The sequence below is a fragment of the Mixta theicola genome (genome assembly GCF_002895925.1).
Lineage (GTDB): Bacteria > Pseudomonadota > Gammaproteobacteria > Enterobacterales > Enterobacteriaceae > Mixta > Mixta theicola.
This window is the reverse complement of the sequence record NZ_NWUO01000021.1, coordinates 1-40,827: the sequence shown is the minus strand read 5'-3', so window position 1 is coordinate 40,827 and position 40,827 is coordinate 1. Positions and strand designations below refer to the sequence as shown.

At 51.5% G+C, this 40,827-nt stretch carries 43 protein-coding genes and 1 pseudogene; 39 read left to right on the top strand and 5 right to left on the bottom strand.

The annotated features are described in order from the left end of the window. Positions 1-534: 534 nt before the first annotated feature. The 14 genes and pseudogenes from COO59_RS19120 to COO59_RS19055 all read left to right on the top strand — a co-directional run bounded on the left by COO59_RS19120 (position 535) and on the right by COO59_RS19055 (position 13,068). Positions 535-1,302: a hypothetical protein gene (locus COO59_RS19120; RefSeq protein ID WP_133158624.1), complete on the top strand. Its 768-nt coding sequence runs from the start codon at positions 535-537 to the stop codon at positions 1,300-1,302. An 887-nt stretch (positions 1,303-2,189) separates the two neighbouring features. Beyond that, positions 2,190-3,121: pseudogene (locus tag COO59_RS19115) on the top strand (integrase domain-containing protein). A gap of 306 nt (positions 3,122-3,427) precedes the next feature. Then, positions 3,428-3,775 (top strand): hypothetical protein, encoded by a 348-nt coding sequence (locus tag COO59_RS19110; RefSeq protein ID WP_103061283.1) that lies wholly within the window; start codon positions 3,428-3,430, stop codon positions 3,773-3,775. A gap of 98 nt (positions 3,776-3,873) precedes the next feature. Beyond that, positions 3,874-4,215 (top strand): hypothetical protein, encoded by a 342-nt coding sequence (locus tag COO59_RS19105; RefSeq protein ID WP_103061282.1) that lies wholly within the window; start codon positions 3,874-3,876, stop codon positions 4,213-4,215. Between the two features lie 13 nt (positions 4,216-4,228). Further along, positions 4,229-4,573, top strand: coding sequence for a hypothetical protein (locus tag COO59_RS19100; RefSeq protein ID WP_103061281.1), 345 nt, complete (start codon positions 4,229-4,231; stop codon positions 4,571-4,573). A 68-nt stretch (positions 4,574-4,641) separates the two neighbouring features. After that, entirely contained in the window at positions 4,642-5,250 is a 609-nt protein-coding gene (locus tag COO59_RS19095) for a hypothetical protein (RefSeq protein ID WP_103061280.1), read from the top strand. An 80-nt stretch (positions 5,251-5,330) separates the two neighbouring features. Beyond that, positions 5,331-5,942: a hypothetical protein gene (locus COO59_RS19090; protein WP_103061279.1), complete on the top strand. Its 612-nt coding sequence runs from the start codon at positions 5,331-5,333 to the stop codon at positions 5,940-5,942. A 71-nt stretch (positions 5,943-6,013) separates the two neighbouring features. Further along, positions 6,014-6,610: a hypothetical protein gene (locus COO59_RS19085; protein WP_103061278.1), complete on the top strand. Its 597-nt coding sequence runs from the start codon at positions 6,014-6,016 to the stop codon at positions 6,608-6,610. A 74-nt stretch (positions 6,611-6,684) separates the two neighbouring features. After that, complete coding sequence (locus COO59_RS19080; protein ID WP_103061277.1) at positions 6,685-7,671, top strand: ArdC family protein; 987 nt, start codon at positions 6,685-6,687, stop codon at positions 7,669-7,671. Between the two features lie 102 nt (positions 7,672-7,773). Next, positions 7,774-8,712, top strand: coding sequence for a DUF1281 domain-containing protein (locus COO59_RS19075; RefSeq protein ID WP_103061276.1), 939 nt, complete (start codon positions 7,774-7,776; stop codon positions 8,710-8,712). Continuing rightward, positions 8,709-9,020 (top strand): DUF5983 family protein, encoded by a 312-nt coding sequence (locus tag COO59_RS19070; protein ID WP_103061275.1) that lies wholly within the window; start codon positions 8,709-8,711, stop codon positions 9,018-9,020. Before COO59_RS19075 ends, COO59_RS19070 begins: the two co-directional genes overlap by 4 nt. A gap of 90 nt (positions 9,021-9,110) precedes the next feature. Then, positions 9,111-9,791 (top strand): N-6 DNA methylase, encoded by a 681-nt coding sequence (locus COO59_RS19065; RefSeq protein ID WP_103061274.1) that lies wholly within the window; start codon positions 9,111-9,113, stop codon positions 9,789-9,791. A gap of 117 nt (positions 9,792-9,908) precedes the next feature. Then, entirely contained in the window at positions 9,909-11,426 is a 1,518-nt protein-coding gene (locus COO59_RS19060; RefSeq protein WP_103061273.1) for a UvrD-helicase domain-containing protein, read from the top strand. Further along, positions 11,416-13,068, top strand: a complete 1,653-nt coding sequence (locus COO59_RS19055; protein ID WP_103061272.1) for a TraI domain-containing protein — start codon at positions 11,416-11,418, stop codon at positions 13,066-13,068. The genes COO59_RS19060 and COO59_RS19055 overlap by 11 nt, the downstream gene beginning before the upstream one ends. Before the next feature lie 32 nt (positions 13,069-13,100). Here COO59_RS19055 and COO59_RS19050 read toward each other — a convergent pair whose 3' ends face one another. From COO59_RS19050 to COO59_RS19040, 3 genes are read right to left on the bottom strand one after another with little or no spacing between them, the layout of a single operon-like run. Beyond that, positions 13,101-13,487 (bottom strand): acyl-CoA thioesterase, encoded by a 387-nt coding sequence (locus COO59_RS19050; RefSeq protein ID WP_103061271.1) that lies wholly within the window; start codon positions 13,485-13,487, stop codon positions 13,101-13,103. After that, on the bottom strand, positions 13,487-13,957 hold the full coding sequence (locus COO59_RS19045) for a hypothetical protein (RefSeq protein ID WP_103061270.1): 471 nt from the start codon (positions 13,955-13,957) through the stop codon (positions 13,487-13,489). The genes COO59_RS19050 and COO59_RS19045 overlap by 1 nt, the downstream gene beginning before the upstream one ends. Further along, on the bottom strand, positions 13,939-14,514 hold the full coding sequence (locus COO59_RS19040) for a hypothetical protein (RefSeq protein ID WP_103061269.1): 576 nt from the start codon (positions 14,512-14,514) through the stop codon (positions 13,939-13,941). Before COO59_RS19040 ends, COO59_RS19045 begins: the two co-directional genes overlap by 19 nt. Before the next feature lie 588 nt (positions 14,515-15,102). On the opposite strand from COO59_RS19040, the gene dnaB-PI reads away from it, so the two are divergent. The 20 genes from dnaB-PI (at position 15,103) to COO59_RS18940 (ending at position 32,243) form a co-directional block, all read left to right on the top strand. Beyond that, on the top strand, positions 15,103-16,491 hold the full coding sequence (dnaB-PI, locus tag COO59_RS19035) for an SPI-7-type island replicative DNA helicase (protein ID WP_103061268.1): 1,389 nt from the start codon (positions 15,103-15,105) through the stop codon (positions 16,489-16,491). Next, positions 16,488-17,999, top strand: a complete 1,512-nt coding sequence (locus tag COO59_RS19030; RefSeq protein ID WP_103061267.1) for a ParB family protein — start codon at positions 16,488-16,490, stop codon at positions 17,997-17,999. The genes dnaB-PI and COO59_RS19030 overlap by 4 nt, the downstream gene beginning before the upstream one ends. A gap of 3 nt (positions 18,000-18,002) precedes the next feature. Then, positions 18,003-18,587 (top strand): DUF2857 domain-containing protein, encoded by a 585-nt coding sequence (locus COO59_RS19025; protein ID WP_103061266.1) that lies wholly within the window; start codon positions 18,003-18,005, stop codon positions 18,585-18,587. A 45-nt stretch (positions 18,588-18,632) separates the two neighbouring features. Further along, entirely contained in the window at positions 18,633-18,881 is a 249-nt protein-coding gene (locus tag COO59_RS19020) for a ParE family toxin-like protein (RefSeq protein ID WP_023285889.1), read from the top strand. A gap of 75 nt (positions 18,882-18,956) precedes the next feature. Further along, on the top strand, positions 18,957-20,147 hold the full coding sequence (locus COO59_RS19015; protein ID WP_023285890.1) for an STY4528 family pathogenicity island replication protein: 1,191 nt from the start codon (positions 18,957-18,959) through the stop codon (positions 20,145-20,147). 254 nt (positions 20,148-20,401) lie between these two features. Further along, positions 20,402-21,115 carry a PFL_4669 family integrating conjugative element protein gene (locus tag COO59_RS19010; RefSeq protein WP_023285891.1) on the top strand — a complete coding sequence of 238 codons (714 nt, stop codon included), beginning with the start codon at positions 20,402-20,404 and terminating at the stop codon, positions 21,113-21,115. A gap of 10 nt (positions 21,116-21,125) precedes the next feature. After that, complete coding sequence (locus tag COO59_RS19005) at positions 21,126-21,680, top strand: hypothetical protein (protein WP_032409447.1); 555 nt, start codon at positions 21,126-21,128, stop codon at positions 21,678-21,680. A 14-nt stretch (positions 21,681-21,694) separates the two neighbouring features. Continuing rightward, on the top strand, positions 21,695-23,761 hold the full coding sequence (locus COO59_RS19000) for a DNA topoisomerase III (protein ID WP_023285893.1): 2,067 nt from the start codon (positions 21,695-21,697) through the stop codon (positions 23,759-23,761). Positions 23,762-24,089: 328 nt separating this feature from the next. Then, a complete protein-coding gene (locus COO59_RS18995; protein WP_103061265.1) occupies positions 24,090-24,572 on the top strand; it encodes an STY4534 family ICE replication protein in 483 nt (160 codons plus the stop codon). A 57-nt stretch (positions 24,573-24,629) separates the two neighbouring features. Next, the gene (locus COO59_RS18990; RefSeq protein ID WP_023285895.1) at positions 24,630-24,842 is read left to right on the top strand and encodes a hypothetical protein; all 213 of its coding nucleotides are present in this window, start codon (positions 24,630-24,632) and stop codon (positions 24,840-24,842) included. Between the two features lie 104 nt (positions 24,843-24,946). Next, on the top strand, positions 24,947-25,189 hold the full coding sequence (locus COO59_RS18985) for a DUF4160 domain-containing protein (RefSeq protein ID WP_023285896.1): 243 nt from the start codon (positions 24,947-24,949) through the stop codon (positions 25,187-25,189). Beyond that, positions 25,173-25,421 (top strand): DUF2442 domain-containing protein, encoded by a 249-nt coding sequence (locus tag COO59_RS18980; RefSeq protein ID WP_023285897.1) that lies wholly within the window; start codon positions 25,173-25,175, stop codon positions 25,419-25,421. The genes COO59_RS18985 and COO59_RS18980 overlap by 17 nt, the downstream gene beginning before the upstream one ends. 129 nt (positions 25,422-25,550) lie before the next feature. After that, complete coding sequence (pilL2, locus tag COO59_RS18975) at positions 25,551-26,198, top strand: PFGI-1 class ICE element type IV pilus protein PilL2 (RefSeq protein ID WP_023285898.1); 648 nt, start codon at positions 25,551-25,553, stop codon at positions 26,196-26,198. Next, a complete protein-coding gene (locus COO59_RS18970) occupies positions 26,195-26,962 on the top strand; it encodes a hypothetical protein (RefSeq protein WP_004181868.1) in 768 nt (255 codons plus the stop codon). Before pilL2 ends, COO59_RS18970 begins: the two co-directional genes overlap by 4 nt. Before the next feature lie 10 nt (positions 26,963-26,972). Then, on the top strand, positions 26,973-27,698 hold the full coding sequence (locus COO59_RS18965) for a TIGR03759 family integrating conjugative element protein (RefSeq protein ID WP_004181870.1): 726 nt from the start codon (positions 26,973-26,975) through the stop codon (positions 27,696-27,698). Continuing rightward, positions 27,677-28,306, top strand: a complete 630-nt coding sequence (locus COO59_RS18960) for a lysozyme family protein (protein WP_004181871.1) — start codon at positions 27,677-27,679, stop codon at positions 28,304-28,306. Before COO59_RS18965 ends, COO59_RS18960 begins: the two co-directional genes overlap by 22 nt. A 2-nt stretch (positions 28,307-28,308) precedes the next feature. After that, positions 28,309-28,815 (top strand): integrating conjugative element protein, encoded by a 507-nt coding sequence (locus COO59_RS18955; RefSeq protein ID WP_004181873.1) that lies wholly within the window; start codon positions 28,309-28,311, stop codon positions 28,813-28,815. Further along, positions 28,812-29,381, top strand: coding sequence for a restriction endonuclease (locus COO59_RS18950; RefSeq protein ID WP_004181874.1), 570 nt, complete (start codon positions 28,812-28,814; stop codon positions 29,379-29,381). Before COO59_RS18955 ends, COO59_RS18950 begins: the two co-directional genes overlap by 4 nt. Next, complete coding sequence (traD, locus tag COO59_RS18945; RefSeq protein WP_004181875.1) at positions 29,378-31,477, top strand: type IV conjugative transfer system coupling protein TraD; 2,100 nt, start codon at positions 29,378-29,380, stop codon at positions 31,475-31,477. The genes COO59_RS18950 and traD overlap by 4 nt, the downstream gene beginning before the upstream one ends. After that, a complete protein-coding gene (locus COO59_RS18940) occupies positions 31,470-32,243 on the top strand; it encodes a TIGR03747 family integrating conjugative element membrane protein (RefSeq protein WP_004181877.1) in 774 nt (257 codons plus the stop codon). The genes traD and COO59_RS18940 overlap by 8 nt, the downstream gene beginning before the upstream one ends. Positions 32,244-32,533: 290 nt before the next feature. On the opposite strand, the gene COO59_RS18935 is transcribed toward COO59_RS18940, so the two are convergent. Beyond that, complete coding sequence (locus tag COO59_RS18935) at positions 32,534-33,127, bottom strand: TetR/AcrR family transcriptional regulator (RefSeq protein ID WP_004181878.1); 594 nt, start codon at positions 33,125-33,127, stop codon at positions 32,534-32,536. Between the two features lie 331 nt (positions 33,128-33,458). Here COO59_RS18935 and COO59_RS18930 point away from each other — a divergent pair, with 331 nt between their 5' ends. From COO59_RS18930 to COO59_RS18910, 5 genes are all read left to right on the top strand, one after another. Continuing rightward, positions 33,459-34,640, top strand: coding sequence for an efflux RND transporter periplasmic adaptor subunit (locus COO59_RS18930; protein ID WP_077258305.1), 1,182 nt, complete (start codon positions 33,459-33,461; stop codon positions 34,638-34,640). 9 nt (positions 34,641-34,649) lie between these two features. After that, positions 34,650-37,757, top strand: coding sequence for an efflux RND transporter permease subunit (locus COO59_RS18925; protein ID WP_004181881.1), 3,108 nt, complete (start codon positions 34,650-34,652; stop codon positions 37,755-37,757). A 92-nt stretch (positions 37,758-37,849) separates the two neighbouring features. Next, complete coding sequence (locus tag COO59_RS18920) at positions 37,850-38,695, top strand: universal stress protein (RefSeq protein ID WP_004181882.1); 846 nt, start codon at positions 37,850-37,852, stop codon at positions 38,693-38,695. A 12-nt stretch (positions 38,696-38,707) separates the two neighbouring features. Then, on the top strand, positions 38,708-39,355 hold the full coding sequence (locus tag COO59_RS18915; protein ID WP_004181884.1) for a TetR/AcrR family transcriptional regulator: 648 nt from the start codon (positions 38,708-38,710) through the stop codon (positions 39,353-39,355). A gap of 31 nt (positions 39,356-39,386) precedes the next feature. Next, the gene (locus tag COO59_RS18910; protein WP_004181886.1) at positions 39,387-40,244 is read left to right on the top strand and encodes a helix-turn-helix domain-containing protein; all 858 of its coding nucleotides are present in this window, start codon (positions 39,387-39,389) and stop codon (positions 40,242-40,244) included. Positions 40,245-40,600: 356 nt separating this feature from the next. Here the strand turns inward: COO59_RS18910 and COO59_RS18905 are convergent. Further along, positions 40,601-40,827 (bottom strand): IS1 family transposase (locus COO59_RS18905; protein ID WP_001642742.1); only part of this gene is annotated, 227 nt, incomplete at its 5' end.

The following is a 40,827-nucleotide window of genomic DNA, read 5'->3' as shown; positions in this document are numbered from 1 at the left end:
ATACCAGGCACCGGCGCAGCCCACGTGTGGCGTCCGGCGGCCCGCAAAGTAGGGCTGTTTCCCATACCAGGCACCGGCGCACCGCTGCAGCGCCCGGCGGCCATTAAAGTAGGGCTGTTTCCCATACCGGGCACCGGCGCGTCCGTTGCAGCGCCCGGCGGCCATTAAAGTAGGGGTGTTTCCCATACTAGGCACCGGCGCACCCGCTGCAGCGCCCGACGGCCACTAAAGTAGGGCTGTTTCCCACACCGGGCAGCGGCGCGCCCGCTGTGCCGCAGGTCGGTCAGTAAAGTAGGGCTGTTTCCCACATTGGTCGCTGTGGAGTTCGTTGCCCTACCGGTTAGACTGAGACGTAGGGCTGCTTCCCATATAAGCCGCTCATTTACTTGTCGAAAATTGAATCATCAGGTATTTTAACTTCTTAATATTTTTCTGTCGTACTTTGCTTTTCTCAAGCTGATAATTCTCAATTGTGAGTAATTAATTTTTTCACACTTGGGTATTTTAAATCATTTAATATTACAAGGATTTTATATGGGCGATAAGTTCTCTCCTAGTACTGTTGGAGCTTTGGCTAAGCGTGCAGCTTATATTTGTAGTAATCCAAAATGTCGCAGAATGACAATTGGCCCTGCCAAGGATGACGGTAATTCAATTATGGCTGGCGTTGCTTCTCATATACGCGCAGGTAGTGAGGGAGGGCCGAGGTATGATAAAAATCAATCAGTTTCTGAAAGGAAAAGCATTAAAAATGGCATTTGGCTATGTGGTACTTGTTCCTATATGATTGATAAAAATAATGGCAATGATTATACGGTTCAAGAATTGGAGGATTGGAAAAAGCTCCATGAAGGAATGATTAAGGCTGCGCTTGAAGGTGAGAAAAGAATAGTCTTTAGCATGCTCATTAAGTATGAGGAAGACTTGGATTACATAAGGGATGTGATTGACGTTCTTGGCTATAAAGGCGCATTATTTGAAAACTACGACATTGAAAATCCTTATTATGTTCTATCATCGATAGAGTCTCTGAGGAGAGATCTTTTTATTATTCAAAGATCGGTTAAAGGTGACTCAAAGTTGAAGGTGATTATAGAATCAATGGTTAAGGCTTGTCGTTACTACATGAATCATACGTCAGTCGAGAATGATCATATTAGAATGAATACAGGATTGGGCGCCTTCAGGAAAATGATTGGCCTTAACTTAAAAGAATTAATCAATGAGTATGAGTTTGAGATTATTAATGACGGTTTGTTAAGTATTATTCCATCTGTTGTGGTAATGGATAAAGATGATTGATATCTAATAGAGCCCTCCGAGGTTTATTTTCTTTTAATTGACAATTAATTATTTGTCTTGCTAAGGTAATAAGGCATTAAGTCGTCAACAGACGACCACCAATGGTCTAGCAGCTTGAGAGGATCGCCTTCGGGTAGCTGCAAAAACACTCCTGTAGCCTGAAAGGGAGAACACATCAGTGTGGTACATCTGCCCGCCCCTGGAAGCAGATATCGTCAGAACATGCGCACCTACGACGCGACGATGAGGGTACATTAATCACATCAAAGTCTGGGCTTTCACATACGCTTGGCGTCATCAGATAAGGCATCCTCAACGATGCTTTCTTCACTTACGTTATGAGATTTGTCAGGGATATGCCCTGAGCTACATACGACTTTTGCAATGACGCATAAGCCCATTTGGAACATTTGGGCGCTTGCGGAAGACGCATTAGGAGCATGAAGCTGTGCGGCGTCACTTTGGTTCGAGTGAAACGAGAACAAAGTGACGCGCGCAGCGCATAACGACCAAACCCACGTACAGTGCGGTTTTCAGCATGCTGGCGAAATCTGACGTGCACGTATTACGTGTTTTTAGATGCTCGACTGGCTATTTATCAACCATGACGCGACGTTAACGAACAACCCGTTAAGGGCGTTTTATCAGAAGGAGAATGATCGACTCGGTATCGATGGCGACATCAGGAAACTGGTGTACGGAGGCAGACTGACTGACGTCAGCACGGCGCAAGCCGCAAACAGGTCAGAGACCTGGGGAGCCTCGCAAGAACTCAACATTTCGCCGCCCCGATGCACAGATACCAGTCGAGACGCAGGAAGCGCAAAAGCAACCGTGTCGTCGGGGAAGAGATGTACAGATTCAGAGTCACACTGCTGTGGGGTTGTATGCCTACAGCAGTGGATTCTGAAAGGAGATATGCAGTGTCTGGAAAATTAGGTAAACAGCTCGTCACGCTCGCACGTCAGGGCGGAGGAAGTTTTAAAACGGTTTCTGATCGTTCAAAGATTGCCAGTCGCTTTTCGGAGCGACTGGCAACCCTTAATATTCAGATTCGGGACGTAAGCCATATTAAAACCAAACATGTCGAAAATTATATTCGTAGTCGTCAGGATGAAAATATTTCTTCACGCACCCTGCAAAATGAAATGGCCGCTATACGTTCAATCCTGTCACAAGGCGGCCGTCACGTTCTGGCTAATCCCGCGCATGATAAATTGAGTAATCAGGCGCTGAATATTTCCGGAGCCAGTCGGGAAGGCACTAAAGTTGCCATTTCGGACGAGCGTCTGAGAGAAATTGTTTTAACGGTATCAGAAAAAGACAGGGGGGTTGCGCTAGGGGTTCAGCTCGCCAGATATATCGGGTTACGTGCAGAGGAAACCGTTCAGTCGGCAAAGTCACTAAATACCTGGCGAAAAAGTTTAGAAGACGGAAATAATAATGTGCGCGTTGTGTTTGGTACTAAAGGTGGGCGTCCACGTGATGCAACCATTTTTGAGAAGCAGAAGGTTGTTAACCTGTTAAATGAAGCTATCCGGCACATTGAAAGAAATAACGGAAAGCTAATCGATAAACCAACACTTCATCAGGCACTTGGCCGCTACCATAGAATATTATTTGAAAGTGGAATGACTGGAATTCATGCCCCGCACAGTCTCAGGTATGCTTATTCACAGGATGCCGTAAATCATCATTAGAAAATGGCATGAGTCGCAAAGAGGCTGAGGCTTTAGTTTCAATGGATCTTGGACACGGTGATGGACGTGGTGCTTACGTTGCCCGGGTTTACAACCGGATAGATGAGTCAGATGAATAAAGGGCTCTTGTAATTTGCCTTAAGCAAACGCTATTATTAAAACGCTTCTTACGTTGTCCTCGGACAACCACCAATGGTCTGTAGCTTGAGATGACCGCCTTCGGGTAGCTGCAAACAACACTCCTGTAGCCTGAAAGGGAGAACACATCAGTGTGGTAAATCTGCTCGCCTTTGGAAGCAGATATCGTCAATCACGGCTCCTACTGCCTGGCGATGAAGGTACATTCAACCATCCGGCTCCGGCCTTCGTCCTTCGGGGAAACATTCCCGACAGGGCAAATGTTTCTCTTTTTTTCTGGAGAAACTATGTCCATAACCCGCTCGTTTCTGAATGAGTTGCGTACGCCATTCGATCTGGTCCTTTCCGTTGCAACCCGCGTTGCATCCGAATGTCCAGACCTTAAGGCTGCACTCAGGGGAACATCGTGGCTTGCTTCACCTTCCGGTCATTATGAGTTTCGTTCCCGCGTCTGGTTTGACGATCAACGTTATCACGCCATTGTTATGGCAAGAACGTTGATTGCAGGCCAGCCAGGCGATGAGTTCATTTTCAGCCGGCACGGTGAGCATTTTACACATAAAGCTGCAGCGAAAGCCGCTCAGCATGCCGCGTCTGATGCTGCGACTTTCAGGGTGTTCACCGCTCAGAAGTAACAGCACGGTCGTCTTAACCATACATTCGCTATGCGAATGCCCATCGGGAAACATCTTCCCGACAGGGCAGGTGTTTCCCGCTCGACAGGAGAAACACCATGCATACCCTTTTATTACCAACCTCCCTTTCCATAAAAGGCATCTTTTCAGCAGTCTCTGCTGCAGCGTCATCCCTGCGGGATCGCGTCGCGGCCGGCAAAAAAAAAGAAGAGTGGATAATGAACCGGGCTGGCTCACTCAGCTTTAAGGTTCAGGTTCATCAGTTATCGTCAGGAAAATGGACGGCCGGCATACTTACACGTTCCGGCACGTTTTACGGTAATCACCGGTTTGGATCTTTGAAAAAGCCGGATGAGGTATTCCGCTCTTACCGTCAGGCTCGCCGTTTCGCACTGAAGCTGGCGAATCAGATGGCAAACCTGCGTTATGCATATCAGTAAGGGAAAATGGAATATGACTATTTCAACAAACCTGACAGATATGCTGCAGTTAGCTAACTACGAGGGCGACATGCTGACGGCACTAGCCTATCAGCGATTTGGTCTGGACGACCTTGACGAGCAGGTGCACCTCTGTGGTGAGCTGCCAGTCACTATGTCCGTTCAGATTAACGTTATTTACAACCTTGAATTCGGTATGGTTCAGGACCGTTTTCTCAGTCCTGGCTGTGCTGATTTGGTTGAATCCATCCGTGCCATGAGCATCAGGCTCGACCGCGCTTTACATGAACGGATTTCCTTAAATGGACGTTCTGAAGGCCTGGGCGATCTGGCAATTGGCCGATTAGAATCTTTCTAATCTGACTTAACCCTGTGGGGATTTATTCCCCATCAGGGGGATAAATCCCCTTTTTTTGAGGATTTATCATGACACCAATCTCCGTACCGCCCCAACACGTTACCTATACCGTGAAGCAGAGCGGATGGATATCACCGAGCCAGTGGCACAGTTTTACCCTGGCAGTCACTGAAGCATTCTGGCTGTTACCGGTACATCTCCGTCCTTGCTCGCCAGGTGACGGTACTCGTCTGGAACGCGCGTCCATGATGTTTACTCACCCCGAGGCTTTTGAATTCGTTGGAAAAGACGAAGGGAATTACATTGCCAGAAGCGTGATGTTTACCCTGGATATGAGCCCTGATTTGCGTATTGAAACGGAAGGTCAGCCCATCGACTTCTTCACGCGGATTGCGCTGATGATGCTATATCACCATTGCTCAGGCTGCTTTGAGATAACGTCATCAGCCGGCGGCGTCAGCTGGGCGCTTCCGGTTCGCTGGGCAATACGGCACCAACTGATTGCGGACAGTGATACTCCTCAGCCTTTCAGCACGGAAGGTTTCATTACCGGCGCAGCTGATGAACTGCTAATCAGAAGCGTTTCCGGGGGGGAACGTCCGTTTACGACGGCTGACTGGGGGCTGATTTCAGAACTTGAGTTCGCGCTCGAAGAACTGAAAGCCGGCAAACGCTGATCCGGCAATCGATCTAACTTAACCCAACGGGGATTTACCTCCCTGTGGGCGGTAGATCCCCTTTTTAATGGAGATTTACCATGGCACATACACCAACCGAGCCTCTGGTCCTTCCGGGTGTTTACCAGTTTGAGCAGGGAGCGTCCATAAATGATGAACAGTGGTTCAGATTTACCGACGCAGTTAAAGAAGCCTTCTGGCTTCTTCCCGCTCAGCTCCGGCCTTATAAGCAGCTGGGTTTTGACATGAACCGCGCTTCAGAGCTTTTTGACGAAGAGGGTTCGGTCACGTTCAACCATAAGGACGGCGAAGGCTACTGCCTCAATCCGTTCTATCTCAGGCAGACGCTTTCGGATAATTTTCGGCCATACCGTAAAGTGGAAAGCCAGCGATGCAAACAGGATTTATTCGTGCGCATCGTGCTGGTTCTTCTGCATAACCTATGCCCCGAAAGCTATTACATAACCAGTTCCTGTCCGCAAAGCTGGCGTTTCGCGCAGCGATGGTTGGCATGGAATATGGATATGTTTACCAAAGCACCTGAAAACATACCGGCATCGTTTGTTATACCCGGTGCAATTGAACACCTGCTGCTGGTAAAAACCTCCGGTCCCGGCAAGCAGGTCACCACTGAAGAGTGGGAAGCCATATCAGGCATTGAGTTCTGGCTTGCTCAGCAGCACAACAGCTGACCTGTTTACCCATCCTTCCGGGATTTGCTCTCCGGAAGGAGACAGATCCCGCTATTACAGCAGGTGATCCTATGTTTACTTTCAACAGTGACGCGCTCGCGCAGCTGTTTCATGAAACTTACCATCAGGCTATGTCAGTCAGGCTTGTTATTTGTTCGCAGGAAGGTTTGTTCCTGGAGTTCAGGAACGGATTACCCGGTCAGCTTTTCTACCGCAAAGAGCGCATTTATGCCCTTGAATACAGCGGTGGGAGTACCGATCCGGGCGTGCAGGTAGAACTGAATTTTGGTCAGATCTCTGAGACGTTCGATCTGACTGTAGATGACCCGGCCTTTTTCAGTCCCATAACGCCGGCAGACAGGGTGGTTGTTCTGTCTGTCCGTTCACCCTATCAGCTGAAGCGCAAAACCATCAGCTGGCTCAGTCAGCGTAAACTCGCGCTGTTCTGTGAACGGATCGACCTGATGAGGACTTCGGATTTTTGTGACTGCAGCTGCGATGAAGAGCGGGCCCGGTGGTTCGGTTCGGCAGCTTCAATGCTTGAAGAAGCAATGTTTACTGACAGTAAGCGGCATGACCGCCACGCGTTCTATCATTCAAGGCGGCAACTCCGGTTGCGGCTGAACAGCATAACCGCCGACGGAAAGATTATTTCACCGGTGCGTTAACCACTTTCCCTGACGGGCGTATTTCTCGCCCGTAAGGGGAGGGATGCGCCCTTTTTTCATTTAAGGAACATCCCATGACCAAACCAACCAAAACCCGTCGCACGAAGAAAACTGAGAGCGTCGATCTGTACCAGAAGGTCACTGACCGTATCGTTGAGGCACTGGAGAACGGCGTCGCGCCATGGAAAAAACCGTGGCGCACTGCTTGCCGCTACGCTGCAGCGGGTCCGTTACCGGTTAATGCCTTAACCGGTAAGCCTTACAGCGGCGTGAACGTGCTGCTGTTATGGCTGGCCGCAGAGGAAAAAGGATACAGCACCGATCGCTGGGTAACGTATCGTCAGGCGCAGGAGCTGGGCGGTCAGGTTCGCAAAGGTGAAACGTCATCAGAGGCCATTATCTTCAGACCTTTTGAAAAGCAGGCTGAGGATGCCAGCGGAAACAAGCTGTTTGATTCCGACGGTAAGCCGCTGATGGAATCGCGGGCCATGATAAAGCCTAACTTCCTGTTTAACGTCGGGCAGTGTGACGGTTTACCGGACAGTGTTGCGGCTGTACCGCATGAATCTCCCGTAGCTGAATACCCCGGCACGATCGACTGGCCGACGGAAAAACGGATATGTGAGATTGTGCATATGGCGGGCGTTAAGGTTGAGTTCAGATTACAGAACCGGGCCTGTTACGCCAGACACACTGATTCCATACTGATGCCGAAGGCTGAACAGTTTTTTACCCACGCCGACTACTTCAGCACGCTGCTGCATGAAGTTGTACACGCCACCGGCCATGAGTCACGACTGAACCGCGAAGGCATAACCAAACCGTCGAAAACGTTCGGTGATCCGGTGTATGCGTTTGAGGAGCTGATAGCGGAGATGGGCAGCGCGTTTCTCTGCGCCCGGCTCGGTGTGTTTGGCGATGTTCAGCACGACAGCTACATAAAATCGTGGCTTGAGGTACTGAAGTCGGACAAAAAAGCACTCTTTCGTGCCTGCCGGCACGCGAGAGAAGCGTCAGAGTTTTTACTGCAGTTAGATCAACGTGCGGCTGAAGCTGCATAACACACCAACCCGGCATCGTTAAGTAAACACGTTGCCGTCCCGTGAGGGCATTGTTCCTCACGGGACAGTGCCCTCTTTTTTTTGAAAGAAGAGGAATTAACCATGTCAGACTGGTGCCATAACCGTTTAGAAATCACCGGAAAATCCGCGCTCATCAGCATCATGGAGGAGTGGATCAGCGGTGAAGCCGTACCGCTTTACCGTCACGCCGTCATGCGCAGCATAAAGCTGTTTCTGGCGGGGTGTGGCGGCCTGCTACGCCCGGTTAAAACGGAGTCATTTCCTCCGTTTCCCGGGTTAATGCAGAGCGGAACGGGACAGGGCACGCCAGCCAACCTGGCGTTTGAGCAGTGGCTCGGTTTACTGCGCAGTGACGTACCGCTTGACGGGGAGCATCTGCGTAAAATTGAGCGGCTTTACCATCAGTCGGGTATCGACGCGATCCGCTGGGACAGTATTCCGGACGTTTCACGCAGACACATCGCGCGACTCATTGAGGAACGCTATGCAGACTGGTTTGGTATTGCCACGCTTTCACGGGAAATCGATCCGGGTCAGTGCTGGGAGCGACTGAGTCAGCTGCCTGACAGGGCGCAACCCTGCGATATGCTGCAGATAATCCCGAGCCGGCTGGCTGCCGAACTGAACGGAAGTGGCGGACTCCTGTCCGGGGCGTCTACGTCCTGCAGCTTCTATTGCCGGCAGTACGGTATGGAGTGGCCGGCAGGTCACAATGTCAGCTGGGAACGTGATGGCGTCAGCAGCATAAAACTTGCGTTTGATTCCGCCTGGTTCCCGCCTGCAGCAGAGGTCATCGCGGCACTGTCATCGACCTTTGACTGTGAAATTCGGCACTGGTACAGCGAGCCTGTTCACGATCTTGACGGTTATGACTGTTACGATCGGGGCGAGCACGTCTGCAGTGCTGAGGCGATTATTGACGAGCTGGACGACGGCAGGCCCGGGCTTCATCTGGTGCCGGTCACTGAACCTTATGAACCAGAAGGTGCAACATCCGTTCACCAGGCGGCACAGGGATGAGCGGCAACAGTGAGTACCTTCGCTGCCGCGTTATTTCGACGGCTCACCTCAGCGCAGAAGACAATGCGCTGCTGGATGAAATCACGACCCGTGAAGTTGGTAACGGTGAGTGGGTCCACTATATCGGCGGGGGCTATCTTCTGCGGCTAACCGCGTGTACCGCGCCGGTTCTGCGGCTGAAAGAAGCCGGGTTATCGAAAGAAGCCCGCCGCGTGATCGCTTCACTGATGCGTTCGGATGCCGTGGAAATCCTGATTTTTGAATCAGGGGCTCCGGAGGCGGAAGGATTCACCACGTACAGCTGGTAACCAGAAAAGGCAGGCCGTAGGGCTTGCCTCACACCCTGAGGGGAACACCTCCTCAGGGGCGTGTTCCCCTTTTTTTTATGGAGAACACGCATGACTTTTATCAACCATCGCAGCGCATTCCTGAGGATTTTTAACACCACGGCCCGTTATCATCACCGGCACAAAGTGTTTGAGGACTTCGTCAGCTGCGCGGCCATTGCGCTGCACAACGGCGTTGCGCACGATGCAGAGCTGGAAAAGCAGTATCTGAGCATAATTGCCGGCTACGAGAAGGAAGACGTCACCCGGATGGCTGAGTTACTGGGTCACGTCGTGATGGCGCTCGATCAGGAACGTTGTGATTTTCTCGGCAGCGTTTTTATGGAGCTTGAGCTGGGAGATAAGTATCGCGGCCAGTTTTTCACGCCGTGGGACGTATCGCGAATGATGGCATCAGTGCAGCTTTCCGGCATCGATGCGCTGATGCAGGGAAAAGATTTCATTACCCTGCAGGAACCGGCGAGCGGTGCAGGTTGTATGGTCATCGCCTTCGCTGAAGAGTTTGCTCAGCGCGGTTACACGGTCTCAGAACAGCTGTGGGTGTCGGTGACGGACGTTGATCCGCTGGCCGCCAGTATGTCCTATATACAGCTCTCGCTCTGCGGCATTGCGGCAGAGGTTGTGACCGGAAACGCGCTGACGCTTGAACGGCGTCGCACGCTTTACACCCCGCTGCACTACACCGCCAGGTGGGCAGCAAAACTCGGCAGTGCAGAGCAACGCGCAGCCTGACCATAACGCCTCTCCGGAGGCGTTTTTTTTTTGCGGGTCAGTATAGAGTTTGCGGTGGATACCACCTCCCCGGCAGGGCATGGTTCATGGCATGACGCTGACGGAGGTACTGAATACATGCAACCCACGCAGGAGCAGGCACAGATCATCGCCTGGAAAGGCACAAAACTTGTCGTTACGGCGTTTGCCGGCACGGGCAAAACGTCAACGCTTGAAGCCTACGCGCTGGCAAACCCCACGGAGCGGATGCTTTATCTCGCTTACAATCGCGCGATCAGGGAGGAGTCCGAGCGTCGTTTTCCTTTTAACGTCGAGTGCAGAACGTTTCATCAACTGGCATGGCCGACGTTCGGGCGGCACTTTCAGGCGCGGCTAACCACGTCTCTGCGCGTAACGGATATTGCGCGGCTGCTCAACACCCGTCACTGGCTGCTGGCACGCACTGCGCTGAACACGCTTAACACCTTTCTGTACAGCGCCGACGGGGAAATTTCATTTCTGCATCTGCCCGATGAGAGCGATCGGGGCGGGCTGGACACGGGCAAAATACTCGGCGCTGCACAGGTCATATGGCACGAAATGACCCGGATGGATTCACATTTTCCGGTAACGCATGACACCTATCTTAAGCTTTATCAGCTGTCCGTTCCGGAGCTGAACAAGAAATGGGACGTGATCCTTTTCGATGAAGCGCAGGATGCGAATCCGGTGACCAGTCAGTTTGTTCTCAGCCAGCCCTGTCGCATTATCCTTGTCGGCGATCGTTATCAGCAGATATATCGCTTCAGGGGAGCGGAAAACGCTCTCGTTTCTCAGCAGCTGGAGACTGCAGACAGGCTGTGGCTGACGAACAGCTTCCGGTTTGGTCCGGCGGTCGCAGACGTTGCGAATACCCTGCTTGCCGGGGCGGGGGAAACCCGCCGGATCTGCGGCCTCGGCGGTGAGGACCAGGTTGTAGCCGAACTGCCCGCCGGAACCGCGCACTGTTGCGTTATCAGCCGGACGGTAGCGGGCGTGATTGGCTCAGCTCTTGTAGAGAGCCTGACGGGTAAAAAGGTGTACTGGGTGGGCGGCATGGAGGGATACCGCATTGGTGAACTGGAAGATTTATACTGGCTTTCGGTCGATATGCCCGATCGCATTCAGTCGCCGCAGCTGACGCGCGATTATCGTGACTTTGAAGAATACCGAACCATTGCCAAAGCAACAAAAGATCCGGAAATGGGGCAGGGTGTACGATTGCTGGACATGTACTTTCCACTGCCAATGCTGCTGGCTGTGTTAAAAAAGCAGGCGGTGACGCGCGAAAGCGATGCTGATGTGACGGTCGTGACGGCGCACCGCAGTAAAGGGCTTGAGTGGAACGCGGTCAAAATCAGCGACGATTTTGTTGATATTACCGATCCCCTTTTAAACCCGCGCGAAAAAGAAGATGAGCTGAATCTTCTGTACGTATCGGTGACGCGTGCGCGCAAAATTCTGGTGCCGAATGAGCTGGTCTGCATCGTGACCGGCTGCCTCGATGCACTGAGCGAAGACTCTGAAACGCCGGTCGGAAAGGACTCAGAGAGCGCAGAGGCTGCGCTTACTATCAGCAATGAAGCTGAAATACCAGGGAGCCAGAATGTTCAGTAAGCTCATAACCATGATATCCGGGGGGCAAACTGCGGCTAAGTCAGCGCAGGCTGGCGGTAAGGTTCCGCCGGGATATTTCGCGCCACAGTCAGCCGCAGAGCTGCTTTCTTCCCCGCATCGTAAGCTCCTTCTCAGGCAAATCTGGGATAACACGTCATTGCCTGAGGAGATTTATAACCGGCTTTACCTGGCACCGCTGAAAAGACTCGCTGAGTGCGTACAAAACGTGCCGGCCAGCGCTGAAGGTGAATGGAGTAAAGAGGGCGGATACATAGATCTCACCCTGAAGTTTACCGCCTGCAGCGTCAGGCTGGCGAAAGGGCATATGTTTCCTCCGGGCGCGGCACCTGAGGAACAGGCCGCTAAAAACACGCTCTGGAATGCGGTTGTTTTCTGGTCAGCGCTTACCGCGCATCTGCCGCAACTGACGAGGATTGAAGGTGAATTACTGGACGGACAATGCTGGATCCCCGGTATGTCAGCGCCGGGTGCATCCTATCGATTCCGGATAAGCAATGCAGCTGATTCCGGTACGGCGGCAATGATGGCCGCAAGGCTGTTGCCTGATGACGGGGTCACCTGGCTCTGCGGCGATCGTCAGGCCATGCGGGTGATGGCTTCTCTGGCCGGCGGGGATGCGGCGGCCATGCCGCTTATCAAAGAAATTCTCGACAAAGCGCGAGGAATGAGCGGTTCGCCCGCCGGTTCTGCGCAGACGAGCTTGCCTGCAATGGCCGCTGCGGAGCTGATGCCGGATCCGGGGATGCCGGCAACGGCTTTCCCTTGCGATATTATCAGCGCTGCCCCTGCACTCGCCGGTATCGGGTCGGAAAGTGCAGAGGATCTGGCCTCCGGTCTCGCACCAGTGAACGCAGAATCTCCGTTAACTGCAGATGATGAAACCGGGTCTTTGCCCTCAGCACTTTCAGAAAACTGCGGCGCAGTAACTGAGCAGCCAGTGGATGAAAAAACGGCTGATGATGATACCGCCGTCCTTCTCAGCATGTTTGCTGCAGCTGAACCGGCGGACACCGATGAGGATGAACAGGCGGAGAGAGTAGATACGGCTACTGCAGATGACTGTCTGCCTGTTCAGGATATGAATGAACAGGTAATTGCGGTTCCGGATGAAAGCCCGGAACTTATTCCCGATGCTATGCCGCAGGAAATATTGCCTGTTATCGATTCAGTGCTGGATCAAGCCGACAACGAAAAAGTGGCGTGTGAAAACCCCGTTATTCTCGCTGCACCTGAAAGCAGTGATACAGGTAATCCTGGCGAACAGTTTTTATTGTGGCTTCGAGAGTCAGTTAATAATAAATCCCTCAGCGTGAATGAGAATGACAGTCTGCTTCATGCAGTGAGTGGGTTTATGTTTATTTCCCTGCCGGGCGCGGCTTTTAAATTCATTGAAGAAACAGGCATTGATAATGATCGCCGGGCTGTTCAGGCGTCATTTGAAAAGAATGGCGTATTGCATATGCGTAACGATAAACGTTTCTTCAGGGTGCGAATATATGAATCTGAAGGGCTGGAAGGTAAATATCAAAAACGGAGTGGATATTTAGTCCGTCTCTCTTTATTTTATCAGGCAGGAAAGGATAAGGTTAAAGATAGCCGATATATTTTGATTGAAAATTGACCGGGGAACCCGGCAGGGTTCCCTTAGAAAATTCAGGCAGGAATAGCATTTTTCACTGCATCAGGAACACAGGGTCTGCCGTTAGCGATACACGTAGCTATGAATACGGCTTCTGCATACACAACATCATTAACCAGTATTTGCTGAACAAAATTGACGCGGCTGCGCTTCTCATTCGCCTGTAGGGCGCATGTAACCTGCATTTCATCCCCTTGCTGCAGACTCTTTTTAAAGCGCATCGTGTATTCCAGGATCATGTGAAGGCGTCCTTCAGCGAACTCCTGTTCCAGATCCAGCCCCAGTTCCTCTTTCATAAAGGCGTGGCGCGTCCACTCCATGTAGAAGGGATAATACAGTCCATCCACAACACCCTGAAAATCAACGTGCTTTTCGTCTACAGAATAGGTTTTGGTAAACATTATAAGTCCTTAAAGTAGTTCAGTAGTGCAAACCGCATTGGCAGTATCAGATTTTCAAATTCCTTTTGCGAGGTGTCAGCCCCGGTGCAGATATTAAGCGCCATACTCATATCATTCTCTATACCATATATAAAGCTAATACCATGATATATATTATGTTCTTTCCTTTGCGCATCAATAATATTGTTTTTTTCATTGCGCAAGGCGTCATCCCAGATAACGGTGCTAACATCACCTTTGCTTATTTTTGTAAGCTCAATCCCCATCCTTATTAATAAACTGTCTTTATACTTGCCTTCGTAATAAAATTTATTATCCCAATCGGCGTAGCCGTTGCTTTGATGGGCTGAAATGTTGTTATTAACAACAAGTAATGTAGATATGTATGTAGTGTGCTCAAATTTATCGAGAAAATTTATTACCTCATTGCTGCACTGGTGAAATTTTAGTTTCACTTCTTTTGAATCCATTTGACTCTCCGGCACTCATAAATATCGCTTTTTAGTAGTGTTATGCTTTGGTTGCCTTCCAAAATAATTGATTTTTCATCCATTACTTTCAGAACACCAATATGTAATCCATTTACACTTTTCACATAACACAATTTGTTGTTATTAGGGTCGATATTTGTGACCGTTGATACAATACAGAACTCTCCGAAACTTACGTATGGTTCACCATACATGCCGCCAATTTGAACCAGCTCAACGTCTGGTAGTTGGCGGCTTGCAAGGATGAAAAGCGTGTCTTCGTCTAGTTTCGCATATTCAGTGAACTGCGGAGGGAATCCTTCCCCCGTCATGATCCATTGACCATGTACTTGCAGACCATTCTTGGTGAAAAACTCAGCAATTATATGTATTACATCCATTCTACGGGCAGGAACTGAACCGTCAGATTCCCAGCGTGTGTAGGTGGTGTAAGACAGGTCCATGTTTTTTTGCTGTATGTAACTCACAACTTCCTGTGGTGTAGTACCCGTCGCAGCCCTGCAACACTTAAGTCTCTTCTCAATCGTGTCTAACATTCGCATTCCTTAACGGAAATTATTGCAATGATTTTAAAGGAAAAAATTGCTTAGGTTTCGGGAATAATTCCTTATGAATGGTAAAAAATTGCATAAAAGCCATTAGAAGTGGTAATATGTAAACAGTTAATAAAATTAGTGTTAAACATTATCATAAAATGACCTTTTCTTGGCGCTTTTTAAGTGAGAAGTGAGGGCATAACCCACTCAGGAGCTATCTGAAAGGGTTTTTGAGCAATCAGGGTTCCGATCCGTTTTAGCAATTTGATGTTCCTTTCCCGGCATTTGGGTTAAGGAAAATCCTAAGTAAAACTTATCTTGGAGATGATATGCCCCCACAACATCAATCACGCGCACCGGCCCCCATCATTTATATAGGTCCAGTAAGACGTAACAATCTGGAAGGGTGTGCAGTAAAACTTACTCATTCATCAGGTCGCGTCATAAGCGCTTCGAAAATTGTTCAAGGTCTTATCGACGCTTATTTAGATGTATACGTACGTGAACTAACTGCAAAGCCTGCAATTACGTAACACGCTCATTATCCATAGCTCAGCAAATCCACATGTTTTGTGGAGGGATAGACTCATGCCTAATCAGCCCGGCACACAGTTAGCTGTACCTTATTCAACGCAAGCCGAACAATGTGTTCTGGGTGCGTTGATGCTGGATAATGACCGTTGGGATGAAATAAACATCCTACTGACAGCTCAAGATTTCTTTATCGCTGCCCATCGTCACGTATTTAAGGCGATGAGCAGCTTGTCTTTATTATCCCAGCCCATTGACCTGATAACCCTTAGCGAAAAGTTGGAGCATGACGGTGCGCTTGAGCAAAGTGGTGGCTTTGCTTACTTAGCGGAATTGAGCAAGAACACTCCTTCAGCTGCAAACATTCTTGGTTATGCAGGTGTAATCATTGAAAAGAGCCGGTTACGTACTCTGCAGGTTATCGGCAATAGCCTTGTAGCTGATATCCAGGTTAATCGGCTCAGTTCACAAAAAGTCGCAGAACAAGCTGAAAATGCGCTCTTCCGGCTTCATGAGCAGGGCACAAACGCAAACGAGTGCGAATCAGAGATTATGGTTGCCCTTGATCAAGTGCTCAGCAAACTCGAAGTAGCTACTGCAACAGAAAACGGTATCACTGGAACGTCAACAGGCATGGCTGAATTGGACTTCATGACATGTGGCTTGCAACCAGGTGATCTGATTATCCTCGCTGCACGCCCCTCAATGGGTAAAACCGCTCTGGCTGTTAGTTGGTGCATCAGTGCAATAGAAAATAAGCCTCAAGACGCTGTCTTTATTTTTAGTATTGAAATGCCAACTGATCAGCTAACTATGCGCATGCTATCGATGCGCAGCCGTGTTGACCTGACCAAACTTCGTAGTGGCAACCTGAGCGATGAAGATTGGGGGCGCATCAGCCAGGGTGCAACTGAATTGGCAGCGTGGCGCGATCGACTTATCATTGATGACAACAGCTTCCAGACTCCGGCGACGCTACGTACCCGTGCGCGTCGCTATGTTCGTAAGTACGGCAAGCCTGCCTTAATCATGGTCGATTATTTACAGCTTATGCGATGCCCGGATATGGAAAACCGCACGCAGGAAATCGCCGAGATTTCCCGTTCGCTCAAGGCGCTTGGCAAAGAGCTCGACTGTCCCATTCTTGCTCTGTCACAGCTCAACCGTCAGGTAGAACAGCGTGCTGACAAACGTCCGAACAATGGTGATCTTCGCGATTCAGGGGCACTTGAGCAGGATGCTGATCTGATTGCATTTATTTATCGCGATGAAGTCTACCACGCTAACACTGCGCATCCCGGCCAGGCTGAAATCATTATCAGCAAACAGCGTCAAGGCCCTACCGGCACCATCAAAACCCAGTTTGACAGCAGGTTTACTCTCTTCAGTGAATATCCTGAAGGTGGGTATGACTTTGGTTACGATTTCAGGAGTGCTGGTCAATGAATAAACTTCAACTGGTAGAAAACTCGTCTGATAGTAATAACAATCTAGCCAGGGCTTTCACTCTTGATGAGCTTTGTGTGAATCCAGATAATCCGCGCAAAAGCCGTAATCCTTTGTTTGATGATCTCAAAGCATCTATTCGCGCGCGCGGTCTTAATTCTGTGCCGTTGGTGACGCGCGATCCCCGTCTTCCCGAAGGTAAGTGGACTTTTAGTGATGGCGGGAACACGCGTTACACCATCATGCGTGAACTTTGGGATGAGACAGGTGACCCACGTTTTTTCAGAATGACCTGCATTGAAAAACCGTGGCCTGGGCGCTTCCAATGCCTTGCGGGGCATCTCGCTGAAAATGAAACTCATGGGCAGTTAACTTTCATCGATAAAGCTATCTCTGTTAGTGAAGCGCGGTTATTGCTCGAGGAAGAACGTGGGGGAAAAATCTCTTTGCGTGATCTTGCCGTTGAACTAACTAACAGCGGCCTGCCCGTACATTTTTCCAGTGTTAGCCGAATGGAAGATGTGGTGACAAATATCTATCCCTGGATGCCTGTATTGCTTGCATCCGGCTTTGGTGGACGTGAGCTTAGAAAATTGCTCAAACTTCGTCACGGAGCTGAAAAAGTTTGGGATAAGTATCAGTTTGAAAAGAATGCTTGTACAGAAGCCGATTTCACAAATGTATTTGGTGAGTGCTGCCGTAAATTTGATGATCCTGAACTTTGGTCAATTGAAATGTTCACTGATGAACTTATTGGCGACCTCACAGATGCGTTTCCATGCGATGACCTTGACTATGATGGCTGGCTGCTTGAGCTACGTGGTGCTGACAAAGTAAAAGTAGAACCTGCTGAAGACATTACTTTTGCTGTTTCTTCTGTTTTATCGGCCAATTCTTCAACGGTTGCAAATGACGATGTAGCTGAACTCAGTCAGCTGTCTGATGAATTGACTCCAGGCGTTTCAACCCTGTTTGAGGATGATAGCCCAGGCGCAGAGCAATCTACGACAAAGGATCTATCTAAGGATTTATCTGCTGTAGTAAAAGAAGATGAATCGCATGCTATACAAGGTCCGGATGATTCTTTACCGGCTGTTGCTCAACCTGAAATCCATTCGCTCTGGCACGTCAGTGCCCTTCAGGATGACATTGAGCATTTGCAAAGCATGGCCTGGCGTCTGAGCTGGGATATTGCCAGTGCACATGACTGTGGTAATTCGTTAACACCTGCCAGCGAAAACGCATCACAGTCGGGTTACCGGCTTTCTGTGCCTGTTGATGCTGCTCCTCTTGTAGCCTTATTTCTTGCTTCGCTGACAGATGATACGGGTTATCAGGATGCTGCGAATCTCACTTCTGAATTGCTGATCGGGTCATCTGAATCAGCCAAACCTGTTTTTGATGACGAGCAAACCCTGACTGTGTTTCGGCTAATCAGGATCCTTCGTCGTCTCCGCGAACTGCAGCGCAAAAGTGCTGCTTCCATTGTTCCTGCAAATGAAGGGTAACTGATGAACACGAACCTCTCCCGGGCTGCTAACGGCTTCCTGCTTGACTTAGTTATGGAACTCAAAAATGGGTTTATACGGCGCTGTGACAAAATGGGGCTTACGTCTGAAGAGATTGCCACGCTGAAAGATATGACCATTGAAGATATTCATTACATCATCAATAGCGAGGTTTCTGTCCTTTCGTTTCAGATAAACCAGGACAATCTGGCCCGGCTGATGACGCAAGCCAGGGAAGAACAAACGCGCAAGCAACGTATTGATCGCGCACTTGCTCTGGGTGGTTCCATTAAGCTCATGGAGCATTTTTTCGGGCTGATGAGTAATGACGTTGCAGCACGTCGCAGGATAGCCGGCATAAAAGTTCGTGCAGGTCGTGGAACCGTTCTTAGCGATGAACAGAGTACGGAGCTGTGGGAAATTTGGGCGGCAAATGACAATAAAACACTTCGTAGCGAAACGGATGAGGGGCTGGATCTGATGCTGCTTGCCGCTGAACAAATGGGTATATCTCTTACTGCAGTCTGGAACACTGTTCTCAAGTGGGAGAGTGAAAATCTGACCGCGGCCACGCGGAGAAGAGCATGAGTTTTAACCGGCGGAGTGCGTTCACTGTAATCAGATGGGGGCAGGATGCGATTTAAAGAGATCATACCGGGCCTGAAAGCCCCGGCGACTGTTCCGGCGTCACTGTCTAAAAAAGCGGTCAGCGCGGTTCAACGATTCTGGCACGGAGAGCGTAACTATAAGCGCCTGAATGAAAACCGGACGGGCTATTACAAGATTGATCTCGGTCCGTTCTGGCGACTGCTCAGCCGTGATGAAGGGCGCACCTGGGAGATAATGAATCATGAGCGCTATAACACGGCTATGCGTAACTGAAGCATAGTCAGAATGCTGAGCGATGAGCCTTTAGCGGCACATTGCTCAGCATTTTTTTTATTCAGAAGGTGAAGAATGACATTACCGGATGACAGCCTTATCCATCAGGCAGTCACAAAATTAACTGATCGGCTGACCGCGCGTTTGCCGGAAGAACAGAATAGCTATGTCCGTGGTGGTCTGTTGTTCACGGGTAACATACACGATGCTATGCCCCGCCGGTTGCTTCTGGATCAGCGTCTCTCCCCGCTTGATAAAATGGGATGGATAATTATCCGCCTGCACGCTTTGAGCAATGACGGTGCCGTTTTTCCCTCTTATGAAGAATTGCAGCTGCAGCTGGCAACGCCGGGTAAAGGCAGGGCATCAAAAGAGACCATCAGCCGGATACTTCTGATGTTACGCATCACGGGCTGGCTCAGCCTCTGCAAACGCGTCAGGGATGAAAAGGGAAGGGTAAGAGGAAATATTTATGCGCAGCATGATGAGCCATTGTCATTTGCTGATGCGGAAATGTTCGACCCGCACTGGCTTAAAACAGTGGCTGAAGCCTGCCTGAGCAGTAACCGGACCATCAGCGCCACGGCAAAAACAATCATCAGTGAAATCCGGCTTGATCCCACAATGCTCCATCATCGCAGTCATCTCCAGATGATTGAGGCCCGTCTGGGATCAGCCCAAAGTCCTGAAGAATTGACCTGCCGTGCCGCGCCCGGACAGACAGGGCTCTCACCGGGTTCGGATTCCGAACTCAGCTTAAAAATGCATGCTCAGCAACCCGGTTCGGATTCCGAACACAGTGAGAGTGCCGGGAATAACAGCCGGGTTCGGAATCCGAACAGTTACGTACGTAGTCTTACTAATAATACAGATAAAACATACGTAACCGGTTCGGTTTGCCTGCCAGATGACTTCGCCTCACTGCTGAAACCAGCAGACCGGGACATGGTTAATCGCCAACTGCAGGCGCTGTCGCCTGAGCGGTCTGCCCTGGTGCTGTCGAATGTTATTCGTGCACAGCGTGAAGGCAGCCTGCAAAACCCGCTTGGCTGGTTGCTGACGGTGCTTAAAAAGGCCCGGCAGGGGGAGCTTTATCCTGCAGAAAACGTACGAATAGTATCTGATCACATGAGCCCGTCATCGCGCCCTGAACTGCGCCCTTTTAAGCCTTCCCGACCTGATAGCCGGCAGACGTGCAGTGAAGAGCGCGTGAAAGAAATCGTTCAGAGTCTTCGAATGTTTGTTGGAGCTCAGAGAAATGATTAGGCAGCCAGCGGAGTCACAAAAACGAGCAGTGTTGCACGGTGCAGGGTAGGTTAAAAAGTGAGCAATGTTGCACGGTGCAACAGCGGTTAAAAAACGATCAGCGATGTACCGTGCAACAGAGGTCATTAATTAAGCGTCACAGGCAGCGAACAAATTTTACTTTTCGAATATCTGATTTCGAATTGTCTACGGTCCTCTCAGGAATGAGGATCGCCATTTAACTTACGAAAGCCTTTGCCAATCAGGAGACAGCTATGGCCGAACAGACAACCCCTCAAACAACGCCCCGGCGATCTGGCGGATTAGTATCCACGCTGACTGTCGAGCTGCATTCGCATTATGCAATCAGGCTCTGGGAAGGGCGCAATCGATCTGATGAGAAATCTAAGGCCGAAAAACGTCCCAAAATTCTGGGGATGCCGGAAGCGATTTCGCGGGCAGGGTTCGCCGGGCGTGATGCAGCGGCCGGCAACCCCTATGGTGATGCGTTGCTGGTCAATCTTGAAGAGGCCATTAAGCTGGCGACTGAGAAGGTGGAAGAGCAAGTCAAAAAGATAGAAACCATTACAGCCGCCATTCCGGCAGGTATCACCATATCTGAAGTGACATCTTCCGAGCCGCTGAACCTTGATGTATTCAGCCGTTCCCCCCTTGGTTATCGCTGTGTCTGGCTGTTAGTGCATTACGACCAGCTGGCGCTGAAAGCCTTCCGGGCATTCCATTACGGCCTGATCTCCCGTTCACAGCGCGATGATTTCCTTGAAAAAGGGAGTAAAGCGATACGTGTTGTCTACGGGTTGATTCAGAACTACCGGACCGTGCCGGTGACATACGAGGATATCCGCCATAAAACGGCGCGGGGTCTGGCTGCCATAGAGCGTCTGGGTGAACCCGATCCTGCCGTTATGTCAGGTAAAAAACGTTCTTCATTCTCTCCACTTTCTGCCGTTACCTCAGAGGACGATTAATTTGAACCGGATGATTACTGCGGGCGTTATCTGCGCCCTTCTCAGTGGCTGTGCAGGCTCTGACTTTGCCAGCATCAACAAAAATATCAGCGATACCGCTTTCAGTATCAGTAAAACCCTGCGTGGCAGTGATTCGGATTCTATGGATTCCGGCAACGGTATGCCGGTACTGACAAAAGCATCAGGATCTGGCGGGGAAAGTGCCAGCAAACAGTTCAGCGTGCCGGTAGATATCGATACGGCCGCCGCGCGATTAAAGCGCCACTACGGCTATGTGAGTGCGGATGAAATTGAACGTATTCGTTCAAGGGATCGTAACAGCCGCTGGAGTGCCGCTGCCATTGAGGACGCTCATCCAGTGTGGGAATCCGTTCCGGGGAGCTCCTATCGTATGGGCAGCGATGTGGGTGACAACGACCATATGGATATCGAGCTTGAAAAGAACGGTTCCGGTACGCGGGTATATGTGACATACAAATCACCCGTGGCATCGCACCTTACCGGCAGCGCGTTCAACAACGTTGTGTCTCAGGTCCGCCAGGTTGCTTCTGGTCAGGCACGCTAAAACCGGAGGCCGGCATGCAGCTTTATCTATGTGAAAAACCCTCTCAGGCCAAAGATATTGCCCGCGTGCTGGGCGTCAGCCAGCGCGGCCAGGGGTGTATTACCGGCGGTAACATTACGGTCACGTGGGCAGTTGGCCATCTGCTGGAAACGGCCACGCCCGAAACCTATGGCGAGCAGTTTGGTCGCCCGTGGCGCACAGAGGTGCTGCCGATCATCCCGGACCGCTGGCAGATGACCGTCAAGAAAGACACTTCCGATCAGTTTGGCGTTATCAAAAAACTGCTGAAACAGGCCAGTGAGGTAGTCATCGCAACCGATGCCGATCGCGAAGGTGAGGTGATCGCGCGTGAGCTGATGGATTACTGCAATTACACCGGTGCCGTGCGCCGGCTGTGGCTCTCCGCGCTGGATGAGGCCAGCATCAAAAAAGCCCTCAGTGAAATGCTGTCGGGCGACAAGACCGAAAAACTGTATCAGGCAGGTATTGGCCGCTCGCGGGCGGACTGGCTTATCGGGATGAACCTGACGCGGCTTTATACCCTTAAGGCCGGTGAAGCCGGGTTATCGGAGGTGTTTTCCGTGGGCAGGGTGCAGACGCCCACGCTCGCTATAGTGGTTAACCGGGATCTTGAAATTGCCGGCTTCACGCCAAAGCCCTGGTGGAAAGTCAGAGCGCAGCTTGAAAAAGACGGTATCCGTTTTGAGGCTGAATGGGTTGCTGCGGAGCAATACTGTGATGATGAAAAACGGTGCGTAAATCAGCAGATTGCACAGGCCGTTCAGCAGCTCTGCCTGAAAACCGGGAACGGCAGGGTGATTTCCGTTGAGAAAAAGCGGGCTAAAACGCCGGCACCACTCTGTTTTTCCCTCGGCGATCTTCAGGAAGCCTGCAACAGGAAATGGGGTTTCGGCGCTAATGAGGTCTTGTCTATAGCCCAGTCGCTGTATGAAACGCACAAAGCGACGACCTATCCGCGAACAGACTGTGGTTATCTGCCAGTATCGATGCGGGAAGAGGTCAGTGACGTTCTCCAGGCTGTACAGCATTCAGATCCGGCTATCGGCAGCGAGCTTTCCCGACTTGATACCGCATTTACCTCGCGCGTCTGGAACGACAGGAAAATTACCGCGCACCACGCCATTATTCCGACGCGACAGCCCTTCGACATAGCAAAGCTGAACGCTAAAGAGCTCAAAGTCTACACTCTTATCCGCCTGCACTATCTGGCTCAGTTTATGCCGCTGCAGGAATCCGACGTGACGGATGCCACCTTCAATATCGGTAATCAGCTTTTTCGCACGCGCGGCCGCGTGATGGTTCATGCCGGGTGGAAATCACTGTTCAGGGGGGAGCTGGCAGAAGAGGAAGAGGGTGATAAGGAGTCCGCCGCGCAGCTGCCCGTGCTGGAACAGGGCAATGTCTGCAGCGTCACCGGTGCAGACGTCAAAGATAATGTGACAAAAGCGCCGCCGCACCACACGGAAGGAACGCTTATTGCCGCCATGAAAAACGCCGCCAGCCTGGTCACGGATCCCCAGCTCAGGAAGATACTGCGTGATAACGCAGGGCTCGGTACGGAAGCAACGCGCAGCGGCGTACTGGAAACGCTGTTTAAACGGGGCTTCCTGGAGAAAAAAGGAAAATTCATCATTGCCACGCAGATGGCGCGGGAACTGATCGCTGCCTTGCCAGAGACGCTGACCAGTCCGGGCATGACGGCCCTCTGGGAGCAGGCGCTGGATGATATTGCCCAGGGAAAAAGCGGGCTCAGCGAGTTTATGCAAAAGCAAAGCCAGTGGACCCGGCATCTGGTCGAAAAAGGGCGGGACACTGCCTTTAAGGTCACGGTTCCGGTCGGCCCTGTCTGCCCGCTGTGTGGCGGAGAAACCCATCAGCGTAAGAGTAAGGAAGGTAAATTCTGGGGCTGTGTGAAGTACCCGGACTGTAAGGGAATTGTTGGTGAGACAAACCGTAAAACCCGACGGCAGGCTGCGGGAAAAAGCCGGGGCACTGGTAAAGGCCGCAAAAGCCCGGCTTCTGCGCCGGCTACTCTCAATCTGCAGAGCCAGAAAGGTTGACAGTAGTGACATTTGGCTTAAAAATAAACGTGCTTGTCCGTCGTCTCTGACGACCACCAATGATTCACCGGCCTGAGAGAATCGCCTTCGGGTGGCTGAACATAACACTCCTGTAGCCTGCAAGGGAGAACACATCAGTGTGGTAAATCTGCCCGCCTTTGGAAGCAGATATCGTCAATCACGGCTCCTACTGCCTGGCGATGAAGGTACATTCAACTATCAAGACAGTCAGAATTTAGCTGATTCTGACCCCCGACGGGAATACTTCTCCCGTCCGGGCAGAAGTTTTCTCCGTCGAACCAAATTTGACCTCCATGGAGAAAATATCATGTCTGTAAACAACACCTCTAATGCCAGTAACACCGGTAAATCTAAAGACTACTTCAACCTGACCATCAATGGACTGGGCTATCTCAGCAACGTTCGCCAGGTTAATGCTCAGTCAGGCACCTTTATCAGCTGCGTTATTAACGCACTGTCAGGTCCGAGCGACAGCCCTTCTTATGTGCGTTTTGACGTCACCGTTGCCGGCAAAGAAGCCAGCAGCCTCATAAACCGCTGCCAGAAAGCGGTGGATGAGGATAAGAAAGTGCTGATTGGCTTTGTTCTGAGCAACCCATCAACGGACATTTTTCAGCTGAAAATGGGTGAGCACGCAGGTGAAAGTCGCGTCAGTCTGAAAGCCCGCTTGATTAAGGTGGACTGGCTCAAAATAGGCCAGGACATGGTTTATAAAACTGAACGCGCCGAACCTCATCAGGCACAGAATACTGCTTCACAGCAGCAATCTTACGCTGATAACTCATTCTAAATCCGCTCACCTCAGACCTGCTATAAACAGAGCAGATCTCCTTTCACAGGTAAACCTATGAATATTCAAACAGGCTTTTTAGCCCAGAAATATCTCAACGTGGCGCTTCCGCTGGAAGTTATGCAGTCTGGCCGAGGCTATTATATTGGTACAGCAGATCTGGAAAGCGGTGCACCGGCAACCCGAGAATCTAACGAATATTTTCGTATGAAAATTGACGCTGAAAATGCGCTTAAAGCTAACTTATGGACGCAGAAAGAGCATCCGTAATGGAGGGGGCGGCATAGCACAATATGCCGCTGTTTTATGTTTTCCCTCACTGCCTTTTGATCATTGCAGTAAATTTCACCATAATCCTTTAAAGGTTACTGACGATGCCTGCCATACTACGGCTGAACGGTTTTCGGTTCTTTTTCTACTCCAACGAAGGCAATCCGCGCGAACCTGCTCACATTCATGTGATAAAGGCCGGTACAGAAGCAAAATTTTGGCTGGAGCCGGTTGTAAAACTGGCAAGTAACGATGGATTTGACTCCCGGACGGTAAAAGAGCTGATGACAGTGATAAGGCAACACCAACCCATGTTTCTGGAGGCCTGGAATGATTATTTCAGCTAAGAACGTTCGGTTCGATCATCACACTATGTGGGTCGAACTCTCCGACGAGCGGATAATCGGCGTACCACTTTCATGGTTTCCCCGGCTTCGCAACGCGTCTGCCGAACAGCTGAAAGATTACGAACTGTCTCCCCGTGGTATCCACTGGGACGCACTGGACGAAGATATCTCAATCGATGGCCTGTTACAGGGGCGCGGTGATGTAACGCACCCGCCTCATCAGGTCGCCTGAAGGTGCTGATTAAAAAACGCTGACTCCGGTCGGCGTTTTTTTTTGAAAACGCAAAAAGAGTTGTTGATAGAAGCATGCCGAAGAGTTGCGCACAGTGAAGCCTGTTCTCACTGTACAGGAACTTTTCAGATGAAATTTAACGCCGTCTTTGCCGCTTTACCGCTTGCGCTGCTGGCGGGGTGCGTTCAGCAGCCCCAGAAGCTGCAGGAGCGGGCACCTGCTGAACCGGTTGCCCCGGTCAGCGTATCCCGCAATATCCAGGCATCCGCTGATGATGTTTATGCACGGACGCCGGAAGTGGTTCGCTACGATCGCTACCTGCTGGTCAGCACGGATCCGCAGGCCGTGCAGCGCGACCCCCTCTCACAGATTATTGACGTCCGCATCCCCTCGTCAGTGCAGCCAACCGTGGCTGACGCCATGCGCTATGCCCTGAAGCAGTCCGGCTACTCGCTTTGTCAGACCGGTCCGGCTAACGGCGTGTTGTACCGTCAGCCGCTGCCGGCCGTCCAGTTCCAGCTCGGCCCGATGCGCCTTCGCACCGCGCTGCAGGTACTGGCGGGCCCGGCATGGGAGCTTGAAGTTGATGACGTACAGCGTGTGGTCTGTCACAGCCTGCGTGCCGGTTATCAGTTGCCCGTGACACAGCTGCCGCCGCGTCCTGCCAGCGCCTACGCACCGGCTGCTGGCACTCCATCTTCTGCCAGTTCCTCTCAGGTGATCGCCCCTCGTCCCATTCAGGCCCAGCCTGCTCACGGAGGATGGCTGACAAAATGACCACAGAAACGTCCTTCCCTCACGAAAACGCTGATGACGTTGTTCCGTCATCAGGCGGCAGGTTCAGCGCCGTAAAACGCCGGCTGCCGGCTATAGGACTGACCACGCTTTCCATTGCCGCACTGGGTCTCGCATTCATTTCGCTTCGCGCCGTTGAGTCGCAGGAAAACCGTCTCAGCTACGTCGAGAAACAGCAAAACGTGGTTTACACCCAGGCAGTGGCTAAAACCGATCTTGAACCTCTACAGGCAAACATCAATACGCAGGCCGGGGCGATAAAAAGGCAGCAGGTTCAGCTTGATGCGGTCCGTAAATCGCTCGAAGCCTGGTCTGCCAGAGGATTATCTGAAGCAGTCGGTCAGTTTCGCCAGTCGATCGGTGAGCTGAGCGATTCGCAGACTGCACTGCAGAGCCGTCAGGCTGCACTGGAACAGTCAGTTACTGCGCTGCAGCACCCGCCTCAGAAAGCGCAGCAGGCCACAGCTGAACCCAAAGCGGCAACGCCTGTAAAAAAGCCGGCACCCGCTAAGCCGCACCGGGCAGTCAAAACCGTGGCCCGCAAAGCGCCATTTGTACTGACCGGCGTTGAAAAGCGGGGCACGGAGTCGTTTGCGGCCATCGCGCCGTCGGGATTCAGCTCGCTGGCTGAAGTCCGCCTGATCGGCGAAGGCCAGACCGTTAATGGCTGGACACTTGTTCACGCCGGATACGGGCAGGCTCAATTTCGCGTAAACGGTCGCTTAACGACTATCAACGTTCGCTAACGGAGACGATATGAAGCTAAAAATAATCAATCTTGCAGCGATTATGCTTTGCTGCTCTGCGCAGGCCAGCGTTCAGGTTCAGAATTCCAGGGGCGAACCAGTGGGTGCGCCGGCGCAGAGCGTGCAGCAAAGCAGCGTGCAGGATCTGAAACAGCAAGCCGGTCAGTGGGGGCTAAGTCAGGACGATTATGAGCGCTATCAGTCGCTGATGAACGGTCCGCGCGGCATTCAGTCACCGGGTCTGGATCCGTTGTCAACGCTGGGTATCGAGGCGCGGAGCCAGGCGGAGCGTCGTCAGTATGCTGAGAAATGGGTAAAGGAAGAGTTTGCGCGTACGCAAAAAGAGCTGGATTTCCAGCGCGAAGTTACCGCCGCATGGAAGCGGCTCTATCCGGAAACGCTTGCGGTAAATATGGGCAACGCAGCCGGCATTGCGCACGACACCGGCGGGCGGCTGGCGCTGTTCGTTAAGTCAGCGGGCTGCGGGCAGTGTGACGCCCGGCTGGCAGCGGTATTAGCCGATAACAGGCCGGTTGATATCTACCTTGTGGACAGCCAGGGCGATGACGGGAAACTTCGCGGCTGGGCAAAAGACCATCACATTCCGCTGGACAGGGTGCGCAGCCGTCAGATCACACTGAATCACGACGGCGGTCGCTGGATGCGGTTCGGTAACGGCATCATGCCGGTCGTTCTGCAGCAGGGGGAAGACGGATGGCAACTCGCCGCATTCTGACCGGCGCGGCGCTGCTGCTGCTTTCATTTTCCACGTTCGCCGGTGGCAAACAGACCGTTCCGGATGGGTACGTGCGCGTGGCGCAGGCTCACAGCGTGCCGCCTGAATCGCTCTACTCCGTCAGCCTGCAGGAATCATCGCGCAGGCTGCCGCAGGGCGAACGCCCGTGGCCGTGGACGCTCAACGTCGCGGGTAAGGGCTATCGCTATAAAACCCGTCTTGAAGCCTGGCAGGCGCTGCAGGTGTTCATGAAAACGAACTCACTGAAGCGCATCGATGTCGGTATTGCCCAGGTTAATCTCGGCTGGAACGGCCAGCATTTTACGTCAACCTGGGAGGCGCTGGATCCCTACGTGAATCTCAACGCGGCTGCCGCCATCCTGCGCGAGTGCTGGGACCGGAAACCCGGAAGCTGGCTCGATGCCGCCGGTTGTTATCACCATCCCGCAGGCGGCGCACCCGCTGCCCGCTATCGCGCTTTCGTTAAAAGCAAGCTCGCCATGCTCCAGTCCTCGCCGCATCTGCCGGCGGCTACCGCAGTTGAACAGACAGCGTCCGCATCGGTGCCGGATAACGGCCTCGTCTGGATAAATCCACGGAGTCAGTGATCATGAATCTGAAAAACCTCATCGTTACCGCATTTATCGCCTTTTCGCCTGCCGCGCTGGCGGAGCTCAACGTCATTGCAGACCTGGGCGGACAGAGCACGCAGGCTGTTTTCGAGGCCGTAAACCGCCAGGATACGCCTCCTGCGCCTGCTGCAGCTCCTGAACAGGGGGAAGCGGCCATGCTGCCCGTTATTACGCCAGAACTTTCCCCCGGAAAGGTGCCCCCCCGGGCGCTGCAGCTGCCGGGCATCGGCGCGCTGTTTATCATGGGTGATGACAGCTATTCACGGCAGTGGCTGCAGCAGAACGCACAACAGCTTTCGGCCAGAAATGCAGCCGGCCTCGTTGTGAACGTTGAAAGCATGGCATCGCTGGAATCCCTGCGCGGTCTCGCGCCCGGTCTTCAGCTGGCTCCCTCATCGGGATCTGAATTTGCCCGCCGCCTGCAGCTGACGCATTACCCCGTACTTATCACAGACAGCGGCCTGTCTCAGGAGGTAGGGCAGTGATATCAGCTCCTTACATCGCTGTACTGTTGATGGCAAATCCGGTCCTCCTGGCCGTCCTGCTGGCCGTGATTATCTTTCTGCTCTGGCATTTTCGCCGGCAGTCGGTCAGCGAGCGGCGGCACCGCCGGTATCGCGCAACGGCAGAGCGCGTCTTTACCCGCCTTCGCCAGCTCAGCGGAGACGGGCAGCGCATGAGCTATCTGCGCAAGATTAATCCCTACGTATTTGAGGAATTACTGCTGCTGGCATTTGAGCGTCAGGGCTATGCCGTACAGCGCAATGCGTCGTACAGCGGGGACGGCGGACTGGACGGACGCGTACACATAAACGGCGAGTGCTGGCTGATTCAGGCCAAGCGCTACAGCCGGGCGATCGCGCCGGCGCACGTCCAGGATTTTGACGCGCTGCTGACGCGCATGGGGCAGCGCGGTCTGTTTATTCATACCGGCAGGACCGGCCAGAAAAGCAGGGCTTTCGGGAGCGGTTCACAGCAACTGATGATTATCAGCGGACAACGCCTTCTGGCTCTGCTGGCAGGTAAACCCTTTAAGGAGTTCTTTCTGTGAGTGATAAATACGTAATTGAAGCCCTTCTGCGCCCGGCTGTTGAACTGAATACAGCGGTCGCAGCGGGCACTGCCGCCATCGTCTGCGTGACAGCGCCCTGGGCAGTCGCCCTGGCACCCTCCGTCAGCTACGTCACCGCCGGCGGATTCGCCGTGCTTTCTGCCATACGCGCGCGTCAGGGAATACAGGTCATTCGCTACCGCCGTAATCTTCGCCGTTTACCGCGCTACGTAATGACGTCAAAACAGATCCCCGTGAGTAAACGCCGGCTTTTTCTGGGCCGTGGGTTTCGCTGGACCCAGAAACACACTCAGCGCCTGCGCGATACGCTGCGCCCGGAAGTGGCCCACTATCTTAAGCCGTCGAAGCTGTATCAGCTTGCCCGCCAGTTAGAGGAAGCGACAGAAAGCAGTTTGCCGGCGATCGGCAAGCTGCTCAGTGCAGATTCGCCAGTCAATCCGGTTCGCCCGCTTCCCCCGGTTGGCGGTAATCCGGCCGTACACGGCATTGAGCCGGATGAAACTGACGTCACGCTCGATTTACGTGAGCGGGTCGGCCACACGGTTGTCTACGGGACAACCCGCGTGGGCAAAACGCGCCTCGCTGAGCTGTTAATCACTCAGGATATACGTCGTGGAGACGTCACCATCGTATTTGATCCGAAAGGCGATGCGGACCTGCTGAAAAGGGTCTGGGCGGAAGCGAACCGGGCGGGGCGGGGCGATGAGCTGACCGTTTTCCACCTGGGCTGGCCTGATATTTCCGCGCGGTATAACGCCGTAGGACGCTTCGGGCGCGTATCAGAAGTCGCTACGCGCGTTGCCGGCCAGCTCAGCGGCGAAGGTAACAGCGCAGCGTTTCGCGAGTTTGCCTGGCGGTTCGTGAATATCGTTGCCCGGGCGTTGGTTGCTTTAGGTGAACGCCCGGATTACACCCTTATTACCCGCTACGTGAACAACATCGCCAACCTGTATCTGCGTTACGCCGAAAAAATCATTACTGAGAAACTGCCCGAACTGAACAGCCAGATCGAGAACAACGCCAACGCGTTCAGTGATGATGACGTGCCGCGCAACATGCAGGGGCAGCCTGAAGCTATCCGGATTTGGGCAGTTGAAGTGGCGCTGAGTTCGGACGCAGGAAACGCGCTGTATGACCCGATACTTGACGGATTGCGCTCTGCCGTACGCTATGACCGTACCTACTTTGACAAGATTGTGGCGTCACTGCTGCCGCTGCTGGAAAAACTGACTACCGGTAAAACAGCGGAGCTGCTGTCTCCCGATTATCTGAACATGGAAGATCCGCGCCCTATTTTTGACTGGGAGCAGGTTATCCGTAAAAAAGGCATCGTTTACGTGGGGCTTGATGCACTCAGCGACAGCGAGGTTGCCAGTGCCGTAGGTAACAGCATGTTTGCCGATCTGGTGAGCGTGGCCGGGCACATCTACAAGCACGGTATTAACGGCGGCCTGCCGGGTTCAAAAGAGGGAAAAGACCCCATTAACCTGCACTGCGATGAATTCAACGAACTGATGGGCAACGAGTTTATCCCGCTCATCAATAAAGGCGGCGGTGCGGGCATGCAGGTGACGGCCTATACGCAGACCTCATCTGATATTGAAGCCCGCATCGGGAGTGCGGCCAAAACCTCTCAGGTTCAGGGTAACTTCAACAACCTGATCATGCTGCGCGTGAGAGAGAACCGGACGGCAGAGCTGCTGACCTCACAGCTGCCGCAGGTTGAGATCTACAGTAAAACGCTGGTCTCAGGTCATCAGGACTCAGCTGACGTCACCGTCAATCACGACTTTACCTCCAGCACCCAGGATCGCGTGGGCACCATTAAGGTGCCACTGCTTGAGCCTGCCGACATTGTCACGCTGCCTAAAGGTCAGGCTTTTGCGCTGCTTGAGGGCGGCCAGCTCTGGAAAATTCGTATGCCGCTACCGGCGGGCGATGCAGGTGACGTGCATATGCCTGAGAACATCGCGCGTCTTGCAGAAGAGATGCGCCGGAATTACCACAGCAGTGAAGGGTGGTGGGACAGCCGCAGTTCAGCAGCTGCGCCAGTGAAGGGAGATAATAATGGCTGAGGCACGTCGTACCGCACCGCAGCAATATCCGCAGCAGCACCCCGCGCAACCGCGTGAGCACGGCCTGCTCTATAACCTGGTCTGGGGCTGGCCGTGGAAACTCGTTGGCGTGATCCTGGCTTCACTGATGGTGAGCCTTGTCATTGAATATGTCGGTATTGCGTTCTTCTGGCCTGAAATGGGTGCCGCGCACAGCCAGGCGGTGATGAATACCGAGTTTGGCTATCTGTCTTCTGATTTTACCCGCAGCCTGCTGCTTTCCGAGCCGGCTGCAACGGTGACGCGCTGGATAACGGATGCCTATCAGTGGGCGTTTGTGGACAGTGGGATCATCGGCTGGATACAGGAAAAATATCAGGCCGAGATGAACAGCGGCAATGAGGTATCGCGCAATCTTAAGGGTGCCAGCCGCTGGATGGGGAATTATCTGCAGCAGTACATGCTGGCAACGGTATATGTCTCTATCGTGACGCTGATCCGCGTCACCATCATTGCCCTTTCTGTACCGCTGTTCGTACTGGTTATATGCGTTGCCGTGGTTGAAGGGCTTGGCCGACGTGATTTGCGCCGGTTTGGTGCCGGTTATGAGTCATCTTTTCTGTACCACCGCGCGAAAAGATTGATCAAGCCAGCTGTTTATCTGCCGGTGATGGCCTACCTCTCATGGCCTTCTGCGGTCTATCCAAACCTGCTACTGCTACCCGCAGCATTAATGCTGGGGCTTACCATTACGGTTACAACTGCATCGTTCAAAAAGTATCTTTAATGGCCATATACCAAAGCCTGTAAAATGCAGGCTTTGCTAAATTTCCTTACTAAATAAGATAAAGGTAAGATCACAGTAAACTTGTGCGATAAGTAAGATACGGACATCGGTTTAATGCCAAAAATGTTATTTAGTGATCGAATTTCACTATTAACAGCCGGTGAAATGCTCAATTAGCCGAAAAAACAAATGCAATTTTAACCAATACAACCGTCAATCCTTGCGATCTACCTTCCTGCCAGGAACCTGAGAGCACCCGGAAACCTGCGTTTATAAAGACAAGTCTCTTTTCAGGTTTCGCTGAGTACGAAAGTGATAACTTTGCGTAACATATCCCTGTCGAGAGCCTCTCCGAATGCGGGATTACGTACCGAACGCACAGCCATCCCTTCCAGTAAGGAGGTGATGATTTCACATTTTGAAATGACGTCTTCAGAGGCACCGCCCAGAATATTATAGAAATCCTGAAAGACGTCTTTATCGTATTCCTGGATCAAGTGCGCTATAGACGCATTGCGTGAAACCTCTGCTGAAATTTCCATTTTCAGCGCCGCGGTTCCTCTGTCTAAAAAGCGCTGCTCATCCGCAAGCGTGGCATCAACGAGCGCCTCAACAGCGTTTTTGGTTTTCATCGAGGATTTCACGTTAGAAATATAGGTTTCAATCTGACTCCTATCTCTGGCGACGATTGCCTCAACGATCCCCTCTTTGCTGCCGAAGTAATGATAGATATGACCGGAGCTCATTCCTGCTGCGGCTGAGATCTGAGACATGCTCGTTTTGTGGAATCCCTGAAGCTTAAAACACTCAACAGCAGCCTCCAGAACCTGCTCTTTGCGTCTTTTTGCTATATCAGAATCACCGCCATTTTTTTTAACAGACATACCTGAACCTTATTGTCCTGAAAATTATCTTCGCGAAAGGTGGACGTAAACATCACTGACCAGAAAATCAACCATTTAACAACGCAAGCGATTGATAAATATACATTTAAATCATATGGCACGCCGTAAAGACTAACATCATTTTCTGAATGTGTGGCGTGATTTTTGCAAAACTGTCAAGAGCTCCACAATTAATAAAAACTTGAATCACAACTTTACATTTTTAGGTCGGTCGTTCAACCTACAACGCGCTATGCCGCAGGTTCGTGCGCTTAATCATACGCTAATAAAAGATTGGTCAACCAACCTAGATCACAATTCGGGATAAAAAATGTATTATTTTCATGATATTAAAAAAAGAAAACAGCTGGGCAACTTCATTAACCTGGCGTTAATGATCGGCGCTACGAGCCTCCTCAGCGCGTGTGATGACGCACCGGCTTCCACGCCTGCTGCAGAACCACCCGTGGTAGGCGTGTATAAAGTCGAGCCCAGCAATGTCCGCATGCTGACGGAATTACCCGGACGCACCAGCGCCTATCTGATAGCGGAAGTCAGACCGCAGGTAGGGGGCATCTTATTAAAGAGGGATTTCACCGAGGGTACGGACGTAAAAGAAGGCCAGACCTTATACCATATTGACCCAGCGCCTTATAAAGCGACGCTTGCCAGTGCTGATGCAAGTCTGGAATCGGCTAAGTTACTGTTCTCACGGTACAGCAAACTCGCGTCCTTAAATGTCGTCAGCCAGCAGAATCTGGATGACGCGAAGTCCCAGTATCTGCAGGCAAAGGCCAACGCCGACAATGCCAGAATTAATCTTAACTACACCGAAATTAAATCCCCGATTTCGGGAAGAATTGGGCGTTCCAATGTCACCCAGGGAGCGCTCGTCACCGCCGGGCAGACAAATGAATTAGCCACGGTGCAGCAGCTGGATCCGATCTACGTGGATATTTCACAGCCGGCATCGGCCCTGGTTCAGATACGTGAGGATCTGGAAAGCGGTCGCCTCAAAAGTGATGACGAAGGCCGGGCAAAAATCAGCCTGGAATTTGACAACGGCACAAAGTACAAACAGACCGGCACTCTTCAGTTCTCCGAAGTCAGCGTCAATGAAAGCACCGGTTCGGTAACCCTGCGGGCAGTTTTCCCTAATCCTGACGGCGTTTTGCTGCCCGGTATGTTTGTGCGCGCGCAGCTGCAGCAGGGGATCCGTGAAAACGCCATTCTTGTGCCACAGAGAGGGGTGACGCGGGACACTCAGGGTAAAGCGGTCGCGTTAGTGGTGGATGCTGACAACGTTGTGGAACAGAAGAACCTTACAACGGATCAGAGCATTGACGGGAACTGGTTAATCAGTGCCGGACTTAAGCCCGGCGAGCAGGTCATTGTCGATGGTTTACAGAATGTGACTCCTGGAATGATTGTTAAGCCTGTTCAGGCTGCAAAAAATTCATCCGAAGGCAGTTTATCTAAGACGTCAGATCACAAAGATAATACGGATATTTAAGGGAGCAGCATGTCCAGATTTTTTATAGATCGGCCTATATTTGCATGGGTCATTGCCATCATCGTCATGATCGCAGGTGCGCTTGCAATTTTAAAGCTGCCCGTTAATCAGTATCCCGATGTTGCACCTCCGGCAATAGGCATTACGGCTTCCTATCCGGGCGCCTCGGCGCAGACCGTTCAGGATACGGTGACTCAGGTCGTTGAACAGCAACTGAACGGCCTTGATGGCCTGCGATACATTCGCTCTGAGAGCAATTCAGACGGCAGCGTAAATATTGTTGTGACCTTTGAGCAGGGGGTTGACCCGAATACCGCACAGGTTCAGGTTCAGAACAAACTGCAGCTTGCCACACCAATGCTTCCTCAGACCGTCCAGCAGCTGGGCATTCGCGTCTATAAGTACCAGATCAACTTTATGTTGGTGGCCACGCTGATTTCAGAAGATGGCCGACTGGATAACAACGCACTGGGCGATTTGATTGTATCGCAGCTGCAGGATCCCCTCAGCCGTACGTCAGGCGTTGGCGATTTTTATGTCCTGGGCGCTCAGAACGCGATGCGTGTCTGGCTGGACCCGATTAAGTTAAACAATTACAAGTTAATGCCCAGTGACGTGATGGCCGCCATACAGGCACAAAACGTTCAGGTCTCCTCCGGTCAGTTAGGCGGACGGCCGTCAGCAGATACCTCAAGATTAAACGCAACGGTAATCGGCAAAACACTCTTCACCAGAGCCTCTCAGTTCCAGGACATACTGCTCAAGGTAAATCCGGATGGCTCACGCGTCTTATTAAAAGACGTCGGAAACGTCATGCTGGGGTCGGATAACTATGACTTCAATGCCAAGCTGAACGGTCACCCCAGTGCAGGTATTGCTCTGCGTTTAGCCACCGGCGCGAACACCATCGACGCCGTCAGCGCCGTGCGTTCAACCCTGGATCAGTTAGCTAAAACGCTGCCGCCGGGCGTTAAAGTGGTGTATCCGTACGATACCGCTCCGGTGGTAAAAGAGTCTATTAAAGGCGTCGTGCATACATTAGTTGAAGCGATCGTCCTGGTTTTCCTGATCATGTTCCTGTTCCTGCAGAACTGGCGCGCCACGCTTATCCCAACGCTGGCCGTGCCCGTCGTTCTGCTGGGCACCTTCGGCATCATGTCAGCCTTCGGCTTCACTATTAACATACTGACCATGTTTGGTCTGGTGCTGGCAATTGGTCTGCTGGTTGATGACGCCATCGTGGTCGTGGAAAACGTCGAGCGAATTTTATCTGAAGAGGACATCTCGGCGGTTGAAGCGACCCGTAAATCTATGGATCAGATCTCCGGTGCGTTAGTAGGCATCGGGTTGGTGCTGTCCGCCGTATTTATACCGATGGCGTTTTTCGGCGGTTCCACGGGCGTAATTTATCGTCAGTTCTCGTTAACTATCGTTTCTGCAATGGCGCTATCCGTACTCACCGCGCTGATCTTCACGCCTGCACTCTGTGCAACGCTGCTGAAGCCGGTCGGTAAGGATCATCATGATAAAAACGGATTTTTTGGCTGGTTCAACCGCGTGTTCGAAAAAAATGCGCGCCGGTACGAAAATGGCGTGTCCCGGGTAATTACAGGCAAACGCCGGTATTTAATGCTGTTTTTATTCATTGTGGTGGCTTTAGCAGTGCTGTTCCCCAGACTGCCGACCTCGTTTTTACCCGATGAGGACCAGGGAACGATGGTTGTTCAGGCAGAGTTACCTGCCAACGCCACTATGGATCAGACCGATGCCGTGCTGGATAAGGTGCAGAAATATTTCGCCGAACAGGAGAAAGACAACGTTCAGGCGGTATTCGCCGTCAGTGGGTTCAGCTTTGCGGGGCGCGGCCAGAACTCAGCGCTTGCCTTTGTGCAGCTCAAGCCCTGGGATGAGCGCAAGGATACCGTATTTGATCTTCAGCGCCGGGCTATGGACTACTTCGGCACAATAAAGGAAGCCAGGGTCCTGGCGTTTGCACCGCCGGCGATCATGGAGCTTGGCAACGCCACGGGGTTCGATGTTTTCCTGCAGGACTTCAGCGGACACAGCCATGCCGAGCTGATGAAGGCTAAGGAAAAAATCCTCTCAGAAGCCGCTAAAAATCCGGCACTCAGTATGGTGCGTGCTAACGGTAAAAACGATGAGCCGCAGTACAAAATCGAAATTGATGATGAAAAAGCGAGCACGCTCGGTGTCAACCTGGATGACATCAATACAACCATGTCGGCCGCGTGGGGCTCTTCTTTTGTCAATAACTTCCTGGATCGCGGACGTATCAAGCGCGTCTACATTCAGGGTCAGCCTCAGTCCAGGATCACGGAGAAGGATTTCAGCCAGTGGTACGTGAGAAATTCATCCGGTGAAATGGTTTCATTTGCCTCCTTCGCTTCAGGAAAGTGGGAAATAGGTTCGCCTAAACTGGAGCGTTACAACGGTGTGCCTGCTGTTGAGCTTCTGGGCCAGCCTTCACCGGGTTACAGCTCAGGCGATGCCATGGCTGCAATGGAAGACATTGCGAAAGATTTGCCATCCGGCATGAAGCTCTCCTGGACGGGCCTCTCCTATGAGGAGAGATCCTCGGGTTCACAGGCTCCGGCCCTGTATGCGCTGTCAATCATCGCCGTTTTCCTGTGCCTTGCAGCGCTCTATGAAAGCTGGTCCGTACCATTCTCGGTAATACTGGTCATTCCGCTGGGGGTTATTGGTACCGTGGTTGCCACGATGATGCGCGGCCTGGAAAACGATGTTTTCTTCCAGATTGGCCTGTTGACGACGGTGGGACTTTCCGCCAAAAACGCAATTCTGATCGTTGAATTTGCCAAGGAGCTGTACGAGAAAGAGGGGAGAACCTTATCTCAGGCGGCCATTGAGGCAGCACGTCTCCGACTGCGTCCGATTATTATGACGTCTCTGGCATTTACAATGGGGGTCATACCGCTGTTAATTTCCAGCGGCGCAAGCTCAGGAAGTAAACATGCCATTGGTACGGGCGTCGTAGGCGGCATGGTGACGGCGACGTTCCTGGCCATATTCTTCATCCCTCTTTTTTACGTTTTAGTGAATAGCCTTAAAAAGCGTAAAAATAATACTGACACATAAAGACCATCTGAGCCGGCTGGCAGGAAATCCACATCTTGCCGGCCGGACAGTTCCTGTAAAAGTAAATAGCAACGAAAGATCATGAGGTATTTATGCTGTCAGACTATTCAAACATTACCGTATTTTTTGATGCTTCCCCTGAAGGATTGAGCGTACTCGCCAGATCAGGAGAATTAGCATGTGTACAGAATTCTCATCTGATAGGCGTGACGTCTATGCGCCATGAATCTGGCGTCCCGGAAGAGTCCTTTTCAAGAGGGGATGCCATCATTGAGGTAATAAAAAAACATCAGCTCGCAACAGCCAGTAAATTACTGGAGCTGCATCATGGCATACAGGATATTTCCGATAAGCTAGGCGTGCAGGCTGAACTTCGCGTTATACCGTCGACGGAAGATAATAAAAATGCAATTCAGCATGCTTTATACAGCGATCTGGTCATTTTTAATTATCCGAGCATGAGTGGATTACCGGAGGGAATGACGATCAACTCGTTCATTTCCTACTCCGGCCTGCCGATAATTGTCGTTCCTGATAGCTGGCTGGGAGAGGGGATCGGAAAAAGAGTCACCATTGCGTGGAACGGCAGCCGGCAGGCGTGGCGGGCCGTATCTGACTCTCTTGGCCTTTTAATCAGTGCGGAAGAGGTTCAGCTACTGATTGTGGATGCACACCACAGTCAGGGCCTTCACGGTGAAGACCCCGGCGCTGACATGGCGGCTTACCTTGCACGCCATGGCGTCAGAGTCGACCTCGTCAACGTCGAGTCCGACAGAAGAGAGGTTGCTGACGTCATTATAGAGCACACGACCGCTCACGCATCCGACCTGTTGGTAATCGGTGCCTGGAGCCGGCCACGCCTGTCCGAACTGATCCTGGGCGGTACCACTAACAGCCTCCTTAAAGATGTGCGGCTGCCCCTGTTTATATCCCGCTGACTGGAGGTTAACTTGGTCAGAAAAACCAAGGAAGAAGCTTCCATCACAAAAGAACGCATAATAAAAGCGGCGGAGGAATGCTTTTGCGAACACGGCGTTTATCTGAGTTCTTTCGATATGGTGGCGAAAAAAGCAAAGTGCACCCGGGGAGCTATTTACTGGCATTTCCGGGATAAAAACGAGCTGCTTTACCACGTCACTCAGAGCTTCAGATGGCCTTTAATGGCCGAACTGAAAGGGCTGTCGTCAGGCGATGAGCATATATTTAACGCGCTTGTTTCCATGTTCAGGCGCTGCATTAATGATTTATCTACGGAAAGTCAGGTGCAGCACTACCTGAAATTAATGATTTATCGCTGTGACGAGGCCGAAACTTACAAGCCATTGCAGCTAAGCCTCTCAAAATTCATGTGTGATTTTGAGAAGTTAGTAAAAGATGCGATGTGCTTATCCATAAGTAAAGGCGAAATAGATGGGGAAGACAAGTCCGTAATCATAACAAATATCCTTCTTTACTCTTTTTATGGTGCCGTCAGAAAATTTTTTATCACGGGGAAATCCCAGAAGCCATTAACAGAGTTTATTGAAATCCTTGACCACATTCTGGGGGAGTTCGTCATTAACAATAAGAATTATGTTTTAGATGAGAGCTCTGACTAATCCTGCACCTTGCTATTCTGAGAGGAAAATCGTGAGAAAATTCACGCTAGAATTATTACACTGGATTGAACAAAATCTGGGAAGCTCCCTGACGATACAGAAGATCTATCGTAAGTCCGGATACAGCAAATGGCACATCCAGAGGCTGTTCCGGGAAGAGACTGGCATGCCATTAGCCACCTATATTCGCAACAGAAGACTCGCCAGGGCGGCTCAGGTACTGAAGTTAACGAACATGCCTATTATTGAGATTGCAGAAGCGCTGGGATTTGGCACACAGCAGGCATTTACACGGGTCTTCTCAAGGCATTTCAGAACGCCACCCAGAGTCTACCGGGATAGCCGTATGTGGAACTTTACCGGGATCATCCCCAGTTCGACAATGGTAAGGCATCCCCTGCCTCCACCTGATTATGTGAGTCTGGATATCAGCCTCAGCCATCACCACAGTTTCACTAATGATGTTGATTTTCATAGCATAGAATGTATGAGCGATAAGATTACCCGCTTGTCTAATCTTGAAATGACAATGCTCGAACAGGCTGAAACCATTTACTCGGTTGTCCATTGCGAACCTGTAGGCAGATTCGGGGATGCCAGGCTTAATATGTTACTGTGCGACACGACTCATTCCGACGAATTAGAAAGTATCAGGATGGCAGGCAGTTACCTGAAATTTAACCTGCTTGGGAGTTACGATGAATTCAGGCACATGATTTCAACAATCTATCATTTTGAACTGCCGTTAAGAGAAGAAGTCCGGAGTGAAGGCCCGGACCTGCTGGAAATTAAAAGCATAAAAACTTCTAATGGTTATAGTTATTTTTCAGGGTGCTACTACATTCCGGTCGCATCAAAGAATAGCTCTCCGGACTCTGCTGTTCATTAAGAGAATCAGGTTCAGTGATTTATCGGGTTCGCTTATATCAGCGGATGAAAACCGGCCCGAAAAAACAAAGGCAATCACCGACTGGTTGCATTGTAAATGACGTATTGCAAGAAGGCTTAATAAGTAGGGTGTTAATTTTTCATATGAACTTTTATACGCTATGCGTACTGGCATTTGATATCCGCATGATTTCAATGAACAAATTACTGATCACATATTGATGATGCAAAAAATGAAAGACAACAGAAAAAAGAAACTGAATAAGAAGACCAATTTTACGGAGTTCGACATGATTCGCTTTGTTTCGCTTCTCACCCGGGAGTGTTTATTCCTGCTATTCGGGTAATGGTCCCAACTTATTGATAGTGTTTTATGTTCAGATAATGCCCGATGACTTTATCATGCAGCTCCACCGATTTTGAGAACGACAGCGACTTCCGTCCCAGCCTTGCCAGATGCTGCCTCAGATTCAGGTTATGCCGCTCAATTCGCTGCGTATATCGCTTGCTGATTACGTGCAGCTTTCCCTTCAGGCGGGATTCATACAGCGGCCAGCCATCCGTCATCCATATCACCACGTCAA

Coding starts and splice junctions, on each gene's coding strand:
- COO59_RS19120 (WP_133158624.1), top strand. CDS start 535: ATGGGCGATAAGTTCTCTCCTAGTACTGTTGGAGCTTTGGCTAAGCGT.
- COO59_RS19110 (WP_103061283.1), top strand. CDS start 3,428: ATGTCCATAACCCGCTCGTTTCTGAATGAGTTGCGTACGCCATTCGAT.
- COO59_RS19105 (WP_103061282.1), top strand. CDS start 3,874: ATGCATACCCTTTTATTACCAACCTCCCTTTCCATAAAAGGCATCTTT.
- COO59_RS19100 (WP_103061281.1), top strand. CDS start 4,229: ATGACTATTTCAACAAACCTGACAGATATGCTGCAGTTAGCTAACTAC.
- COO59_RS19095 (WP_103061280.1), top strand. CDS start 4,642: ATGACACCAATCTCCGTACCGCCCCAACACGTTACCTATACCGTGAAG.
- COO59_RS19090 (WP_103061279.1), top strand. CDS start 5,331: ATGGCACATACACCAACCGAGCCTCTGGTCCTTCCGGGTGTTTACCAG.
- COO59_RS19085 (WP_103061278.1), top strand. CDS start 6,014: ATGTTTACTTTCAACAGTGACGCGCTCGCGCAGCTGTTTCATGAAACT.
- COO59_RS19080 (WP_103061277.1), top strand. CDS start 6,685: ATGACCAAACCAACCAAAACCCGTCGCACGAAGAAAACTGAGAGCGTC.
- COO59_RS19075 (WP_103061276.1), top strand. CDS start 7,774: ATGTCAGACTGGTGCCATAACCGTTTAGAAATCACCGGAAAATCCGCG.
- COO59_RS19070 (WP_103061275.1), top strand. CDS start 8,709: ATGAGCGGCAACAGTGAGTACCTTCGCTGCCGCGTTATTTCGACGGCT.
- COO59_RS19065 (WP_103061274.1), top strand. CDS start 9,111: ATGACTTTTATCAACCATCGCAGCGCATTCCTGAGGATTTTTAACACC.
- COO59_RS19060 (WP_103061273.1), top strand. CDS start 9,909: ATGCAACCCACGCAGGAGCAGGCACAGATCATCGCCTGGAAAGGCACA.
- COO59_RS19055 (WP_103061272.1), top strand. CDS start 11,416: ATGTTCAGTAAGCTCATAACCATGATATCCGGGGGGCAAACTGCGGCT.
- COO59_RS19050 (WP_103061271.1), bottom strand. CDS start 13,487: ATGTTTACCAAAACCTATTCTGTAGACGAAAAGCACGTTGATTTTCAG.
- COO59_RS19045 (WP_103061270.1), bottom strand. CDS start 13,957: ATGGATTCAAAAGAAGTGAAACTAAAATTTCACCAGTGCAGCAATGAG.
- COO59_RS19040 (WP_103061269.1), bottom strand. CDS start 14,514: ATGTTAGACACGATTGAGAAGAGACTTAAGTGTTGCAGGGCTGCGACG.
- dnaB-PI (WP_103061268.1), top strand. CDS start 15,103: ATGCCTAATCAGCCCGGCACACAGTTAGCTGTACCTTATTCAACGCAA.
- COO59_RS19030 (WP_103061267.1), top strand. CDS start 16,488: ATGAATAAACTTCAACTGGTAGAAAACTCGTCTGATAGTAATAACAAT.
- COO59_RS19025 (WP_103061266.1), top strand. CDS start 18,003: ATGAACACGAACCTCTCCCGGGCTGCTAACGGCTTCCTGCTTGACTTA.
- COO59_RS19020 (WP_023285889.1), top strand. CDS start 18,633: ATGCGATTTAAAGAGATCATACCGGGCCTGAAAGCCCCGGCGACTGTT.
- COO59_RS19015 (WP_023285890.1), top strand. CDS start 18,957: ATGACATTACCGGATGACAGCCTTATCCATCAGGCAGTCACAAAATTA.
- COO59_RS19010 (WP_023285891.1), top strand. CDS start 20,402: ATGGCCGAACAGACAACCCCTCAAACAACGCCCCGGCGATCTGGCGGA.
- COO59_RS19005 (WP_032409447.1), top strand. CDS start 21,126: ATGATTACTGCGGGCGTTATCTGCGCCCTTCTCAGTGGCTGTGCAGGC.
- COO59_RS19000 (WP_023285893.1), top strand. CDS start 21,695: ATGCAGCTTTATCTATGTGAAAAACCCTCTCAGGCCAAAGATATTGCC.
- COO59_RS18995 (WP_103061265.1), top strand. CDS start 24,090: ATGTCTGTAAACAACACCTCTAATGCCAGTAACACCGGTAAATCTAAA.
- COO59_RS18990 (WP_023285895.1), top strand. CDS start 24,630: ATGAATATTCAAACAGGCTTTTTAGCCCAGAAATATCTCAACGTGGCG.
- COO59_RS18985 (WP_023285896.1), top strand. CDS start 24,947: ATGCCTGCCATACTACGGCTGAACGGTTTTCGGTTCTTTTTCTACTCC.
- COO59_RS18980 (WP_023285897.1), top strand. CDS start 25,173: ATGATTATTTCAGCTAAGAACGTTCGGTTCGATCATCACACTATGTGG.
- pilL2 (WP_023285898.1), top strand. CDS start 25,551: ATGAAATTTAACGCCGTCTTTGCCGCTTTACCGCTTGCGCTGCTGGCG.
- COO59_RS18970 (WP_004181868.1), top strand. CDS start 26,195: ATGACCACAGAAACGTCCTTCCCTCACGAAAACGCTGATGACGTTGTT.
- COO59_RS18965 (WP_004181870.1), top strand. CDS start 26,973: ATGAAGCTAAAAATAATCAATCTTGCAGCGATTATGCTTTGCTGCTCT.
- COO59_RS18960 (WP_004181871.1), top strand. CDS start 27,677: ATGGCAACTCGCCGCATTCTGACCGGCGCGGCGCTGCTGCTGCTTTCA.
- COO59_RS18955 (WP_004181873.1), top strand. CDS start 28,309: ATGAATCTGAAAAACCTCATCGTTACCGCATTTATCGCCTTTTCGCCT.
- COO59_RS18940 (WP_004181877.1), top strand. CDS start 31,470: ATGGCTGAGGCACGTCGTACCGCACCGCAGCAATATCCGCAGCAGCAC.
- COO59_RS18935 (WP_004181878.1), bottom strand. CDS start 33,127: ATGTCTGTTAAAAAAAATGGCGGTGATTCTGATATAGCAAAAAGACGC.
- COO59_RS18930 (WP_077258305.1), top strand. CDS start 33,459: ATGTATTATTTTCATGATATTAAAAAAAGAAAACAGCTGGGCAACTTC.
- COO59_RS18925 (WP_004181881.1), top strand. CDS start 34,650: ATGTCCAGATTTTTTATAGATCGGCCTATATTTGCATGGGTCATTGCC.
- COO59_RS18920 (WP_004181882.1), top strand. CDS start 37,850: ATGCTGTCAGACTATTCAAACATTACCGTATTTTTTGATGCTTCCCCT.